58 protein-coding genes, 1 tRNA gene, 3 pseudogenes, 1 CRISPR repeat array and 1 riboswitch (1 of these 64 only partly in view) are annotated in these 57,671 nt (G+C 40.2%); of the genes and pseudogenes, 7 read left to right on the top strand and 55 right to left on the bottom strand.

Annotated features, from left to right (window positions below):
* Nucleotides 1-725 carry the 5' portion of a PrsW family glutamic-type intramembrane protease gene (locus HA044_RS02590; RefSeq protein WP_187539014.1) on the bottom strand. It extends 88 nt beyond the left edge of the window, so the window shows 725 of its 813 coding nt (coding positions 1-725); it begins with the start codon at nucleotides 723-725; its stop codon lies beyond the left edge, outside the window.
* Nucleotides 726-939: 214 nt separating this feature from the next.
* Here HA044_RS02590 and HA044_RS10140 point away from each other — a divergent pair, with 214 nt between their 5' ends.
* Nucleotides 940-999, top strand: a complete 60-nt coding sequence (locus HA044_RS10140; RefSeq protein WP_353936877.1) for a hypothetical protein — start codon at nucleotides 940-942, stop codon at nucleotides 997-999.
* Nucleotides 1,000-1,595: 596 nt separating this feature from the next.
* On the opposite strand, the pseudogene HA044_RS10145 reads toward HA044_RS10140, so the two are convergent.
* The 18 genes and pseudogenes from HA044_RS10145 to HA044_RS02680 form a co-directional block, all read right to left on the bottom strand.
* Nucleotides 1,596-1,808 (bottom strand): annotated as a pseudogene (locus tag HA044_RS10145) (DUF6287 domain-containing protein); the annotation flags it as partial.
* 320 nt (nucleotides 1,809-2,128) lie between these two features.
* Nucleotides 2,129-4,215: direct repeats of the CRISPR family, unit length 32 nt; unit sequence ATTTCAATCCACGCTCCCGTGAAGGGAGCGAC.
* Between the two features lie 147 nt (nucleotides 4,216-4,362).
* On the bottom strand, nucleotides 4,363-4,656 hold the full coding sequence (cas2, locus tag HA044_RS02600) for a CRISPR-associated endonuclease Cas2 (RefSeq protein ID WP_013903483.1): 294 nt from the start codon (nucleotides 4,654-4,656) through the stop codon (nucleotides 4,363-4,365).
* A 10-nt stretch (nucleotides 4,657-4,666) separates the two neighbouring features.
* Complete coding sequence (gene cas1c, locus HA044_RS02605) at nucleotides 4,667-5,692, bottom strand: type I-C CRISPR-associated endonuclease Cas1c (protein WP_187539018.1); 1,026 nt, start codon at nucleotides 5,690-5,692, stop codon at nucleotides 4,667-4,669.
* Nucleotides 5,689-6,360: a CRISPR-associated protein Cas4 gene (gene cas4 / locus HA044_RS02610; RefSeq protein ID WP_187539020.1), complete on the bottom strand. Its 672-nt coding sequence runs from the start codon at nucleotides 6,358-6,360 to the stop codon at nucleotides 5,689-5,691. Before cas4 ends, cas1c begins: the two co-directional genes overlap by 4 nt.
* 1 nt (nucleotide 6,361) lies before the next feature.
* The gene (gene cas7c / locus HA044_RS02615; RefSeq protein ID WP_187539022.1) at nucleotides 6,362-7,210 is read right to left on the bottom strand and encodes a type I-C CRISPR-associated protein Cas7/Csd2; all 849 of its coding nucleotides are present in this window, start codon (nucleotides 7,208-7,210) and stop codon (nucleotides 6,362-6,364) included.
* A gap of 3 nt (nucleotides 7,211-7,213) precedes the next feature.
* Nucleotides 7,214-9,106: a type I-C CRISPR-associated protein Cas8c/Csd1 gene (gene cas8c / locus HA044_RS02620; protein WP_187539023.1), complete on the bottom strand. Its 1,893-nt coding sequence runs from the start codon at nucleotides 9,104-9,106 to the stop codon at nucleotides 7,214-7,216.
* On the bottom strand, nucleotides 9,106-9,834 hold the full coding sequence (gene cas5c / locus HA044_RS02625; protein WP_187539405.1) for a type I-C CRISPR-associated protein Cas5c: 729 nt from the start codon (nucleotides 9,832-9,834) through the stop codon (nucleotides 9,106-9,108). The genes cas8c and cas5c overlap by 1 nt, the downstream gene beginning before the upstream one ends.
* Nucleotides 9,835-9,905: 71 nt before the next feature.
* Entirely contained in the window at nucleotides 9,906-12,305 is a 2,400-nt protein-coding gene (gene cas3 / locus HA044_RS02630; RefSeq protein WP_187539025.1) for a CRISPR-associated helicase Cas3', read from the bottom strand.
* 155 nt (nucleotides 12,306-12,460) lie between these two features.
* Nucleotides 12,461-12,532 (bottom strand) — tRNA-Arg (locus tag HA044_RS02635).
* A 43-nt stretch (nucleotides 12,533-12,575) separates the two neighbouring features.
* Nucleotides 12,576-12,923 (bottom strand): 50S ribosomal protein L19, encoded by a 348-nt coding sequence (gene rplS / locus HA044_RS02640; RefSeq protein ID WP_003016418.1) that lies wholly within the window; start codon nucleotides 12,921-12,923, stop codon nucleotides 12,576-12,578.
* 122 nt (nucleotides 12,924-13,045) lie between these two features.
* Nucleotides 13,046-14,209 carry a chloride channel protein gene (locus tag HA044_RS02645; protein ID WP_222935326.1) on the bottom strand — a complete coding sequence of 388 codons (1,164 nt, stop codon included), beginning with the start codon at nucleotides 14,207-14,209 and terminating at the stop codon, nucleotides 13,046-13,048.
* Between the two features lie 46 nt (nucleotides 14,210-14,255).
* Complete coding sequence (locus HA044_RS02650) at nucleotides 14,256-14,528, bottom strand: chorismate mutase (RefSeq protein ID WP_187539029.1); 273 nt, start codon at nucleotides 14,526-14,528, stop codon at nucleotides 14,256-14,258.
* 64 nt (nucleotides 14,529-14,592) lie between these two features.
* Nucleotides 14,593-15,036: a flavodoxin gene (locus tag HA044_RS02655; RefSeq protein ID WP_187539031.1), complete on the bottom strand. Its 444-nt coding sequence runs from the start codon at nucleotides 15,034-15,036 to the stop codon at nucleotides 14,593-14,595.
* 116 nt (nucleotides 15,037-15,152) lie between these two features.
* Complete coding sequence (locus tag HA044_RS02660; RefSeq protein WP_262407453.1) at nucleotides 15,153-15,794, bottom strand: hypothetical protein; 642 nt, start codon at nucleotides 15,792-15,794, stop codon at nucleotides 15,153-15,155.
* A gap of 76 nt (nucleotides 15,795-15,870) precedes the next feature.
* Nucleotides 15,871-16,431, bottom strand: a complete 561-nt coding sequence (locus HA044_RS02665; protein ID WP_187539033.1) for a cobalamin biosynthesis protein CobN — start codon at nucleotides 16,429-16,431, stop codon at nucleotides 15,871-15,873.
* Nucleotides 16,421-18,316, bottom strand: coding sequence for a DUF3114 domain-containing protein (locus HA044_RS02670; RefSeq protein WP_187539035.1), 1,896 nt, complete (start codon nucleotides 18,314-18,316; stop codon nucleotides 16,421-16,423). The genes HA044_RS02665 and HA044_RS02670 overlap by 11 nt, the downstream gene beginning before the upstream one ends.
* Complete coding sequence (locus tag HA044_RS02675; RefSeq protein WP_187539037.1) at nucleotides 18,291-18,665, bottom strand: DUF3958 family protein; 375 nt, start codon at nucleotides 18,663-18,665, stop codon at nucleotides 18,291-18,293. Before HA044_RS02675 ends, HA044_RS02670 begins: the two co-directional genes overlap by 26 nt.
* Nucleotides 18,666-18,682: 17 nt before the next feature.
* Nucleotides 18,683-18,952 (bottom strand): TIGR04197 family type VII secretion effector, encoded by a 270-nt coding sequence (locus HA044_RS02680; RefSeq protein WP_187539040.1) that lies wholly within the window; start codon nucleotides 18,950-18,952, stop codon nucleotides 18,683-18,685.
* A gap of 148 nt (nucleotides 18,953-19,100) precedes the next feature.
* Between HA044_RS02680 and HA044_RS02685 the strand changes: the two genes are divergently transcribed.
* The 3 genes from HA044_RS02685 (at nucleotide 19,101) to HA044_RS02695 (ending at nucleotide 21,127) form a co-directional block, all read left to right on the top strand.
* Complete coding sequence (locus HA044_RS02685) at nucleotides 19,101-20,045, top strand: bifunctional oligoribonuclease/PAP phosphatase NrnA (RefSeq protein ID WP_187539042.1); 945 nt, start codon at nucleotides 19,101-19,103, stop codon at nucleotides 20,043-20,045.
* Between the two features lie 94 nt (nucleotides 20,046-20,139).
* Entirely contained in the window at nucleotides 20,140-20,724 is a 585-nt protein-coding gene (locus tag HA044_RS02690) for a lantibiotic ABC transporter permease (protein ID WP_187539044.1), read from the top strand.
* Nucleotides 20,725-20,884: 160 nt separating this feature from the next.
* Complete coding sequence (locus HA044_RS02695; protein ID WP_003016441.1) at nucleotides 20,885-21,127, top strand: type B 50S ribosomal protein L31; 243 nt, start codon at nucleotides 20,885-20,887, stop codon at nucleotides 21,125-21,127.
* Between the two features lie 89 nt (nucleotides 21,128-21,216).
* Here HA044_RS02695 and HA044_RS02700 read toward each other — a convergent pair whose 3' ends face one another.
* The 17 genes and pseudogenes from HA044_RS02700 to HA044_RS09965 form a co-directional block, all read right to left on the bottom strand.
* On the bottom strand, nucleotides 21,217-21,966 hold the full coding sequence (locus HA044_RS02700; RefSeq protein ID WP_187539046.1) for a type II CAAX prenyl endopeptidase Rce1 family protein: 750 nt from the start codon (nucleotides 21,964-21,966) through the stop codon (nucleotides 21,217-21,219).
* Nucleotides 21,963-22,718, bottom strand: coding sequence for a CPBP family intramembrane glutamic endopeptidase (locus tag HA044_RS02705; protein ID WP_187539048.1), 756 nt, complete (start codon nucleotides 22,716-22,718; stop codon nucleotides 21,963-21,965). The genes HA044_RS02700 and HA044_RS02705 overlap by 4 nt, the downstream gene beginning before the upstream one ends.
* A 21-nt stretch (nucleotides 22,719-22,739) precedes the next feature.
* Nucleotides 22,740-23,156, bottom strand: a complete 417-nt coding sequence (locus tag HA044_RS09960; protein WP_262407454.1) for a hypothetical protein — start codon at nucleotides 23,154-23,156, stop codon at nucleotides 22,740-22,742.
* 3 nt (nucleotides 23,157-23,159) lie between these two features.
* Nucleotides 23,160-24,047: a DUF4300 family protein gene (locus HA044_RS02710; protein ID WP_187539050.1), complete on the bottom strand. Its 888-nt coding sequence runs from the start codon at nucleotides 24,045-24,047 to the stop codon at nucleotides 23,160-23,162.
* A 342-nt stretch (nucleotides 24,048-24,389) separates the two neighbouring features.
* Entirely contained in the window at nucleotides 24,390-25,121 is a 732-nt protein-coding gene (locus tag HA044_RS02715) for an Ltp family lipoprotein (RefSeq protein ID WP_187539052.1), read from the bottom strand.
* A 193-nt stretch (nucleotides 25,122-25,314) separates the two neighbouring features.
* A complete protein-coding gene (locus HA044_RS02720; protein ID WP_187539054.1) occupies nucleotides 25,315-25,626 on the bottom strand; it encodes a hypothetical protein in 312 nt (103 codons plus the stop codon).
* Nucleotides 25,627-25,736: 110 nt separating this feature from the next.
* Nucleotides 25,737-27,494: a glycoside hydrolase family 13 protein gene (locus HA044_RS02725; RefSeq protein ID WP_187539056.1), complete on the bottom strand. Its 1,758-nt coding sequence runs from the start codon at nucleotides 27,492-27,494 to the stop codon at nucleotides 25,737-25,739.
* 252 nt (nucleotides 27,495-27,746) lie between these two features.
* Nucleotides 27,747-28,358 (bottom strand): Fic family protein, encoded by a 612-nt coding sequence (locus HA044_RS02730; RefSeq protein ID WP_023023568.1) that lies wholly within the window; start codon nucleotides 28,356-28,358, stop codon nucleotides 27,747-27,749.
* Nucleotides 28,358-28,534, bottom strand: coding sequence for a hypothetical protein (locus HA044_RS02735; protein WP_187539058.1), 177 nt, complete (start codon nucleotides 28,532-28,534; stop codon nucleotides 28,358-28,360). Before HA044_RS02735 ends, HA044_RS02730 begins: the two co-directional genes overlap by 1 nt.
* A gap of 239 nt (nucleotides 28,535-28,773) precedes the next feature.
* Nucleotides 28,774-29,217, bottom strand: coding sequence for a hypothetical protein (locus HA044_RS02740; RefSeq protein WP_316250148.1), 444 nt, complete (start codon nucleotides 29,215-29,217; stop codon nucleotides 28,774-28,776).
* An 86-nt stretch (nucleotides 29,218-29,303) separates the two neighbouring features.
* Nucleotides 29,304-30,158, bottom strand: a complete 855-nt coding sequence (locus HA044_RS02745; protein ID WP_187539060.1) for an ADP-ribosylglycohydrolase family protein — start codon at nucleotides 30,156-30,158, stop codon at nucleotides 29,304-29,306.
* A gap of 40 nt (nucleotides 30,159-30,198) precedes the next feature.
* The gene (locus HA044_RS02750) at nucleotides 30,199-30,816 is read right to left on the bottom strand and encodes an SAP domain-containing protein (protein ID WP_187539062.1); all 618 of its coding nucleotides are present in this window, start codon (nucleotides 30,814-30,816) and stop codon (nucleotides 30,199-30,201) included.
* Between the two features lie 104 nt (nucleotides 30,817-30,920).
* Nucleotides 30,921-31,049, bottom strand: coding sequence for an ADP-ribosylglycohydrolase (locus HA044_RS02755; protein WP_080937013.1), 129 nt, complete (start codon nucleotides 31,047-31,049; stop codon nucleotides 30,921-30,923).
* 14 nt (nucleotides 31,050-31,063) lie between these two features.
* Nucleotides 31,064-31,867, bottom strand: a complete 804-nt coding sequence (locus tag HA044_RS02760; protein WP_187539064.1) for an alpha/beta fold hydrolase — start codon at nucleotides 31,865-31,867, stop codon at nucleotides 31,064-31,066.
* Nucleotides 31,868-32,026: 159 nt separating this feature from the next.
* Nucleotides 32,027-32,764, bottom strand: a complete 738-nt coding sequence (locus tag HA044_RS02765) for a CPBP family intramembrane glutamic endopeptidase (protein ID WP_187539066.1) — start codon at nucleotides 32,762-32,764, stop codon at nucleotides 32,027-32,029.
* Nucleotides 32,765-33,125: 361 nt separating this feature from the next.
* Nucleotides 33,126-33,440, bottom strand: coding sequence for a TfoX/Sxy family protein (locus HA044_RS02770; protein WP_006153684.1), 315 nt, complete (start codon nucleotides 33,438-33,440; stop codon nucleotides 33,126-33,128).
* A 37-nt stretch (nucleotides 33,441-33,477) separates the two neighbouring features.
* A pseudogene (locus HA044_RS09965) lies at nucleotides 33,478-33,666 on the bottom strand (VOC family protein); the annotation flags it as partial.
* On the opposite strand from HA044_RS09965, the pseudogene HA044_RS02775 reads away from it, so the two are divergent.
* Nucleotides 33,603-33,986 (top strand): annotated as a pseudogene (locus HA044_RS02775) (Rgg/GadR/MutR family transcriptional regulator); the annotation flags it as partial. The pseudogenes HA044_RS09965 and HA044_RS02775 overlap by 64 nt on opposite strands.
* A gap of 47 nt (nucleotides 33,987-34,033) precedes the next feature.
* Here HA044_RS02775 and HA044_RS02780 read toward each other — a convergent pair.
* The 15 genes from HA044_RS02780 to HA044_RS02850 form a co-directional block, all read right to left on the bottom strand.
* A complete protein-coding gene (locus tag HA044_RS02780; RefSeq protein ID WP_187539068.1) occupies nucleotides 34,034-34,510 on the bottom strand; it encodes a GNAT family N-acetyltransferase in 477 nt (158 codons plus the stop codon).
* A gap of 211 nt (nucleotides 34,511-34,721) precedes the next feature.
* The gene (locus HA044_RS02785; protein ID WP_187539069.1) at nucleotides 34,722-35,486 is read right to left on the bottom strand and encodes an ATP-grasp domain-containing protein; all 765 of its coding nucleotides are present in this window, start codon (nucleotides 35,484-35,486) and stop codon (nucleotides 34,722-34,724) included.
* A 61-nt stretch (nucleotides 35,487-35,547) separates the two neighbouring features.
* The gene (locus HA044_RS02790; RefSeq protein ID WP_000179769.1) at nucleotides 35,548-35,736 is read right to left on the bottom strand and encodes a hypothetical protein; all 189 of its coding nucleotides are present in this window, start codon (nucleotides 35,734-35,736) and stop codon (nucleotides 35,548-35,550) included.
* Nucleotides 35,737-36,122: 386 nt separating this feature from the next.
* On the bottom strand, nucleotides 36,123-37,481 hold the full coding sequence (gene rlmD / locus HA044_RS02795) for a 23S rRNA (uracil(1939)-C(5))-methyltransferase RlmD (RefSeq protein ID WP_187539071.1): 1,359 nt from the start codon (nucleotides 37,479-37,481) through the stop codon (nucleotides 36,123-36,125).
* 62 nt (nucleotides 37,482-37,543) lie between these two features.
* On the bottom strand, nucleotides 37,544-38,854 hold the full coding sequence (locus HA044_RS02800) for an LCP family protein (protein WP_187539073.1): 1,311 nt from the start codon (nucleotides 38,852-38,854) through the stop codon (nucleotides 37,544-37,546).
* Nucleotides 38,854-39,705, bottom strand: a complete 852-nt coding sequence (gene pheA, locus HA044_RS02805; protein ID WP_187539074.1) for a prephenate dehydratase — start codon at nucleotides 39,703-39,705, stop codon at nucleotides 38,854-38,856. Before pheA ends, HA044_RS02800 begins: the two co-directional genes overlap by 1 nt.
* The gene (locus HA044_RS02810) at nucleotides 39,696-40,181 is read right to left on the bottom strand and encodes a shikimate kinase (RefSeq protein ID WP_187539076.1); all 486 of its coding nucleotides are present in this window, start codon (nucleotides 40,179-40,181) and stop codon (nucleotides 39,696-39,698) included. Before HA044_RS02810 ends, pheA begins: the two co-directional genes overlap by 10 nt.
* Nucleotides 40,174-41,457: a 3-phosphoshikimate 1-carboxyvinyltransferase gene (gene aroA / locus HA044_RS02815; protein WP_187539078.1), complete on the bottom strand. Its 1,284-nt coding sequence runs from the start codon at nucleotides 41,455-41,457 to the stop codon at nucleotides 40,174-40,176. Before aroA ends, HA044_RS02810 begins: the two co-directional genes overlap by 8 nt.
* 169 nt (nucleotides 41,458-41,626) lie before the next feature.
* Nucleotides 41,627-41,965, bottom strand: coding sequence for a YlbF/YmcA family competence regulator (locus tag HA044_RS02820; protein ID WP_187539080.1), 339 nt, complete (start codon nucleotides 41,963-41,965; stop codon nucleotides 41,627-41,629).
* 99 nt (nucleotides 41,966-42,064) lie between these two features.
* Entirely contained in the window at nucleotides 42,065-43,171 is a 1,107-nt protein-coding gene (locus tag HA044_RS02825) for a prephenate dehydrogenase (RefSeq protein ID WP_187539082.1), read from the bottom strand.
* Between the two features lie 16 nt (nucleotides 43,172-43,187).
* Nucleotides 43,188-44,354, bottom strand: coding sequence for a chorismate synthase (gene aroC / locus HA044_RS02830; RefSeq protein ID WP_187539084.1), 1,167 nt, complete (start codon nucleotides 44,352-44,354; stop codon nucleotides 43,188-43,190).
* Between the two features lie 6 nt (nucleotides 44,355-44,360).
* Entirely contained in the window at nucleotides 44,361-45,434 is a 1,074-nt protein-coding gene (gene aroB / locus HA044_RS02835) for a 3-dehydroquinate synthase (RefSeq protein WP_187539086.1), read from the bottom strand.
* Nucleotides 45,435-45,585: 151 nt separating this feature from the next.
* Nucleotides 45,586-46,467, bottom strand: a complete 882-nt coding sequence (locus tag HA044_RS02840) for a shikimate dehydrogenase (protein WP_187539088.1) — start codon at nucleotides 46,465-46,467, stop codon at nucleotides 45,586-45,588.
* Nucleotides 46,457-47,134 carry a type I 3-dehydroquinate dehydratase gene (gene aroD / locus HA044_RS02845; protein ID WP_187539090.1) on the bottom strand — a complete coding sequence of 226 codons (678 nt, stop codon included), beginning with the start codon at nucleotides 47,132-47,134 and terminating at the stop codon, nucleotides 46,457-46,459. Before aroD ends, HA044_RS02840 begins: the two co-directional genes overlap by 11 nt.
* A complete protein-coding gene (locus tag HA044_RS02850) occupies nucleotides 47,131-48,294 on the bottom strand; it encodes a class I SAM-dependent rRNA methyltransferase (RefSeq protein WP_187539092.1) in 1,164 nt (387 codons plus the stop codon). Before HA044_RS02850 ends, aroD begins: the two co-directional genes overlap by 4 nt.
* Nucleotides 48,295-48,536: 242 nt before the next feature.
* Here HA044_RS02850 and HA044_RS02855 point away from each other — a divergent pair, with 242 nt between their 5' ends.
* Nucleotides 48,537-50,696 carry an LTA synthase family protein gene (locus HA044_RS02855; RefSeq protein WP_187539094.1) on the top strand — a complete coding sequence of 720 codons (2,160 nt, stop codon included), beginning with the start codon at nucleotides 48,537-48,539 and terminating at the stop codon, nucleotides 50,694-50,696.
* Between the two features lie 283 nt (nucleotides 50,697-50,979).
* On the opposite strand, the gene pulA is transcribed toward HA044_RS02855, so the two are convergent.
* The 4 genes from pulA to HA044_RS02875 all read right to left on the bottom strand — a co-directional run bounded on the left by pulA (nucleotide 50,980) and on the right by HA044_RS02875 (nucleotide 57,057).
* Entirely contained in the window at nucleotides 50,980-53,295 is a 2,316-nt protein-coding gene (pulA, locus tag HA044_RS02860; RefSeq protein ID WP_187539096.1) for a type I pullulanase, read from the bottom strand.
* A 79-nt stretch (nucleotides 53,296-53,374) separates the two neighbouring features.
* Entirely contained in the window at nucleotides 53,375-54,337 is a 963-nt protein-coding gene (locus tag HA044_RS02865; protein ID WP_187539098.1) for a diacylglycerol kinase family lipid kinase, read from the bottom strand.
* 8 nt (nucleotides 54,338-54,345) lie between these two features.
* On the bottom strand, nucleotides 54,346-56,304 hold the full coding sequence (ligA, locus tag HA044_RS02870; RefSeq protein WP_187539100.1) for an NAD-dependent DNA ligase LigA: 1,959 nt from the start codon (nucleotides 56,302-56,304) through the stop codon (nucleotides 54,346-54,348).
* 243 nt (nucleotides 56,305-56,547) lie between these two features.
* Nucleotides 56,548-57,057, bottom strand: a complete 510-nt coding sequence (locus tag HA044_RS02875) for a QueT transporter family protein (RefSeq protein WP_187539102.1) — start codon at nucleotides 57,055-57,057, stop codon at nucleotides 56,548-56,550.
* Nucleotides 57,055-57,161: riboswitch (PreQ1 riboswitch) on the bottom strand. It overlaps the preceding gene by 3 nt.
* A 28-nt stretch (nucleotides 57,162-57,189) precedes the next feature.
* On the opposite strand from HA044_RS02875, the gene HA044_RS02880 reads away from it, so the two are divergent.
* Complete coding sequence (locus tag HA044_RS02880; protein WP_187539105.1) at nucleotides 57,190-57,642, top strand: GtrA family protein; 453 nt, start codon at nucleotides 57,190-57,192, stop codon at nucleotides 57,640-57,642.
* Nucleotides 57,643-57,671: the final 29 nt, after the last annotated feature.

The raw sequence follows: 57,671 nt of genomic DNA on the forward strand, positions 1-57,671 counted from the left end.
GGCAACTCGGTCACGATTTGTGAGAATGGGGAATTGCCCACAAAATGAAGGACAAAACCTGCGATAAAGTAGCCCCATGCTGGAACAAGGAGATCCTTGCTCCCTTTTCGAACTTGCGCTAACAAGAGAAGTCCCAGCATGACAAGGCCGGTGTAGACCCAGTGAGACATAGGCGCATTGGCCACACGACCGAGAATCCCTGACACCGTGTAGGAGAAACCTCCAGGCAGATCCTGACGAATATAAGCAAAATCCTCCACAATCTGGAATCCAAGACCAGAGGCAATGGCTAAGAGAAAGATCGACTTGATCCGACGGACACTAAACAAATAGAGAACAAAGAAGATCGGAAGCAACTTAAAGGGTTCCTCAAAGAGGGGCGCCGCAATGGCACTCTCATACTGGTTCCAAAACGTGCTATTCGGCGCTACTGCTTGGACCATGTCATGAAAATAAGTATTGGCAAAGCTAGACAGCCAACCAGCCACAAAGCCTCCACCTAAAAGCGAAAAGAGGACCGGTACCCAAGACAACTTCCACTTCTTGGCAAAATGAAACAATGCCCAGACAGCAGGAAGTGCGTAGACCAAGAGGATCAGGGTCGAAAGTCCCACAATCCCATACTGGCTACCCGACATCCAACCTTCCGTCAGCGACTGGGTCTCATAAGCCAACCCAATGGTCAGTAACAATAAATAAAGAAACAAAATCGTTTTGCGTTTCATAAAAGACCTTTCTATAAGGAAATGAAAAAGGCTGGAAGACCAGTCTTTTTTCTGTGATTCTATTGTATCAGGATCAGCTTAAAAAAACAATAAACTGAGCCTCATTTCCTACTTCTACTGAAGAACGGCTAGGATCTGCCGAATCATATCAGGATCCCCATCAGGCAATGTTACCGTCTCCGCATGGTCCAAGATTCCTTGGGTGAACTGAGTCATGTATTCTTGGCTGTTCAACTCATCCGCAGACTGTTGCCAGTGGCTCGGTACAGGATAAATGGTCACTGTTCCATCACCGTTAGACGCATAGGTCACATTTCCTTCAGCCGAATAAGAGCCATATAAATGATGGACCGTCTTCGGATAGGTCACTCCCATCCCATCTTGGTAAATATAGGTACCAGCAGCACTTTCGTTGATGTTCAATTCCTTAGGAACAGACTGAATCACATAAGCCCATACACGCGCAGCTTCGATCTGGTCAGACGAATAGCCTGGGAAGTTATCCCTATCTGATTTCTTCGAAGACTTGGTATCGGATCCTTGACTGCTAGCCCATTTCTTACCCTTGCTTGTCTTAGTCGTACTACTGCTATCGTTTTTATCTACCTGCTCCCGATCTTTTGGTTGCTCTTTCTTACGGTAGTAGAAATTATCATCATCGCCATAAGCCGGCGACTGACCCGCCCAGATCCGATCCTTGGACTTATCCGATGCATCGTCCTTACCAGCAGTCTCCCCCTTAGGAAGGAGCAAGAGACCAAAGCCACCGACACCAGATGTTGAATTGACCGACATCTCTGCACCATGGTCCTTTTGCTTGAAGCTAGAATCAACTAACTCCGCACTATCCAAATCCAGGCCGTCCTTGTCAAAGACCAGCTCATTCCCATGGCCGTCAATCCAAGTCCCCTCGATACTCGAGTAATCCTTGTTCTTAATAGCTTTCAAGTCCATACCTGAGTGTTTTTTATCAGCATGGCTAGACTGCTTAGTAGACGGAGCCTTCGGCGTAACCGACCGATGAGGCCGACCACACGAAGCCAAGACCAATGCAGAAAGCATAATTACAAAACCTTTTTTCATATCAATCTCCCTTCACACACCTACCATTTTAGAGAAATAAGAAAGGATAGTCAATGGAAAAGTGGAAAAGAAACCTACGATCAAACAAAACCCTTCTGACATTCATTTAAGATCAAAAAAGGAGCTCAACTGTACGAGCTCCCATACCTTCACTGTTTTATAGGCTATTTTTTTAGTAGTTTTCATTCAGTCACTCTTACAATTGTATATTTTAACTACAATATCAGTAATAAGAGAAATGAATTCTACAATGCATATCAAAATACTCATGCCACAAAAGGAATGACAAGATGGGGATATTTGAATTGCAGAAATAAATTATTTCAATCCACGCTCCCGTGAAGGGAGCGACGAAATTCGCTAAAACTGAAACACTTAAAGCAATTATTTCAATCCACGCTCCCGTGAAGGGAGCGACCGTGCTTTAGGCTATGAAAAACCTAGCCAAGATTATTTCAATCCACGCTCCCGTGAAGGGAGCGACGTGATTGTTCCGGTATCATGTCGCAAGTCTTAAAAATTTCAATCCACGCTCCCGTGAAGGGAGCGACCACGCGCCACACCGATCAATCCTGTTTCGTCCGTATTTCAATCCACGCTCCCGTGAAGGGAGCGACTCTATTTTAGCAGAAATGGAGGAGAAAGACAATATTTCAATCCACGCTCCCGTGAAGGGAGCGACGTACTCGACCGTAAGCCTTGGACAGATAAGATTATTTCAATCCACGCTCCCGTGAAGGGAGCGACATAACCGTTGTCAAAATCGCCTGTGTTGAATTTATTTCAATCCACGCTCCCGTGAAGGGAGCGACGTTCTTCATTTCTGGAGGTATGATGCTGTTTTTGTCATTTCAATCCACGCTCCCGTGAAGGGAGCGACGAGAATGGGCATCTAATTTAGGCTGGCAGATTGTATTTCAATCCACGCTCCCGTGAAGGGAGCGACATCAAGTGATAGTTGCTTAATTCCTTTTTATAAATTTCAATCCACGCTCCCGTGAAGGGAGCGACTGAAGGTGATAAGGTTACTTTTGACCTACCTCAAATTTCAATCCACGCTCCCGTGAAGGGAGCGACGAGATGCGATTTAAGGATATGATATACTATCTTATTTCAATCCACGCTCCCGTGAAGGGAGCGACCTACAAGATAATGTTTCCATTAGTTCTTCTATTGTATTTCAATCCACGCTCCCGTGAAGGGAGCGACATAGGCTTCCCTATAAGTATTACCTAACACACAAATTTCAATCCACGCTCCCGTGAAGGGAGCGACTTCAACTAGTTTTAACTATCTAAAAGCAATTTTAATTTCAATCCACGCTCCCGTGAAGGGAGCGACCCATGTTTCAGAAGATACAAGGGGGATTCGATAAATTTCAATCCACGCTCCCGTGAAGGGAGCGACAGGTTTGTTGTCCGTATTCGCTCAACTTGAGAGGATTTCAATCCACGCTCCCGTGAAGGGAGCGACCGAGAGCCAAGAAGCACACGAAGCGTTTTTAAAAATTTCAATCCACGCTCCCGTGAAGGGAGCGACTGTCACCTTGATAACTGTTGACTTATCAGACGGATTTCAATCCACGCTCCCGTGAAGGGAGCAACTCCTTAATTTTTCAGCCACCGATTTATCTTTAGATATTTCAATCCACGCTCCCGTGAAGGGAGCGACACCGTTTGGACTGACCAGCATAGGCGTTTTCTTATTTCAATCCACGCTCCCGTGAAGGGAGCGACCCTTGTTCATCTCAGATTTATAGATGGCATCTTTTATTTCAATCCACGCTCCCGTGAAGGGAGCGACTTCCCAAGGATTGCAACCGCTGGATCGTTCACGGATTTCAATCCACGCTCCCGTGAAGGGAGCGACGATTCGCGTTCTCATCGAAACGCCGTCCTTTTAAATTTCAATCCACGCTCCCGTGAAGGGAGCGACTCGAGCTCGATCATGTATGTTTTCGTTGTTTTATTATTTCAATCCACGCTCCCGTGAAGGGAGCGACTGTAGCTTTACCAACAACTGCTTTTTCGGGATTGTATTTCAATCCACGCTCCCGTGAAGGGAGCGACATCGTTTTATCTCGATTATCTAAAAGCGTATAAAATTTCAATCCACGCTCCCGTGAAGGGAGCGACAAGCGTTTCATTGCTTCGTTAGAAGTGTCAAACCAATTTCAATCCACGCTCCCGTGAAGGGAGCGACCTGATTGGAGCTAGTAGGATTTAGGGGAAGTATTTATTTCAATCCACGCTCCCGTGAAGGGAGCGACCTTTCTGTTCTTCTATCGAGTAGCCCTCCTCTAACTGGATTTCAATCCACGCTCCCGTGAAGGGAGCGACTGTGGCTTTTAGAATTTCAGTTTGTTGCAAGTTGATATTTCAATCCACGCTCCCGTGAAGGGAGCGACAGCGCAAAGTAGCACCGTTTATGGCTAAAATTGATTAATACCAAGGAATTATTATTCCCTTAAATTCATTTTTGCCATTAATTTTTCTAGTCTTTTTGCGCGAAACTCCTGCACTTTTATGTGCAACTTCGATTCGCGTTCCTTATTTTAAAGTATTAATACTCCTATATCAGGATCATAACTTGTATCTCGTCCAATAGTCTCCACTCGATTTTGCCAATTTTTTCCAAGAAAATAAAATCGAATACTATCAGAATCAGGATCAATAATATCTAATAACTTAGACTTGATTTCTACAAATTCTGCAGGAGCAACTGAACATTCAAATACTGAATTTTGAACACGTTGGCCATAATCAACGCACAGTTTTGCAACATGGCGCAGACGTTTCCTTCCTTTTGCTGTTTCAGTATTGACATCATATGTCACCAGTACCATCATATGTAAACTCCTATATCATAAACGGTGGATATGAATCTAATTCCCCACGAATAGCTTTTGCTAATAGTTGGGCTTGAACATAAGGTAAGAGCATCATTTTCACCTTTTCTTTAGTATATGGATGTTCTACTTCCGTATGTTTTCTTTTTTGCCAGAGTTCAAGAAAAGTTGCCCGTCCTTTTTCTGATAGAAAAACACTACCGTTTTCCTTAAATTCAAAGTCTTTTCTCGATATTTGACCTTTATTTATCAAAGAAAATACAAATCTATCTACAATAAAGGCACGAAACTCCTCTACTAAATCTAAAGCTAAACTAGCACGCCCTGGTCTATCAGTATGAAAAAATCCAACGTAACTATCTAGCCCGACTGCTTCCAATGCAGACTGGCATTCGTAAGTTAATAAACTATATCCAAATGATAACAAAGCATTCACGCAATCTAATGGTGGCCGTCTAGTACGACCGTTAAACTGGAACGTCTCTTTATCATTTAGGACAAAATCATTAAAAATTCGAAAATATTGGTTGGCGGCTTGGCCTTCAATTCCTAAGAGGGAGTTCTTATCTTCAACTGACTGAACCTGTTCCAATGCCCAAGTCAACTCTGTATTTACCTCTTCAAAGAGATGAGTATCAATTCGTTCTCTATGATCACGCTTAAAACGGAGTAAATATTTCCTAGAATTAGAAATTTTTGCAAGAATAAATCTTTGAGCATATTCTAATGACAGTTCTGAGTCTGCTAAACGATACTGTTGCCTTCTAAGTAGAACATTCCCATTTGTTGCTCCAACAAACCGACCGCAAAAACGCCCCTGAGGAGTATGAAAAGATAAATTGATCTGATTTTCAGCGCACAGCTCAATTAATGATGGAGATGCTCCCAAGTAAGAAAAACATACAATACCATCAATAATTCTATACGGGAATCGACTGATGACTTTTCCCTCTTGTTTTATGACAATATTATCTCTTTCTCGAGTCAAATAAAAGTTATCTTTCGTTAAATATAACGTGTTAAGTAGCTTTTTCATAAGCTATCCTCACTTTTTAGAGCATGGAAAATATAATTATCAATATTGCGATTCTTCTTACTTAAGCGTGGCATACAAATATCAACTAAAGAGCACAATTGACAATTTTTAAAATACTCAGCTTTTGGAACTACCTTTTGCTCATAATATTCATGCATTTGCGAGGCTAAAGAAGCTACTTCTTTTCGTAATTCAGGAGTAATTTCTATTTGTTTCTTTTGATTAACATGATGATAATATATATAGCTGTACTCGATTGTACACTCAAGAGTCTCTTCCAGACAAATAGCTTGAGCAACTAATTGAACAATATCATAAATATCTTTTTTGTCTTTTCCTCGCTTATATTCCACGATAACTGGTAGCCACTTACCACTTCTACCCTTAAGCTCAATTCCTCTTTCATTTTTATGAAACTCAACAACATCTAATATCCCGTAGAGCCCTAACTCTTTTGATGATACATGCATTGCCCGTGAGATAATAACATCATTACGTTTCTCTTTTACATGAGGATCGTCCGCTTTTTTGTGTAAAATCTGACCATGAGCTGTCGCTTCATTATCCGACCATTGTTGTTCAATATGAATTAGACTCCATTGCCGTTTACAAAATTGGAAATGCTGGATACCAGACAACATTAAATAGTCACTTTCCGCGTAGACCATATTATAGTCCTTCTAGAATCTTAACTTTCAATCCTTTATTTTCATATTCTGCTAACTTCTCTTGATTAAGATGAATACCGTAATCTTCATAAGTATTCTTTTCCTGGTTGTCTTTGTCAAATTCAAACAAGTCAAAAACACGCGCACTAGAAATATTTCCTAACTTATTGGAATGAGTGAACCAAAAGACTTCCCTTACACGCATTGATCCTTCAGGACGTGCAGAAGAGGCATCATTTTCGAAAAGACTTACTAGTGCTTGCTTAATAACCTCTACATCTTCCGTAGAAAATCCTGTTTTTTCAGCAAAATTTGGATTAATAGATCCCTTCAACAAATAAACCCCGTAATCAACAAAGTATTTCATTCCCATAGTATCAGATGAACGTCCACTTTCATTTTTAGCTTCCATTCCGTTTGTACTTCTTGTAATCTGTAAACTAGAGATTACGATTGGTTCCAATGACTTAGCCATATTTATAGAAACTGGTCCACGAACACCAATTGATTTTTTCAAATAAGTAAAAACTTGACCGAATGAACGGACATCTAACCATAATTTATTAGCTTGTTCTTCGATATCTTCATCAGAGTCTTTTGCATTAAATTGATTAGAAAAACGTTTTTCAAGTGAGCGAAACTCGTCTTCAATACGGTCACCAGCTTGAACAAAGGTTGGATAGCCCAAATCTTGCATGCGATTTCTAATTTTGCGCTTGATCGCCACATCAGAAATTAAGCCATGTCCCTTAGCATCTGTTCTTGGCATATTACCCGATAATGGATCACCATTAGCATTTGCTTCGCGTACTTCAATTGTTACCATAAAGTCAATTTTATTTTCTAACATAAGCTAGTTCTCACTTTCGTCTTTTTCTTTTTTAGTATAAAAATATTGTTTTTCGCCATAATAACCAAAAATAAATTGATAATCTAGAGGATCATTTATATCTTTATTCGTCATTAAAGGGCTTAATAGAGAAATGATTTCTTCGCGCTCTCTTTCCAGTTTATTATAGATTCCTCTGGAGTTTAATTTGACTGTTTCTTCATAAGGTTTAATTTTATTTGCGAGGTTCATCATCAATTTAGCTGGTTGGCTGGTATAGGCATTCCAATACCTTTCAGCATTTGTTATCCTTTCTTGATTACCACCTTCTATTCGATATCTCTGAGCTTCCATTAATTCAAAAATAGCTAGTAACCGTCCAAATAAATAAGAACGATTAGTATTTTCATGGTCTACCATTGGATTAAACTCCCTTCCATATTGTTTATGTAGAACTGCTAAACTAACTTGTTGCAATGAATACCAACATTTAGGATAATTTTGCCGATGTTTAATATTAGCTTCTAGCTTTTTAACGATCGTATTTGGAATGGCTTTTCCATCAATTAAGGCTGTCACTAATTGCTGATATTGATCACTCCGAAAACTATCATTGTCTAATTCTAGATAGCGTCCTCTATCCACACCATAAGCCGCATTAATAATCTCGTTGAAATTCGGTGTCTTTTGTTTATAAATTCCTGATTTTGTTTTTGCTTCCCAAGAATAAGTATCTTGCCAATTTTCCAGATTTTTTAATAACTGAGACACTTGAAGTTGACGGAAATATTTTAATGAGATACGACCATTACTTGTTTTATTGAGGATAGCAATATAATATGTAGCGTCGTTTCCAAAAAATTTTCGCCCCTTAATAAATGAAGAACCAATCTCTTGATTTACAGCATTTGGTCTAATCAATTGATGACGATCTTCCATATCATCTTCCTCATCCTCAAATAGGCTATCAAACTCCGGTTTAACAATATCTAATTGACTTTTGTTTGCCAAATCATCACTAAACCAGTTAATAAGATACTGTGACGATCCTAACCAAGTACTACTGTTATTATTTTCAAGTAAATACTTAATCATCAAATGGATTTTTTCAGAGGTTTCGTAACCTACACTAAAAACATCTTCACGTTCTTTAAAACGTCCTTTATAAGCCTCTCCTTTATTGCTAACAGAAATGATTTTAGCATTTCCCATCAATCCTCTATGCTTATTTGTGATTGTCTCATTGCGTCCACTTATATTACAAACTCCCATATTATCTTGAAATGCTCTTACAAATGATATAAATGATTGATGTAATTCTTTGTATGTCGTCACTGATTCATCTTTGAAACCATGGTATTGTACAATCGAAAATTCAATGAAACAAGCAGATAAATCAATCGTCTTACTTTTTCCATTTAAATCTTGATAAGTCACCTTCAAATTTTCTATTTGATAGGATTCACCAAACAGAGAATTTAATACGATTTTTAAAAAATCTGCTCTAAGTATAAACCTCTGAATCTTTGTTAAATAATCTTTAACCTCATCTTCCTTACAAAAACTGACCCAATTAGCAAGTTGATTATGAAATTCATCGTATTGAGATCGACTAACTTCTTGAACATAATAAGATAGCTTATCTACTAATGGATGTGGTGCTGGATTACTACCAGATCTTGCAACAGAATCACTAGTTACAGGAAAAATAATCGATTGATTATCTGGCATGAATTCCGCTTTATAAAAGGTACCATCTTTATTCAATTTGATGAGAATTATATTACTACCATTTGATTTCAGACTAGTATGGTATAGTGGAAGCAATACAGGATCATTCTCACCTGTTCGTTGATCCACCAAACCGATCTCCTCTGCTTGTTCATATGCATTTAATAGAGAAGTAAAAAAATCCATTAGCTTTCTCCTTTCTCCATCTCTTCATATTCGTTAAACTCATCATCAACTGATTTAATTTGACTAGGTATCTTAAAAGCATAGCTGGATAATGTATTAACTATTTCACATTCCTTCTGTGACTTAAACTTAATAATACCATCCTCCATAACTGTTTTTGCGAAATAAGATTTTAATGGTGTTTTTTTATCTGTTGGGTAGGCAAAGGAATGAAACATAATTCCTAAATCGATAGAGACTCCATCATAATAGGATGGGCAGTTCTCATATTCTTCTTGACTAATCTCATCCACCAAGGCAAAGCACTCCCTTGTTCCAAGAAAAACATCCCGTCTTCCACCTTTTCGAATAGACCTCTCCATAATCGCTTCGTGCTTATTTGCCTGTCTATCCTGCATCAAATCTTCACGATTCTCATTCCAAACAAAATGAAACTTTACAAGATACTCTACATCACTCAAATAAGAAACATAGCTCAAGTCAGCACTGTAATCATGTAACAAAGCACGAACACCATGCAACTCAGTTTGTATTTGATTAACAACCTTAACTTCAGTTATAACATTTGTAAAAGTAGGTTTATGATATATACCGTCAACTATTCCTTGCAAAGCCTGTCGAGTCGGGACCGAGTACGACGATCTTTCACTCCCACCTTTAGTTGCTGGATTCGTAAACAATGCCCTATCGCCACGAACTCTAGCATAGAAATTTCTTGATCTATACAAGGTAAAATCCTCCTTCTGTTCTTTCATATTGCTATGTTTATTCTTACTATAGAAAAAAATACCTAACTCGTTTACATAATAAAGTTTTCCATCTCTATGATAATTCCTTTCTTTTCATGATAATACCCATCTGATAACACTAGTACATTTCCATTCAGATACGATTTTGTTGCTTCTAAAATAGGATCATGCTCACGTACATTTACGGTATAAGATTGCAATTCCTTTAAGAGGCATTTTATAAGCTGGAATTCTCCTGCTGATGGATAATCAGACTCACACAGCTCTTCCAAATGAGATAACTTTTCTATTGCATCACCGTATGGAACCAAAACCCCTATTGTATCGTTATTGATCAAGTTCATCTTAAGCCCAGCTGTTTTAAATGCTTGCTTCATTCTTCCTTTAAAATTAGGTCTTAATTGGAACTTATTCTTACTTAAATAATCAAAAACTGACTCCCCATGCGATAAAGGATAGTCCATTGAAGATTGATTATTTGCATAGTAATATTCAAAGAAATCTTTATTTAAAAGTGAAGTATCAATTGGAGATGAAATTTCATGTAGTATGAACTCTGTTGCCTCTTTCTTATTTTTGATTTCTTTAAGTCGTGAGATATTCTCCTCCTCATTCATAAGGTTCACTAATGTAACTTGTCCTTTTGGACGTTTCCCTTCACGGTTACAACGTCCACTAGCTTGAACAATTGAATCTATTCCAGCATAAGAACGAATGACTTGATTAAAATCAACGTCCACTCCTGCTTCAATCAATTGCGTACTAATACAAATAATTGGTACTCCATTTTTTAAATGCTGCTTTATTTCTGATATTATATCAAATCTATGCTGAGCACACATATTAGTTGATAATTGATATAGAGGACGATCTGTTAATTCTTCAAGCATTGTATAGAATTTATCAACTGTTTTTTTAGTGTTAAAAATTACAAGTATGGACTCATTATTATCTAAAACAAAGTCAACTAATTCTGACAGGTTTGTATATTGATTCTCTTCTTTAAACTTTCTAAGCTCTGTTCTTGAAAACACTTCTGATTCATCATGACTTAACTCAACTATATCAGGACATTCACCATTTTTCCCACCATAATCTAGACGATGAGTTATTGCATTTGAATCATAGGCTGGCTGCGTTGCAGTACATAAAATAATAGTTGTATTCATGACTTTATTTAAAAAGTTCATTGTTAAATTAAACAAAGTTGTGACTTCAATAGGTAAAGATTGCACTTCATCTAAGATCAACACACTATTCGCTAAATTTGAAAAACGTCTTATATTAGAAGATTTTGTCTTAAATAATGTTTGAAAAAATTGAACCATAGACGTAAGAATAATTTGACTATCCCAACTGTCAATTAAATAATCTAACGTCAAAGTTTTTTTCTCATCATTATCATCATTTTGATGAATTACATTTGAATGATGTTCTAATACTCCAGCATTACCTGTTATTTTTTTGATTTCAGAAGCATTTTGCTCTAAGACCGATAAAAAGGGAGTAATGTAAAAGAATCTTGATTTATTCTTCTTCACAAGCTGATGGAAAGCATATCGCATACTGAGGTTTGTTTTACCTGCTCCAGTCGGTAAATCCAATCGATAGATTCCGGCTGAATCGTTTTCTCCTCTTTCCTTCACTCTCTCACTAATTTGTAAACGAATTTCATTTAGTAGTGTAGTAGGCTCGCTAAAACCTCTATACTTTTCTTCAATAGCACTTAGATAGAACTGATTTAATTCTTCCCTTTCTTTAGATTTTAAAGGTTGAACAATTATACCGTATGCATTGATAGTGTCTAATATATCTGCATTTTTTAGTAACGATAAATAAAGCCTAATAAAACAGCTTGAATAAAAATCTTTTTCACTTTCGTTATTCCACTTTAAATTAGACCAAGCTTGTTGATAATTCTCAAATGCTTTTATAATTAAATCATCTAAAGAGTTATATCCATAATAAGATAATTGACTTTCTAATTTTTGAGCAAAAGGTTCGATATCTTCTTGATAACGACTGCTTTCTGTTCCTTCCAATATTCGATACCGTAACCTGTTATAAGCATATTGAGAAGTATTTATCATTTCATCTTGGAATAAAATATCATACATACCATGATGGGATGAAATAACGTAAGCGCAAATTTCTTGAAATAACTCTCTATCTGTTTTCTCTACATTTAAACTCTTCAAACAGGTTTGTATCTTTTGGAAAAGATACCTAGCTCCAGCCGAGGAGTGGTCAACATGCTTATTAGGATGCAATAAGAGTTTATCTTGAAACTCTTGATTAGCTTTTCCTAAATCATGGTATAAACCCAATAAGAATAAAACATCCCCTTGATCAATAACATTCGCATCTTCTCGAGCCTTAGTCGCAACATTAAAAGAATGATCTTGAAGTGATTGAACATTTCCATTGTTATCCTTATGAGCAACAATCATAAAAAGCCTCGCTAAATTTTAAATATTATGATATTAATTTCATTTTACTCCTTCCTTCCTCAAAAATCAAATCTCCATATGGAGATAATTTATCTATTTCCAAATCTTTTCATATACACAAAAGGGAACTCACATTCGAGTTCCCTTTTTCTTCATGTCCCCTGCCGGAATCGAACCAGCAACTACTCCTTAGGAGGGAGTTGTTATATCCATTGAACTAAGGGGACAGATAAAAAAAGAAGCGAGATTACTCCCGCCTCCTTGTTCGTCTTAACGACGGATTTCTTTAATACGAGCTGCTTTACCTTGCAATGCACGAAGGTAGTACAATTTCGCACGACGTACTTTACCGTAACGTACAACTTCGATCTTTTCTACACGTGGAGTGTGTACTGGGAATGTACGTTCAACACCTACACCGTTAGAGATTTTACGAACAGTGTACATTTCAGTGTGTCCTTGACCTTTACGAGCGATCACAACGCCTTCAAAGATCTGGATACGTTCGCGAGTTCCTTCGACAACTTTCGCGTGAACACGAACAGTGTCACCAGGACGGAATGCAGGGATATCAGTACGAAGTTGACCTTCAGTCAAACTTTGGATTAATGGATTCATTATTTTCTCCTATCTTCGTCAATCTTGAGGGACCTCCCTCAGCGGATAAACTGTATTTTTGTGCTTCCATTACGCACAAAAACTATCATATCAGATATTTTCAGGTTTGTAAAGCTATTTCCCTACTTTTTTGCAACTTTTTGACCGGAATAAATGCTCCAGTCTTTTGGCAGGCAATAGGCAATGGCGCAAGCAATGACAAAGAATGGTAGATTTCCATATCCAAAGACCTCCCCTCCGATCAAGATCGGTGCGAGCAAGGTCGTGGTCGCACTGCCAAAGACACAGGCATAGCCGATAGCAGCCACGACCAAGACGGGTAAGCCCAGCAAAGGAGCAAGAAAGACGCCAAGTGTCGCTCCGATCGCAAAGAGCGGTGTCACTTCTCCTCCTTGGTAACCAGCAGAGATGGTCACCACGGTAAAGAGGAGCTTGAGGATCCAGTCATAACTCTGCGCACTTCCTTGATGAAATGCCATATCAATCAGATTGGTTCCGAGTCCGCTATAAGAGCCGACCTTGGTCAGCTGGAGGGTCAAGAGGACCAAGCTGAGTCCAGCCCCAATGACAGCGATTCGAATATAAGGATTAGGCAGTACTTTCGCTACTGTTTTTTTCAACCAAGAAAGGCTAACTGCAAAGAGCTTCCCAGCGAGGCCGAACGCCAAGCCAAGAAGGGATACTTTGATCAAGGTCTCTGGTGTCCAGCTCAGCGTTTCTCTTAGTGGCACAGCAAATTTCTCCAAGCCCAGGGTATGAGAGGTAAAGCTTGCCACGATTGAGGCGATAAGGGCAGGATAGAGAGCAATCAGTTGCAACTCCCCAACGGTCAGGACTTCAAGGGCAAAGAATGTCGCAGCCAGCGGCGTCTGAAAGAGCCCGGCAAAACCTGCCGCCATCCCGGTCATGAGAAAAATACGAGAAGCATCGGCTATCTTGATATGGCGGGCAAAACGGTGCGAAAGGGTGGCTCCGATCTGGACCGCTACGCCTTCCCGACCGACCGAACCACCGAAGAGGTGGCTCATCCAGGTCGTCAGCATGATCAAAGGAACCAAGATCAAGGGGATTTTCTCCTCACGCGTGTGCCCGACATCAAAGACCAATCCCATCCCTTTGGAAGCCTTGCCACCAAATCGCTTATAGAGATAAACGATGACAAGCCCTGCTAAGGCTAAAAATAGAATCAAGGGCCAGTGCTGGCTTCGGAAATCTCCGATCAGGAGCAATCCCCGACCAAAGATCATATCAATCGCACCGACCAAGAGACCGATGATCAGGGCCATCCCCGTTAGTACAAAATACTGCTGTGTTTTTTCTTGGATCGATTGATTAATCACGCGCCTTCACCTCCTCTTGGTAGTCTCTAGAACGCGCCATCAAATCACGAAATTGGGCTTGGATGGTCGAGCGATACTGCTCATCATCCACGAGAGAAGCCACCTTCTCTAGCACCTTATTTTCCCTACCTTGATCCAGCACAGGCAGACACTTTGCCTTCTTATAGGCCACAACCTCGCTGACACAGACCATCCGTCTTTCCAGCAAGGCTACGAGCTCTTGATCGATCTGGTCAATCTCTTTACGAATCTGATCTAAATCCATGTGTCTCCTCTTTATTTTGGGATATAAATCGAGGCTGTAATCCATCTATCCAGCCTCTTTATCATTAATTTGCTTTAGCTACGAGTTCCTCTGCAAAGGCTTCTAATTTTTCAATATCTTCGTCTTCTGCAGACAAATCAACTTTGACATTTTCAGAACCTTTTTCAGCCCCCGTCGCAGCAAAGCAACGGTCGAATTCATCAACTGCTTTACAAAATTCGTCGTAGAAGGTATCTCCTGATCCTACAACACCGTAAAGTTTGCCTTTAAGATCAAGGCCAGCCAAATCTTCGTAGAAATCTTGGATCTCATCTGGAAGCTCTCCATCACCGTAGGTATAGGTCGCAACCACTGCGATGTCGGCCTCAAGGAAGTCTTCCGCATCCACAGTTGTACATTCATCCACATCTACTTCTACACCAAGATCACGGAATTTGTCCGCTACGATATCAGCAATTTCTTCAGTATTTCCAGTCATACTAGCAAAAACAATTTTCGCTACAGTCATAATTTCCTCCCAAAATCTATTTCCCGTATTATACCATTTTTTCAGGTATTTTGTACAGAACCTTTCCTGAGAAGGTGAAAGAATAGGTTCATTTCAAGAAATTGGACCGATGGAACCTAATCACCCTCGTTTTCTTCTTGAATTTCTTTAATAGTTTTGATTTCTTCATCTAGCTTTTTATTAAAATCGGTCTCGTTTTTGAACGGATATGAATATAACTGCCAAGTATACCATTTAAGTCCTTCTTGCCCTTTGTAATACCACTCTATTTTTGTTGGTAAAAACTCTTTGTTGTAGGTAATTCGGACTTTGGAAAATTGATTCTTCTCACAATATTTATACTGCAATTCAAATTCTGGTGGATACTTCTCCTTTAGAAATTTTTTATTAACCAAAGATTCTGGATCCCTTTCAATCTGAAAATGATGCTTTTCAATCTCCTCAGACGTAACCTTTAAATTCAATAATATCGATGATATTCCACCATTTAGTGCACGTTTATAAAATCCTTTAGTCGTATAGACTCCACTTTTACCATATAATTTATTATTTTTAATTACAGTGCTATAAGACACAAATAGGTTCTCTGCTTGCAGATCAAATCCTGCTCCTGCATTGTTACCTTGATCTAAATCATCCTGATTTTGGACAAAAACAAATCTCTGTTTCTGTAAAATATCATAAGTATCCGTTGGTTGCTGTTGAATATGATTGACTATTTGGAAATTTAAAACAGCCGCTATTATTATGACTACCACGATTAAGAGAAGATGGTTCTTCGATAGAGATTTTAAATTTAATGAATTATTTAATACTTTCGTATCGCTCTATAGACTAATCTTCTTCTTTTTCGCTTTCAATCTCTTTGATCAGCTGGATTTGCTCATCTAATTTCTTATCGAAGTCAGATTTGTTTTTGAATGGGTATAAATAAGTACGAATCGTATTCCAACTCATTTCACCATTTTTTTCATAATATCCTTCCAGTTTTATGGGAAGAAACTCTTTGTTATAGGTAACACGAACTTTACTCATCTTATCATAAACGTAATAATTTTCTATATAACCTTTTTTTATATCAGAAAGATTATTTTGATTGATAAATTTACTTGCTTTAAATTCCAACGTATACTGATGATCCAAAATATCCCTTTTTGTAATTGGAATATTCATAATTCCATATGTTACCATGTCCTCCAGTTTACTTTTATACAGAACAGTTGGCGTGTATACGCTATTCACATAAATCTTCCCATTTTTTATAGCATTAGTAGAACTATAAAGCTCATGAGTTTTTAAGTTAAAACTAACCTCATCTTCGGGATATCTACTATCCTGAACTGTAACAAATTGACGTGCTTGCATTCTTTCATAGCCGGTTTGACTAATATCCAAAGAGATGTTTTTCTTTAAAATAATCCAAGATACCGTTATAATCGTCACCAGCCCAATTAATATAATCGTTATAAACTTTTTGTTTATCTTCATCTGGAACTTTTTGCCATGCTTCATAATCCTCATGTCCTCCTCCTCTTACAATATCCGCAAATTGACCAATATAGCCTGTCTTTTCATCCTTTTTGCCCAAATCATTTTCATAGCGAAATAGTTTTTTTGCTTCAGTTCGAGTGGCTGGCTCAGGAGTGCCATCCACATCAAGCATTCCATGTTTACCTTCGTAAAACTTAGTAACATCTGAATTTTGACCTGTTGAAGGTCCATAGTTAAAGGATTCTGTATTGGCGATTTCCCTCAATTCATCATCAGAATATGCGCTTGGATCGGAGTTATAACGACCATTTGGAAGTTTGTTCTTGTCATAGGCATCCCATTGACTCTCAAACTCGCCAGTGTCTATATTCACAATAAATTCCACCATACGTGCGTTGTTCAAATCTTTTCCTTTAGCTGAATTGCCCTGAGGGACTTGAACCTTCATATTATACGGACGTTTGAAGCCATCTGATTTCTTAAAGCGATTATGGTAGTTAGAGCCGGTTGTATAATCAAATTCAATATTATTTTCTTTACCATATGCTAACAGTTTCTCGTAATCATTTGCACCTTCGTAGTGACTACGAATATAGTAAATTGCTTGGCGATCCAAATAATAGCGGAAGAAATGAACTTGTTGCCTAAGCGGATCCTTTTGGTAATTAAGATTTTTATCACCAAACGCTTTTACCACATCCCGTCTGAAATACATGTTGAAATCCCCATGTGGTGCCAGATTCTCTGAAATCTTATGGGTTTGACTTGTCAAATGCATAAACTGCTTTTTGTCCGTTTTTGCACCCAACTGCTTAAGAACCAATTCTACTTTCGCTTTTGAATCAAGTTTACTACTAGCATACATCTCTGTATAAATATCGGATCCAATCTCCTTGGTTTCCGCATATAAAGCATCTCTCCTTGCATTTAACTCGCTGCCTGTCTTGATATCTGCTGTTCTTTTTGAAACGCCTTTAACATATCCTTTGATGGCATCCTTATCCCAGCCATCTATTTCTTTAAGGTTCACTGATTGTTCACGTAAACCCGTAAGAAATTGGTTATATTCGAAAGCTGATACATCCTTTGGTTTCGTTGGCAAATATTCATTTTCAAACTCTTTATTCTTAATCGTTTCATTTACTTGATCAGACCAAGATAAATCCTTTGGAATAGAATACATTCCAGTATTTGGATCCCACGCTACGTTAATTTGATTGACAGCTATTTGAATAGCTTGGGCTAAAACATCAATTTCCCAGAAGATGCTTGGTGACGTTGCATTAAATGCTCTTAGTTTGTTTAATTTTTCTTGTAGTTCATTTCTAGCAGCTTTTACAATACCATCTAATACGTTTAAGCCTTGAAGTCGCTCTAATCTCTGCAACCGTTGGAAATCTCCAGCACTAGTCGATTGACTAGCTGCAATTTCATTGATCTCTGCATGAAACATAGCAATCATCCGATCACACTGTTCAATATCAGAAACCAACTTATCTTCCTGTAAGTCCTCATCAGCCACCTCAGAGCGATAGGATTCTGGGAGCTTTTTCACACTTTCTTGTGTCGCATCCGCTAAAGCTATCCCAGCCTCTTTCAATGGCTTAACAACACTCGTCACAAAGGTTCTAAAAGAGTCGTAAGCTTGTCCAGACAAGCGTGAGGCTGAGTTTTCTATTTGGGTTAATGATGTTTCTAGTGCTTCATAGGCTTTCAATTGCTGCTCAACCATCGTCCCTGTGCTAGTAGCCTGACTATCCAAACTACCTCGATAAACTTCGATTCCCATCGTCACTCTCCTTTTCAAAGTTTAGTTTTTTTCGTTCGTGATAAATATCATTTAAATCATCTTCGATTTTTCTTTTTTGGATAGCTAAATCATCCAATTCTTCCAAATAACTTGTTGAAATTTTTCTTGATTCATGAAGGACTTCCTCCTGAAGGTGGTCAAAAAAATTTCTAGAGGAAGGATAAGATTCAAATGCATTCCATAAAAAACGGTGTGCATCATAGCTATACGCTTCAAAGCGGTTCAAATCCTCTTCCAACTTTCTTGTTTCTTTTATAATATCCCTTTCTTTCTGGAAAAGTTGGTCTTCTTTTTTTCTTAATTCTGACAGTTGTTGATCGTAATTCATTTTGCTGCTCTTTCAACCTATTGTATGCTCGCAGCAGTCGCTTCATCCACTACTGTAAATCCAGTTGAAACACTTTGCAGATTGGTTCCGATGGATTCAATCGCAGCTGCAATTTCACCTGCTTTAATGCTAGCTGTATCAATGGCTTGATGAGCAGCATCATTCCCAGATAGTTTGGTTTGTTCATCCTTCGTAGCTGGTGTAACACCAGTAAGGGCATCGCCACTACTTTTTAAGGAGGCAGCTAACTCTTGTGCTGTCTCAGCATTACTTTTAATTTCAATCATCCTAGTCCCTCCCATACTTAATCTATTCATCCATTCTACCAAAATAATGAAGTTCTGTAAAACCGCTTCCACTGCCCCTACATAGTGATAAACGCTTGCTCGATGGGCCTTTCTTATGTTAAAATTGACTAAGAAAACGAGGTATTGTATGAACGTAATGAATGACATTCTTGAAAAGATTCAAGCTTATGACACGATTATTATCCACCGTCACCAGAATCCGGATCCGGATGCGATTGGGAGCCAAGTGGGCTTGCGGGATCTCCTGCGTGCGCACTTCCCTCAAAAGCGGGTCTTGGCAACTGGCTATGATGAGCCGACCTTGACTTGGCTTGCTGAGATGGATGTCGTCAAGGATGAGGATTATCAGGGAGCTTTGGTGATCGTCTGTGACACGGCCAATACTCCCCGCATCGATGATAAGCGCTATACGAATGGTGATTTCCTAATCAAGATCGACCACCATCCAAATGACGATTCATATGGCGATCTGCTCTGGGTTGATACAGACTCAAGCTCTACTAGTGAACTGATTGCTCTTTTTGCTAAGGAATTGTGTCTTGAACTTCCAGTGAGTACTGCGCGTCTCCTCTATGCAGGGATTGTCGGCGATACAGGTCGTTTCCTCTATCCTGCTACTTCGACTCGGACTTTTGAGATCGCTGCCTTCCTTCGAAGCATTCCCTTTGATTTTACAGCACTTGCTCGTCAGATGGATACGATCAATCTCAAAACCGCTAAGCTACAAGGCTATGTCTATGATCATCTTGAGATCGATGAACATGGTGCTGCGCGTGTGACCTTGACACAAGAGCTCTTGAAGAAATTCGATCTACGTGATTCTGAGACTGCTGCGATTGTTGGCGCTCCTGGGCGTATCGATACCGTGTCTGTTTGGGCTATTTTTGTCGAGCAGACAGACGGTCACTTCCGTGTCCGGATGCGGAGCAAACGAAAAGTGATCAATGAGATTGCCAAACGTCATAACGGTGGTGGCCATCCATTAGCCAGTGGGGCTAACTCCTACTCTCTTGAAGAAAACGACCAAATCTACCAAGAACTACAAGAAGTGGCTCGCATAAACGAAGGCTGAGAACGGTTTCTCAGCCTTTTTATCTTGGTCATGGGGTTTTCATTTGATCTTTCTTATGGTAAAATAAAGCTAATAAATTTTAAGGAGACTTATTATGGAAAAAAATCGTTTGTTTATCATTATCTCTGCTGCGGTAGCGATTCTTAGCTCTTTCTTGCCATGGGCAAGCCTGAATGCTGGAAATTTTGGTTCATACAGCTGGAATGGCCTTCGAGGAGATGGATGGTTTGTTATTATCTTCGCAGTCGTTGCGATTGTCCTTGCTTGCTTGAACGATGTAAAATCTTCACTACCAAAAGGTTTTGCAATTGGTGTTATCGTAGCAGGAGCTCTCTCAACTATCGTAACATTGATCGATGTCTTCGGTGTGAACAAGTACGCTGTTGACTTCAATGGTTATGGCGTTTCAATTGGCTTTGGTTTGATCCTTGCTTTGATCGCATCTATCGCTATTGTTGTGACTGGTCTCTTGGCGATGTCAGGTGGTAAAATCACTAAAGGAACATTCGAAGAACTTGCTGAATCTGGAAAAGGATTTGCCCAATCTGTTGGACGCGTAACATCTTCTACTGTAAAAACTGCTGTAGATGAAATCAAAAAAGAAACTCACGAACATACTGAGGGACAAGCTGATCAACCGGTTGAAGCACCAAAAGATCCAAACCAATCTGAACAATAACCAAAAATTGATCGCTCCGGCCTAACAGAGTGATCTTTTTTATGAATAAATTTGATAAAATCAGGGAAAAGACTTGTCAAGATCCTTGAAATTTGGTACACTAGCTAAGTAACAATCTATGGCTCGGAAAGAGACCATGGCAGAAAGGAAATATTGCAAAATGAAAAAAGATATCCATCCAGAATATCGCCCTGTTGTCTTCATGGACACTACTACTGGTTACAAGTTCCTCAGTGGTTCAACTAAGTACTCTAGCGAGACTGTTGAATTCGAAGGTGAAACTTACCCATTGATCCGTGTTGAAATTTCATCAGACTCACACCCATTCTACACTGGACGTCAAAAGTTCACTCAAGCAGATGGACGTGTGGATCGTTTCAACAAAAAATACGGTCTCAAATAAGAAACCAACAAAAACCACTACCCTTTTGGGAGTGGTTTTTTTGATTTTAAACCGCTTATTTAGCTTATATGAGAAGTCGAATTCTGTTCCTATGATTTTCGTATAGCCACTAGCCAAGAGGCTAGAAGGATTTCAACAATGACCAGAAGGATAATCTGAGGAAGAAAACTCTGAACCAGCATAAGAACAGCTAGACTATCGATCAGCATGTGAGCGAGGATACAAGGAACAGCACCTTTCGAGTACTCCTTGAGAGCTCCAAATAGAAAGGTATTCCCTAAAATCATCAGGTAAAAGATGAGATAGTTGGACGAACCTGCTGTAATCCAAGGTAGTTGATAAATAGGGATATGCCAGAGGAACCAGACAATGGAAAGAACCATCATTTTAGTTATAAAATGCTTGCTAAAGGAAAGATGATCTTGTAAAAACCAACGCCAGCCGACTTCTTCCAGACCGCCATATAAAAAGGTCCAGGGGAAATAGAGGAAGAAGGCCAAGAGGGCGTTTCCAGTAAAGCGAACATTCATGAGCAGGATGGAAATCCCATAATAAATGATGGGGATGAAGAAAGCTAGCATCCAGGACAGGTTACTTTCTTTTTGAAGAAAGACCTTTTTGAAAAATTCTCCCAGGGATTTAGTTTCACCTAAGACGATGGAAAAGCAAAGAGCCGTTATCATGGGAATCAAGTTCATTAGGATAAACAGGAGTGAGGCCCCCATACTACCCCTATCTGGGAAAAACCAAAGGATAACTTGCCCTACTAGAAAAGTAGCAAGGAGGGCAGTCAGTGCATACCAGATAGCGACTGATTGTTTTGAAATAAATTTGCTCATTTTTCCTCCTTTAGAGTTACATACTTCTTTCTTGCAATCATGATTGCTAAACTAATAATAAGAATTTTACTGACTAGAGATAGCCATACCTCTTCATTCACTAGAATCTGAGACAAGGAATTAATACAGGCATGAGTCATGACACAGATCCATAAATTTTGCGTTTTATGATACAAGGCTGATAAGATAAAGCAGTTGATGAATAGCCCTACTAGAAACGGAAGTAACTGAATGACAGCTAAAGAACCATCAATGTAAAAGTAAAAAAGATGCCAGCTAGACCAGGCTAAAAAGGTGATCACAGTAGCTGAAAGATAAGGTATTCTTTCCTCCAAAGTTGGTTGAAAGAAATAACGCCATCCAATTTCTTCAATTCCACCAAAAAGAAGAGCCTTGAAAAAGAGCACCAATGGAAAGATCAACGATTGAGTGGTGATCTCACCACCAAAGCTAAAGGGGAAAAAGTCGAGCAGCAAGAAAACAAGCACCAAACAATAATTTGCTAAACTATCTTTGACTTGAAAAAAATCTTTTAGAAGTTGTTTAAAACTAGATTGATGGTAACTAATGCTTGCAAGACTGCCCCACAAAGCTGATGACAAACCACCTACAATAACAGCGATGATCCCCATTGGTGATGTAAAATCAACCTTGACTCCTCCTGCTCTTAAAAACCAAACCAGAAGGCTGACACCTAATACCTGACCAAAGGTCCCTAACAAATACATAGATAGGGCTTGCTTTCTACTCATTCGTGATTCCTTTTCTTTCAATTAATTTCCAGTGCTATGTACCTTAAACCCATACCTGCCTACATTTCGCTTGAGTTTATTCACTAGCTCTTCATTCCGCTTGCTTTTTCCAAAAAAGAAGGGAATGGTCTTTCCATTTCTGAGTTCAATATAGAAAGCATAGCGACTCCCACCACCAGCGCGACCACGAAAAATTGCGTACGTGATTTGCTTGATTTCTTTCAGTGGGATCCTGCGACGGCTGAAACACAGAGACACATGAATATAGAAGAAGCCATAGCTAATATGAAAGGGGGCAAAGAAGGGACCGCCACTAGATCTCACGATTGCGCTTCTTCTCAGGAAAAGGAGAAGACTGAAAAAGAGCAAGAAAACTAGCATATATAGAATAGGAGTACTCTCTATTATCTTTATAAATGCTATCACAATACCCTTCATTCTCTATTTCATCTCAACCCATTTTTCATTGTCCATGATAAAGGGCTTAGCTAGACCTTCGCCTGTGTAGTTTTGATACTTGGTCTCCAAGTATTTGTAGACATCTTTCTTGGTCGCAAACTTGATGGCTTGGTAGGGTTCTTCAAAGGTCAGCTTTTCAACAAAGAGATAGCCATCCTTGGCAGGAACCAAGACACCGACGTGTCCGGCAAAAAGGGTATTTCCGTCTAGGTTATCATGAACAATGACAGAAAGCATGCGGGCATTTTCATTGAACTTGAAGTGAGAAAAATACTCTTCCATCTTCTTGGCATGGACTTTGACATCCGTTGTCGCCTCTGTCGGAACCCGTGAATAGAGAATGTTAAAGGCTTCCTTGTCTGCTTCGTCGAAGACTTTGCCTTTGTCAATGGCATCATTGTCCACGAACAAGAGTTCACTATCCGCTTTCATCTTAGGAATCTCGATGCGATTCTTCAGCAAGGTATAACTATTGATCCGGCAGTTGGTACCGACGAAATCGCCCTTCTGCTTGGTCCACAAGTCACTGATCTTCTCGACATTGTAGTCTGTTTTCTTGAACTTGCTGAAGTCACCCGTCAAGCCAACAGATCCAACGATATTATCATAGTCCGTTACTAACCCCAGAAACTTGTCGACACTTTCCTGATCCAAATAAGCAGACAAGAGAGTTCGCACTTCTTCGACGCTAGCCTTGCTATTGAGGTTACTGTAACTTCCCTTGTAGTGCTCCTTGTCTGATCTGGACTGCTGAACAGTAGAGCTCTCCTGCTTTTCCTTGGATTGCTTTTGGTTGGTCCCACAAGCCGCTAAAGCAAAAATCCCCAAGGCACAGCTAGTAAGGAGCATTATTTTTTTAGATGGTTTCATAGATTGGTTCCTTTTCTCTATACTAAGATGTTTTATAACATGATACATTTCTTTTTCCTATCGAATCTCCTTATCCTATATTATAGTTTAAAACTGACTTAGCTCCAACTATTTTTCACGAATTGAGGAAACTTTATAAGTAACAAAAAAGAGCTGGCAGACAATCCAGCTCTTCAATATGTTACATTGGACTTATTTTATAGTCATCACTGTTCAACTAGCGATTAAAGATAGAAAATGTATTTGATAAACACTATGCCTCTTTTCATCATTTTCTATCATAGCTTTTGTTGGGTTCAGTAGCCTCTTTTAAGGTCTTCAGAACCACACTAGAACGATTGTTTAATCCGACCAATCTATTTTGGCATGTTCTATTGCGTACTCCGCTTCCTCTTGAGTAAATTTTCTATATTCAACAAGTTTTTCTAATAACCTTTCTTTCGTAATCTTGCCACCGTTTGCATAAGATTCCGCTTCTTTCACAGCGTCCTCCTTCCAATCGAAATTAACATGTTCTACAGCATAATCAGCCTCTTCTTGAGTAAATTTGTCAATATTTATAAGTTGCTCAACCAATTTATTTTTCGAATAATGAAACTCTTGATATGATTTTGCTCTTAAAAGTGCTTGCTCTTTCCAGTCTATATTAAGCTTATTGATAGCATACTGGGTAGCATCCTCTGAATACCTGTCATACTTAGTAAGATAAATTTTAATTTGCTGCTGCGATAAATGCTTTTTTGACCAAGATTTAGCTTTTTCATATGCATATGTATAATCTGGATCTAGTAAAGTTGGAGGAAATAGTCTTTTCATAAACATATTCATTAATGATTCTAAATCATCCTTATTTTTCTTATCACTTGAAGTAGGGTAGTTTTGTTTTGATAATTCGAAATCATCCTTATTTCCATCACTTGAAGTAGAGTATTTTTGTACAGGTTTAGTCACCTGTGATCCTGAACGTGAATTTTTCCATTCATTATAACTTCTTTCATAACTATATACCATAAAAGCTACAAATACTACTATCATTCCAACCATCGTAAAAATAAATGTCAAAAATTTTCTCATAATGAACACCTTTATTTGTTTTTCTCCAATGGAATCCTTCATTCCTCTTGAACTACTATCATTAGTATTATATCATGAAATATTCTTCATTTTTATTTACTAATGTAAAAGTCATTATACAATGTATAAAAAAGCGACTGCAATAGTTCAACTGCAATCACTCGTTCAATGTGAGATAAAAAATCATAAAGGATTATTTAATCTTGTGTTTGTTCATCTTTTCTTCAAAGATGGCTGTCATAATCTTGCGGAGCTCTTCTCCTTCTTTTTCAGGAAGTTCTCCCTGACGTTTTGCCACAGCATAGAGTTCAGGGTATTGCTTGGCTACACGCTCGATCGTCTTTGTTGTAGCATGCCCTCTGACAAAGAATGGAATACGTTTAATCCATTCTTGCGGGACTAAAGCGAGCAACTTCTTCGCTGCTTCTTTATCAGAAATCTCAGCTGTACTCAATCCTTGCTTGATTTGTTCTTGTTCTTTTTCTGTAAAATCTTTTAATTCCATAGTAAATTCCTCATTTGTTTATCTAAGTACACATTATACACCTATGTAGGGGAAAGTACAATTAAAGGATTTCGGAAAATAGCACACAAATGCGTCCATTAGACATTGATTTATCCATTCATCTCTTCCTTATATATAACAAATCCATTTGGTTGAATGATCAAGCGATCATCAGAAATGCTCCCAAGACTCATCAGATCTGCCTGTCCTTTTTCTAAGACAACGTCTTTCTTCGACTGGTTAAAGTAGGCTTTGAGCATGTTACCTTCATGCTGCCATTCTACTGCTACTACATCTGGCTCTACTTCTTCTAGACTCACTTTACCATACTGAATCATGCCCGCTACTTCTTTTCGGAGCTGGATCAAGTCCTTCATAAAGTTCAGCATGTCATTATCAGCTGCCACGCGCTCCCATGGCATGACACGGCGGCAATCAGGGTCTGGCCCGCCAATAAGGGCTAGCTCCGTTCCATAGTAGATACAAGGCGTACCTCGTTGCAGATAAAGGAAGACGAGAGCAGACTTAACGGACTGAAGATTGCCTTTGGCCGTCGTCAAAATGCGCTCTGTATCATGGGAGTCCAAGAGGTTGAACATCACCTCAGAGATCTGTTGCCTGTAGTACATAGACTGGCTATTGATCTCCCAAATGAAGCGTTGCGTCTCCTTATGCCCCCGCAGGAAATAATCCTTGATACTTTCAGAAAGGGGATAGTTCATCACGGCATGGAACTCATCGCCCTTGAGCCAAGGTTGGGACGAATGCCAGATTTCTCCAAGGATATAGAGGTCTGGTTTCTTGGCTAAGACCGCCTTACGGAAATCTCGCCAGAATTGATGGTCGATCTCATTGGCCACATCCAGTCGCCAAGCATCAATATCAAACTCTTCAATCCAGTAAGTCGCCACCTGCAAGAGATAAGCCTTCACCTCAGGATTAGACGTATTGAGCTTAGGCATATAGCCTGCAAAGGCAAAAGTATGGTAAGACAAGTCGCGACTATTCCACAGATTTTCTGAGGAGACAGGGAACTCTTTGATATGGAACCAGTCCTTGTAAATCGAATCCTCCCCGTATTTGACCACATCCTGCCATTGGGGTGAATCATAACCAATATGGTTAAAGACGGCATCCAGCATAATCTTCATCCCACGCGCATGGGCCTCTTTCACTAGCTGGCGGAAGGTGTCCTTATCACCAAAATGTCGATCAATTTCAAAATAGTCAACGGTATCGTATTTGTGGTTGCTCGGCGATTCAAAAATCGGGCAAAGATAGAGCCCTGTAATTCCTAACTCCTGCAAGTAGTCCAGATGATCGATGATCCCTTGCAAATCACCACCAAAGAAATCCAATACTTGAGGAGCAATAGAGGCATCCCAAGGACGAACACCTTCTGGTGAAATGGCTGGATTCCCATTGGCAAATCGCTCAGGAAAGATCTGGTACCAAACCGTCTGCGCCACCCAGTCCGGTACAGCACACCCATCAATCTCATGGATAAAAGGAAGCTTAAAACCGTTCATGACAAAGTCCAGGTTCTCCTTGTTGTAGGCTGCTACACCTCGGTCTCCATACAAAATCTTCTCTCCCGCTGTGTCCTCTAATTCAAAGAGGTACTGGATCCGGGCATGGCGGACAGATACCGGCACTTGCCAATAATCAAAGAGGTCGTCTGTCGTCACCTTGTCCATTTCCTTAGTTGCCTCATAAAGATCCTCTATAAAAATAAAGGGATCCCCATAGTGCAAGACAATCCGTTTGATATCCTCTTTCTTGGTCCGGATGCGAATGTGAAGCTGGCCGTCCTTATAAAGATAGGCGTACTCCGATTCAGGCCGGTGATAAATCGCTGTTAATTCCATCTGTCTCTTCTCCTACGATACTCTCTTTTCATCATTTACCAATTTATGCAAACGATTCCATAAACTATTTCTAGTATACAACTTTATGAAAAGGTTTGCAAGATGCTGAGAGATCATTTTAGATTACTAGCTTTTTAAGATTGTAATGCACACAAAAAGCCCAACAATTGGGCTTAAAGATTTTTGTTGAAGCAATGACTTTACCTTATAAGCATCACTTTATACTGTTTCCTACTAAAATATACTACAGATCTATATTTCTGTTAATAGTTTATTGAACAGTTGTTCGAGCTTACTAGTATCTCCATAAACTGTCCCATCCATATATAAGTGATAGATATCATCATCTAAACCAATTGAAATTTCACATTCATAGCCTTTCATCAAAGCTAAAGAACGGATAACTTCTCGTTGAGTACGACCATTTCCTTCTCGAAATGGGTGAAAATAATTTAGATTATCTAATATCTCAGCTAAACTTTTACAAATCTCAATTTTATTATTTGCGTTAAGTAAATAGTTTGAAAGCAAAGTATTTAAAAATTTTTCTGCCATATCAAAAGACTGAACTGGCATAAAAGCATTTCCACTTTTAGAGATATTTACTTGACGGTATTGACCTGCCCAAGTATACATTCCTTCAAAAAGAAACTTATGAATCTTTAAAATATCTGAAACAGTATTTACTTCAATTGGATTAATAAACAGTTTTAAACTTTGGCTTGCTACTAAACGATATTCTAATTCTCGTGCTTTATTATCATTTTTCTCATTAAATTTATTTATGAGAACAGATGAATGGGGATAGGTGTATAAATTATCAGGGTCTATATAATCATACCCATCATATATTTTTCTGACCATTATCCAACTCCTAATGTAACTGCCTCTTCTCTCAGTCGCTCCACATCTTCTACCGTGGGATGCCATCCTTCAATCATATTGGTGCTCAGAGCAAACCAGACGCTCTTAAAAACCTTTTTGTTGTCAAAAATCACACCCATAATCATCATTTTTTCTTTATCTACATCTAAGGTCATATTCTACCTCCGTCTTATTATTATAGCATATTTTCAATCATTTTAGTTCTCCATTTTAGAACTTACCCTACACAAAAAGCCCAGCAATTGGGCTTTTCGCGCTTTTCTATTACCTATGATTTTCCAAGATTATTCCTTACTCGTATGTCTCTTTCCAAGATATAGCACTTGCTCTTCTAACATTTGAACAACCTTAGAAAAATTAGCTTGAAAATAATTTTATCCTATCTCTGAAGGCTTTATTCATATTTAGACGCTTCTTCCGACACTTCAATATTCCCAATCAACCAATTGGACATCTTTTTGCCCTTGTCTTTATAAGGGTTGGGAGGAAACAAGGTAAACGGGGGAATACTGGCATTGGGGAAGAATAGTTCTACGCTTATCGTTCGCTCGCGGTTATTGTTGACGTAGGCTGTAAAATAGATATGGTAATTTCCGCTCACATCACCACCATTATCATACTCTCCTCTAGCAGTATTTGGCAATAAGGTAACAGATTCTATGTCTTGCTTTTCCTGAGCTAAGTGTGCGATGATCTCACTCTTAATAGCAGCTTCATGATTTCTAATGAAATTACTATCATCACTATATCCAGGATGCCCATTGAGCGAATAGAAAACAATAACCATCAGAAAAGGTAGGGAAATTAAAAAAATGATCAGCTTATTTGATTTTAACACAGGGGTACCTTCCTAGTTTTTACTCTCTTCTCAGAATTCATTCCCATTGTAATACAATAAAAAGTTCCATAGATTATGAAGTTCCATTATCCTATTAAAACCTCAGTTTCCCAGCGTCTGAGAACGTTTTTTAATGGCTCATCAAGATAGGTATAGGTCTTATCCTTAATCCAATCAGGAATTCCATAAGCTGCCTCTGCTATACTCCCAGTGATGGCAGCAAGAGTATCACTATCCCCACCGAGGGAAATGGCATTTCTAATCGCATCTTCAAAATCTGTACTTTCTAGAAAGGCAATGATAGCCTGAGGCACCGTATCCTGACAAGTTTCATTGAAACGATACGTAGGACGTATGTCATCTAGAGATTGAGAAAGATTGTATCCATACTCCTGCTCTATGTGCTCTTTTATGAGTCTCTTACACTCTATAGGGTTATCGTTGATTGGTTGCTCAAAGTCGCCACTATAGCCACCAAAGTAATACCGACACATAAAGATGGCATCGGACGTTGCCATAGCTCCTTTAACACCCTCTGGGTGGTTATGAGTGACCTCTGCAGAAAGTCGTGCAAGAGCTCTTCTAGACGGCCAGGCTCCCGTTCGTGCACAGAAACTACAATCCATGATCCAGGCACAGGGAGAAACACGCATGGCAGAGCCATTTCCAAAGCTATTATAAGGGGCGCGGTCATTGCTATGAATCCATGCATTAAACCGATCACCATAACCAGCATCAGGATACATCCTACCATACTTCTTCATGGCATCAATAAAGTCATCCTTCTGACCACCATTCATAATGGCTTCAGCAACAGCGCAGGTCATAACCGTATCATCTGTGAAAAAGCAATCCTCACGAAATAATGGAAAGTCTTTCGTTTTAATGTTGTTCCATTCATAAACAGAACCTACAATATCTCCAACTATTGCTCCTAGCATGCTATTCCTCCATACAAACTTTTGGTTGAGACTGACATTTCTACTTGCCATACTCTTTTATTTTACCAACATATTCGGTCAAAAGATTCTTTGAATAAATTTTTTCATTACTTGAATTTCTAACTTCTTTCCAAAGAATAGAAGCTACTTTTAGTTTATTAGAGTAGTTGCCACTATTTTCGTCTGCACAGAAGTCCTTTAAAAATTGGTTCCATTGACAAACCGAATGATCATACTTGGCATAATCTGAATTTCCATAATAAACTTTTAGCATATCTTGGATTGTGAAACTCAAATCATTGTCGCTTTTTACTTTTCTCCAAGCAGTAGCCATATCGGCAGTAAACTTAAAGGGCGAAACATCTGTTAAAGTTGAGAAATATTCTCTAAAGTGTGCATTAAAGGAGAATCCACATTCAAGTAAGGGCGTATTTAAGGTAACGACTTCTACTTGTTTCTTTTTCCTTTTTATTGATGACTTTTTAATCAAATTACCCTTAAAGTACTGCTCAATAATATGATTAAGTTCCTGTTTGGTCCCTCTATATTCAAGCCCTAATGACTTGCATATCTGTGAAAGTTCATCCCGATACCAATAGTATTTATTAAACTCATCAAAGGATGTGATTTTTTCAAACTCAGGTCTGCTTTCTATCAATATAACACCTCCTTAAAAACAGTTTAGGTTTTCATTTCTAAATAATGGAGTTTTAGATTCTTTATTCTGAGGATTAGTTACGTTTCGCTAACAAGCTTACACATTCAGCGGTTCGGACTTACCGTATCGTCCGTGAAAAAGCAATCCTCACGAAATAATGGAAAGTCTTTCGTTTTAATGTTGTTCCATTCATAAACAGAACCTACAATGTCTCCAACTATTGCTCCTAGCATCAGATTCCTCCTTATTACATATCAGATTCAATACACATTTCCAATGAATCGCTCTTTAAAAATGGCTCCACCAAATCAATCCACTCTTGAGGCAGATAAGCTGACAAATAGCCATGATTATAGCCCTTTGCTTCATACAAGATCGTGTTTGGATGCAGTTGTTGAAATAATTTAGCTGATGCTTTCACACAGTTCAATTCTTTTTCACCGTAGATATATAGAACCTGAGCCTTGCTAGCAGAAACCGTCTTCTTCAGCTTGTAACGCCCCATATAGGTTTTGTAAATGGTCACTAATGTTTTGATAGGCGTCCTTGGCAGATCCTCCAAATAATAAGCTTTTATTTCCTCTGGATAAGCGAGTTTAGGATAGAGTTTGTTCATCATGCTTAATTGAAGTTTGCAAGAGAATTTACTGAACATCAGTTTGCCAAATAGAGATACTAGAAAAATGCTAATTTTAGCCAACCTTTGTTGAGGAATACAGAGGCTTCCGTCTATGATGGCTTTCTCAGCTATCTCGCTGTCTAAGGACAAAAGCTCCATAGCAATTTGACCACCAAGTGAAACACCACCTATTGCAAACAATTTCCCACCACAATTCTCTTTGATATAGTCCAAGATTTCCAAAGCAGAATCTTCCGTAGAAACATAATCGAGTTGATATTCTTCGCCGTGACCATTCAAGGTGGGTAGAATGACACGATACTCCTCCGACAAGATCCGTGCTTGACGAAGATAATTCCACCAAGAACTACCACCGCCATGTATCAGCAAGATAGAAGGCAAATTCTTATCACCAAATTCATGGAATTTCATATTTAAACTCCTTACTAAAGGACTTTCAATAGATAAATACTTGTTCAATCAGTTTGAACAAGCAGTGATGCCTCATCAAATAGAAAAGTCTCTTACATTGATTATCTAGAATGACCACACGTTACTTTCAATAATTGATATACTAATCTAAAGTTAAAATTACTTATCCGTACTAATTCTATTACTCGCCAATATCGTATAAATCAAATAACCAATAAAAATGATAATAAAAATAAGATTAATTTTTAACACAAAATAGAGATTTAACAAATTTGCGAACGCGTGAAATAATATACAGTACCCCACAGATTTCGTTTGTCGATAAAGAAGCCCTAAAACAAAACTTAAAAATAATGTATATATAAAAAATAAAATAAAAGGAAATCCTTGATGACTTTCTCCAACTATAAACCATAAAGGCAGATGCCAAATCCCCCAAATTGATCCTATAATCAAATTAGATTGCCAATATGTATATTTTTTATCAAGTAACGGCTGTAATATTCCTCTCCATCCCAATTCTTCGTGACCACCACCAAAAAAAATTAGTTGTATAAAGAATAGTGGCATCAGATAAATGGATACTCCGTTTAATTCTAAGGAAGATACAGAAAATAGGATCAAAATTGCTAACAAATGAATAATGAAATAAATTCTACAATTTTCTTTCTTACTAAATAAAAAATGTTTAAATTTTATATTATTCCTTTTCAAATAAAAGCCACTTGCAATAGCTGGTCCAAGTGCACCTACTATATGTAATGTTCTTCCTATAATTGTTTCTAATCCAAAAATATGAGATTGCGTAAAGACGGCAAGAATCCCCCAAGCTATATAAGTAATTCCAAATGTACAATAAAGATAATTTTTAAAATTCCTTTTATCAATTTCTGTCATTTTATCTTCCTAATTCTGATTATTCTATGTATAATAATTTTTTACTGCTTCTTAGTTGCTCTCGATTATAACTACCTATATTCTATCACAAAAATGCAAAAAAGCCTTACAATCAAGGCTTTTCATTATTGATTCATACCAATCTTTCTATGCTTTTACCAACAAGCTCACACACTCGACGTGTGGTGCTAGTAAACTTCTATATTATAGAACGAAAGGGATAGAGTTAATGTTTAAACTTAAACTTTAGAATGAAAATATTTTTTCTTTTCTTACCCTACAGTATCCGTACAAATTTTATAGGCTTCATCTCATAAAAACTTGTACCTTGCTAAATTCAACAAACTGAAGCTTGTTTGTCTCATTTAGCTTTCTTGGGTTTCTTTTCTGGCAGTTCCGCATACATACCTTTCAGTAGCTCAGTAATCAAATCCATATCCTCAAATCTATCGAATGCATACATCAATGTCTTTGAACCCTCATACGGATAACGCAATTCTGAGTCTGCAAGAAGTTTGTCCGATGTCGGCGTTCTCTTTAAAAATAGTTCATTATCGCAAATGTCACCTATCAGCTTACCGTTAAAATATATAAGGTAGCCGCCCATCATCGATCTTATGACAATATCACCTGCTGCAGAAAAAATCTCACGAACAAATTCATTAAATTCATTCACTATGATTACCTCCTTCAAAATCAAATATTCCTTACTTTAATGTAATTCCTGAAAATCCATTCCCTTTTGGTGGATTATTTTCATCAATATCTTTTGCTAATTGTTCCAAAGGAAATAGTTCAAACTTTGTTCCCGGAGTATCAAAAAAGCATACTGACGGATTATTTTCTCTGCAATCAGTCTTATATCCTAAACCATCTCTATAAAACTTTATTGACCTTTCCATATCTTTCACACCTAAACAAAACAAATAAAAGATTAGTTACTCAACTTGCCATTAATTGTTTGATATTAAGTATTGATAAAGAAAAATTTCATAATTGCACATTTCTTATTGCAGAAATTACAAAACTATTAGATAACGAATTAAATTACTATGAACAAACTGTTTTCCTTTATGCTAAGGGCTACTTTGAATTTAAAAAGAATTTAGATACTGGTATTGAAAAAATGAAACAGGCTATCCAAGTCTTTGATATTTTAGAAGAGCAAAATATGAAATCTCAGTATATAGATCATTTCTCTCAAAATGTGGAAATAAGATAGAATACTAACTTTAAAGACTTAGTGAAAAGCAAAAACTAGTAATGATACTAGTTTTTGCTTTTCTCCATAATAATTAATTTCCCCCTTTTTCCTTCTAAATCTTTTTTCACAACAAAAAAACCTGAATTTCTATATGCTTTTTGAGCCAATATATTTTTTTCATTTACAGCCAATATAATATGGTTAATTTCTAATTTTAAAGTTGAATCTATGAATTCAAATATTCCATTCAGAGCATTAGAACCATATCCTTGATTTCTGAAATTATCATCAATAGAAAATCCTCTAATAAGCGCATAATCATTTTGATAATAGCCGTACTCTTTAGGACCAGTGTTTAGGTGTAGGCAAAAAAAACCAATTACTTTATGGTCTTTATTAAGTATTACTATGGGGTATCTATTCTTATCTTTTTTAGACTTTTCAATAATATTTTTTGGGGTATCAGTATGTGTAATATCATTTAAAGAATAAGAACTTAAAGAATGGTAATGTTCAACTTCACTATACAAAGATAATTTCATGATAATTAATTCCTTTCTCTTTATGTAAGATACATAACTAAATCAGTTGATGATTTAATAATCATATCAATTGTTTTCATACTTTCTACTTTCCTATTCAACTTTCAAATATATAGCGTTTTCATTATTTTCTTATCCTATTATATCAAAATTCAAAATAAAAAACTGCAACTTACTAGTTGCAGTTAAACACAGATTTACTTCTGTTCCTTTAGAGACTTATATTTTCATTTTCAGGCATATTAAAAACATCGTTTTTTTCAAAATAAGGTTTTACCATTTCTTTCCATCTAGCTTTATGAAAATTGATCGAATTTAAAGGAGTTAGGCCATAATTTCCCAATGCATAACCATCATTTACTTCAACAACAAGTGTCCTGCCATCACTAGTAACACCGATATCTAGTCCATAAGCTATTGGCGCATCTTTCCAACATGATATGGCTTCATCAATTACACTAGGATCAAATTGTGCATGATAGTCACCTGTATAGGGTCGAACATCTAATACGCGACCATCTAACACAAAACAACGCCATTCTGCTATGAATTCTACAACCTCACTAATCCATATAGGATAGTCAAAAGGTAAACCAATACCTATCAAATCACGGGTTCCGTTAACAACTCTTCCAGTAAAGACTTTTGAACCAGCTTTAGGCTTAATAAATTTTCCCCAATTATCAGGTATATTTACAATCTCTCCCAAAACGCCTTCATAAATCTTTCGACCATAAAACTCTTTGAGCTCAATAGGATAGTCATAAACCGGAACGTTTAACCCCATCATTTTTAGTAATGCTCTAGTCTCCATTATATAATCTACAACTATATCTTCACTTGTTAACTGTTCTATTTCAGAAAAAGATTGATATAAAATAACTTCTTCTCCTTGTAAGTATGCACCTACTTGAGCATTGTACTTATTAATTGAAACTTCACTTGGTAGTTTGCTTTGTCTAATATAAACAACCATTTTATCACTCCTATATCACTAGTGTTGCACCTGTTTGTAAAAAATAATAGCATTTTTGCTGTTATTTTTTTGAGTAAATAGCTCCCATAATATCATCGAAATAATCAACAGTATTTAGGAGCAATTCTATAACTTGGGACTTTGTTAGTCGCATTCCTCTTCTATCTCTAGCATCTTCTACTAAATTTTCAAGTTTCTCTAGATTTTTATCATCCAAGCTAATCATTATTCTATTTTTATCAGTTGCCATTTTCTTCACCTCAAGTCAATTCTATCACAGGTGTTACACTTGTGCCAATTGTTTTTTTAAAAATATAAATTTTTAAAAGAGGGTACCTTTATACCTTTTTAACATTTTGTATTTAGTAAGAAAGACTTCACTATAAAAAACCTTGATATCAAGGATTTTCGTTATTACTACGCTACAAGTTTTTTACTCTTTCACTAGCAAACCTACACACTCAGCGGTTCGCTGTTACCGTATCGTTTCGTCGTAAACTCCTCACTCTACGACAGCAATCGCATGGGCGGAACATCTGCTTCTACTTCACTGATGAATCAGCTCGTACAAGTAGTGATACCGCCTCAACATGATGCGTTTGTGGGACTCAAAAGGTTCGGGGAACCTTTTGAGGATTAGCTACGTTTAACCAACAAACTTACACATTCAACATGGTGCGTCTGCGGAAACAAATCAACCGGCTGGACTTTCTTCAATTCATATCCCAGTTCTTGATAGAGTTTGATATCACGCGCCATGGTGGCTACATTACAGGAGATATAGGCAATGCGGTCAGCTCCTGTTTGGGCGCTTGCTTTGATAAAGCTTTCGGTCAAGCCCTTGCGTGGTGGGTCGACCAGGATGGCAGTTGGTTGGATGCCTTCCTTGAGCCAATTCTTCATGGCATTTTCAGCTGTGTCACAGACATAGTGGGCATTGGTGATACCGTTCAATTCTGCATTCTTCTGGCTATTCTCTACTGCTTCTAGGATAACTTCGACACCATAAACTTCCTTGACATGCTTAGCGACAGATAAACCAATAGTTCCAATTCCGGAGTAGGCATCGATCACCACATCGTCTTCTCTTAAGTCCGTAAAGTCAATGGCTGTCTGGTAGAGCTTCTCTGCCATTTCGGTATTGACCTGATAAAAGGCTGGTCCAGAGATTTGGAAGCTATTCCCCAACATTTGGTCGGTAATATAATCTTGACCATAGAGAACCCGCCATTCTTTCCCAAAAATGGCATTGGTATTTTGGTCATTGATATTTTGCATAACTGATACGATTTCTGGGAACTGCTTGATGAGTTGTTCAATCAACTGTTCAACTCGGAAAATTTTAGGACGAGTGGTCACTAATATAACCATGATTTGACCTGAATGATGGCCACGACGAACAACAAGGTTACGAATCAGACCAGACTGTTCCTTCTCATCATAAGGCTTGAGGTCAAAACGACGAATCAAATCCCGAAGCGCCAAGACCACTTGGTCAATGAATGGATCTTGGATGTAGAAATCTTCGATCGGCATCAAATCATGAGAGTTCTTGCGAAAGAAGCCTGTCTCGACCTGACCATTGACCCGACGAACAGGAACTTGGGCCTTGTTGCGGTAGTGGACAGGATGGTCCATCCCCAAGGTCAAGGGCACTTCGATATCAGTGATCCCTGCCATCTTGTAAAGACTATCCTTGACCTGTTTGGCCTTGAATTTCAGTTGCTCCGGATAAGCTAGGTGACCTAAGTCGGCGATTCCGCTTCGTAAATAAGCAAGATCCAGCTCTTCATTACGATGAGGAGATTTTTCTAAGTACTCCTCTACTTTTCCGTAGCCGATCTTTTTGTTGACTTTAAGCACGCGCATGCGGATGACTTCTCCAGGCAGGGCATTCTCTACGAAAAAGACCAGGCCATCGACCTTAGCCACTCCTGCTCCTTCATGGGTCAAATCAACAATCTCAACGGTTACAATTTCATTTTTCTTTAACATGGTGTTCTATCTTTCTACAAATTAAAAGGGATGGAGTCCAAAACTCCTATCCCCTTATTATATCATCTCAGTCCCATTTGGTACAATTTCTTTTTATAAGCATCGAAATCGACGAGCAAGCCTTGGCCCCCATACATATCGTAGGCATCGACCCAATCCCCATTTTCTGGGATGGTCACGCGTTCCATTCCTTTGCCAGCACTACCGACCAGTCCAATCCCATTTGTCAATAGGAAAGAGAAAGGAACATTGGTAGACGTCATGGCAAAGACTTTCCCAAGAGCTTCTGATCCTGTAAAGAGTTTGGTCGGATCCTTGATCTGATGCATAATGGCAGACATAACCTCTTGTTGGCGACGAGTTCGACCAAAGTCTCCTTCATCGTCCTTACGGAAACGCGAGTAATTGAGAAGGGTCCGGCCATCCATCCGTTGTTTGCCAACCTTGATGGTTTGCTGCGGAACGACACCGTCTTTCATGTTCAAATCATCTGGTACTTCTACTTCACTGACCTTTTCGCCATCAACCGTTGAAAACTGCGCATTCATCTCAACCCCATTTGGAAAGAGAGTATCAATGGCTGTCGCAAAGGTTTTGAAATCGACCATGGCGTAATATTGGATGTCAATGTCAAAGTTGTCCTTGAGCATCTGACGGACCAATTCAGCGCCTTGGTTATTGTTTTGCTCTCCAATAGTAAAAGCAGTGTTCAGTTTTTGATCATAGTAGCCGTCATACTCTGGAATATTTTGCTGGCTGACCCCATCGATATGGACCAGTGTATCCCGCATGAAGCTGACCATCTTGATCTTGCCTTCTTTATTATTGACATTGACCACCATAATGGAGTCTGTCCGAGTCTCATCTGATTTCTCACCGATCCGACCATCTGTCCCCAAGATCAGGATATTGACCCCATCTCGCGACTTCTTGCCGTTAAATTTCTCGACGACAGCAGGCTTGGCATCTGGACCTGTTGGCTTACTGTTCAGGCCTTTCACAAACATAAAGACCATACCACCGATAATGAGCAAGAAAAAGAGAGCAATCCACTTGAGGATCCGCTTGACACGAACCTTTTTCCGAGGTCTTTTTGGCTGATTTTGAGGAGGGACGGCCGCCTTTTTCTTTGACTTTTGTGAGCGCGATTGGTAGACAGGAAGGTCTTCGACCACTTCTTCCAGCTCATCTGGAACTTCCTCTTCCTCAAAGGTACGTGGTGTATCGGTCTCCTCTACGAAAGCACCTTGGCTTTTTTTGAGAAGGTAATTGTATTCTAGTTGTTCACGTTCATTTAGATAATGATAATTGGAGTGTAAATAGTCTAATCGTCGTTTTTCATGATAGGTTAAATATTCCAAATCTCTACTCATTACTGTTCTATTTCCTTCTCATTTACTGTATATACTGGATACTGGCCAAACACTTTGACCGCAATCTCCATAGCCGAAAGTTCCTCAAAGGCAAAATGAATCCATTCTTCTTTTTCCATGAGGAGATCAATAATAAAAAAATACTCCCCAAGCGCTGTTTTTAGAGGTCGACTCTCAATTTTTGTCATATTGATATTCCGCCAGGAGAAAGTGGATAAGGCCTTATAGAGGGCTCCTGGTTGATTGCTCGGTAGGGTCAAGGCCAGACTGACCTTGTCCTCTGTATGATGCAAGCTTGTAGGCATTTCTACAGCATTTTTCCCTAAGATCCAAAACCGAGTGTAATTCGCTGCCATTTCTTGGATGTCCTTGTGCTGCACATGTAGTTGGTACTCGTGGGCTGCACTAAGGGGCGCTATGGCTGCGATGTTTTTCTCCGGATGCAAGGAAACATAGCGGGCTGCATAAGCCGTCGAGGCCGTCATTTCAAGCTTGACCTTTGGATAATATCGGTCAATAAAAGCCTTACCTTGTGCCAATGCCTGGGGATGGGAATAAATCTCGTGAATGGGACTGTCTTTTTTAGCCACGAGTAGCTGTTGTTGGACGGGATAGACGATCTCAGCAACAGTCTGAATGTCCCCGTGGTGGAAGAGATAATCGATGGTTTCGTGTACACTGCCCTCGATGGAATTCTCCACTGGGACAACCGCAGCATTCACTGCTTCTTGCTCAAAGGCTTTTAAGAGCTCGGTCAAGCTTTCATAGGGGATCAATTCATCATTTAGAAAGGCATGACTGGCTACGCCATGGGTAAAAGAACCTTTAGGTCCTAAGTATCCTACAAGCATCGAATCTTCTCCGCAATTTCTTCTGGTGTCAGATCACCCGTCTCGATCGTATGGGTCGCACAAGACTCATACAAGGGAAGACGGTAATCATATAATGCTTTTAATTCATTTTTAGATTGGTTCAAAAATAAGGGCCTCTGATGGGTCTTATCTGCCTGCAAGCGCTGATACAAGGCCTCGAAATCAAGTTTTAAAAAAATATTGTATGGGTTGGTTTTTAAAAGTTCCAGATTTTCCTGACGCATGACCAAGCCACCACCCGTTGAAATAACTCCACCTTCTTCGTGCAGTAGGCGCTTTAAGAGAGCCGTTTCTTGAGAACGAAAGCTCTCCTCACCATAAGTAGCAAAATACTGACTTACGGGCATGCCTAGCTCAAGCACCAATTCAGCGTCCATATCATGAAAATTTGGATCCAGTAAGCGGCCGATCGTTGTCTTACCAGCCCCCATAAATCCTAATAAAATTTTAGGCATCTTGTAAGGCCTCCAAATCATTGAAGAAACTTGGGTAACTGGTATTGATGGCTTCCGCACGGTCTAAATATACATCGCCATCTTGCACAAGAAGCGCTGCAATAGCAGCCATCATCCCAATCCGGTGATCGCCATAAGTTGCTAACTGGGCACAGTGTAAGGGAGTTGGCCCTGTGATCACCATCCCATCTGGGGTCGGTTGAACAGTCGCCCCCATCGCGTTTAAGCTATCCGCAACGACTTGAATACGGTCTGTCTCTTTCACTCGAAGTTCTTCAGCATTGGCAATGATGGTCTGGCCATTGGCCTGTGTCGCTAGTAGGGCAATAATCGGCAATTCATCAATCAAACGTGGAATCAGCTCACCTTTGATCACCGTAGCGGTCAAACTGGAAGTTTCGACCACCAGGGTCGCAGATTTAGCGAGATCATCCTGGTTTTCGATCGTCACCAGTCCACCCATCTGCGCGATCACATCTAAAATCCCTGTACGGGTCTGATTCATCCCAACATTTTCTAGAACAATTCGACTATTGGGAACGATCAAACCTGCCACCAGCCAAAAGGCTGCACTTGAAATATCACCTGGAACGACAACTGTCTGAGCTGTAAACTCTTGACCACCTTGAATCGTGATGGTTTTCCCATCTACATCAATCTGTCCGCCAAACTGACGAATCATATCTTCAGTATGGTCACGCGTTTTTTCCTTTTCGATAATTGTCGATTGGCCATCTGCCTGTAGGGCTGCAAAAATCAAAGCAGACTTGACTTGAGCAGAAGCCACAGGTAAGCGATAAGAAATAGGCTGTAGCTGCGGATTTCCCTGAATGGTTAGAGGCGGGAGATCTCGCTTACCTTGCCCAGCTAGAACAACCCCCATTTGACGCAAAGGCTGGGCAATCCGATCCATGGGACGCTTGGACAAGCTGTCGTCTCCAATCATGGTAGCTGCGAAATCCTGTCCAGCTAGCACTCCAGAAATCAAACGCATGGAAGTGCCAGAATTCCCCATATCTAGGGGATTTTCTGGAGCAGACAGCCCATGAAAGCCACGGCCTTGAATCCTGATCACTTCTCCATCATCCACAATAGAAACGCCTAAATCTCGAAAGACCTGAATCGTAGAAAGAACGTCTTCTCCACGCAAGATATCCTGAACGATCGTTTGCCCTTTGGCAATACTTCCAAAAATAATCGAACGATGGCTGATAGACTTGTCACCCGGTACACGGATGGTTCCATTTAACCCTTTGCTGCCGGTTGCTAATTTCATTCCATTCTCCAGAGCACTTTTCCTCATATTCTATCATAAATATGGCAGTTATTCAATTTTTGTCCAAAATTTTCAAGAAAATCCGAATGAAGAAATGGCCTACTGGAGGGACTTTAAAATGATTCCGAACAAAAAGCCAGAGCTGGGAAATCGCTCTGGCTATAGAGTTTTATTGGAACAAATCGTCAATCGGTTCAAAGATGATCTTTTCAAGATCTCCAAGATAAATGGACAATTGTTGCTGTTTGGTAAAGAATTCAGTCACAAGAGGACTGGATTGAATCTTATCCATATAATCCTTCATTTCCTGTTGGACAGCTTCTGTTGGTACTTGTCCAGACTGCATCAAACCTTGCAATTGTTTTTGAAAAGCTAGGTATTCATCAAACAAAGTCTTTGCTTCTGGGTCTGCTTCAATCGCTTGCTTGCTTGCTACAACAGCCTTGTATTCAGGCAGGTCTCGGAGAGTCCGCGAGAGTTCATTTGCTAGATCATAAATATTTGCCATTTCGTTGGCTCCTTTACTGATAAGATACCTCTATTATACCGTTTTTTCCTTTATTTTCCTTAAATGAAGCTGGCATCTACTTCCAATCCTTCTGAAGGCCTAGCGAGCCAGTACGGTATAAGACGTTGCTTTTTGGATCAACTCTTGGGCGCGCTTTTGATCCTCCGCATGTCGAAAGGTTAGCTGTAAAATCCCGTGGATATCTTCGCGATTTTCTTCATTGATATGGATATTGACCAAGGAAATCCCTTGTAGAAGTTGCAAAATCTCAAGAATGACACCTTCCTTATCTGGTACATCGATAAAGAGATGATAGGCGCTATCTCGCCCAGCAGGCTGATGGATCTGCATTTCTTGTCGGTGCTTCCGCCCTTCATAGAAAAATGTCCAAATGGCCTCTTGGTTATCTGCTTGAATGGTTTCATCCACCTGATCCAAGCGCTCTTTGAAATCAGCGATCCGCTCTAAAATCGCTTGAGGATTGGATAAGAGAATAGAGGTCCACATGCCTGGCTCACTTTCTGCAATCCGAGTCATATCCCGAAAGCCTCCCGCCGCAAAGCGGTTTGCCAAGGGATGCTCCTCTCCATAAGCCACTGCTTGCTCGACTAGGATGGTTGCCAAAAGATGCGGGAAATGGCTGATCTGGGAGGTGACCCGGTCGTGTTCCTCCGCATTGATTTCGATAAAGCGAGATCCCAGTCCACTCAGCAACTCTTTTAAATCCTCTATTGAGCCGGCCTTAGTTTGGCTTGAGGGGGTAAAAATATAATAGGCATTTTCAAATAAGGTTTCATCCGCTGCGGCAGCACCTGTCTTGTGACTACCAGCCATAGGGTGCCCTCCGACAAAGCGAACGGCCTGATCCTGAAAGACTTGGTCTGCATGGGCCACAATTTCAGCTTTGGTAGAGCCCACATCAGTCACCAGCACTTGGTCTTTCAATGGCAATCGGGCCAGAATATCCAGATAAGACTTGGTTTGCTTGATGGGAAGGGCCAAGATAATCACATCCGCTATAGGGGCAAAGGAGGCAAAATCATCTGTTACTTGGTCCACCATTCCTCTTTCAAGGGCGATGTTTCGGGACGCTTCACTTCGATTATAGCCAAGAATGGTCAGGTTTGGGTGGGCTCTCTTAATTCCTAGTGCGAGGGAAGCGCCAATCAGGCCCAGACCTGCTATATAAACAACTTTCTTTTCCAATGGAAAACTCTTTCTTCTAAAAATTCATCGTAAATTCCCGGTGCTTGGCAACAGCTTCTTTCAATTCTTCCATGTTATCGGAAGAGAATTTTTCCAGCACTTCTGTAGCAAGGACCGTTGCCACCACTGCTTCCATCACCACACCTGCAGCTGGCAAAGCCGTTGGATCGCTCCGCTCAACTGTTGCCTTATAAGGCTCATGGCTTTCAATATCCACACTCATCAAGGGTTTGTAGAGAGTCGGAATAGGCTTCATGACGCCACGAACCAGAATGGGCTCTCCGTTAGTCATGCCCCCTTCAAAACCACCTAAATTGTTGGTCCGACGAGTATAGCCAGCTTCTTTAGACCAGATGATTTCATCCATGACTTGACTACCTTTTAGGCGACCCGCCTCAAACCCAAGACCAAACTCCACTCCCTTAAAGGCATTAATAGACACCACACCTTGAGCGATTTTGGCATCCAATTTTTTGTCCCATTGCACGTAGGAGCCTAGTCCAACAGGCACACCACCAATAATGGTTTCCACGATTCCCCCGATGGTATCGCCATCTTTTTTCACTTGGTCAATGTAGGACTTAACAGCTTCTTCTTGTTCTGGGACAACAATCGAAACTTCCGACTTAGATGCCTTTTCCTTGATTTCGGAAACGGTTAGATTTTCAGGAACGGCAATCTCGATTCCTCCAAAATTGACAATATGACTCGCAACTTCCACACCAATCTCTTCTAAAATTCGTTTGGCAACGGCACCAACAGCGACGCGCATCGTGGTCTCCCGGGCGGAAGAACGCTCTAAAGAATTACGAAGATCATCAAAACGGTATTTGATTCCTCCGACTAGATCGGCATGACCGGGACGCGGCTTAGTAATCTTACGTAGACTTTTCTTTTTCTCTTCGACCGGTGCCACATTCATAATCTCCAACCATTTTTGGTGATCCAAATTGGTCACGTTCAGAGTAATCGGACCACCCATGGTCAATCCATGACGGACCCCTGATGTGATCTCGACACGGTCACTCTCAATTTTCATCCGAGCACCACGACCATAGCCCCCTTGGCGGCGTTTGAGTTCTTTATTAATATCTTCTTCTGATAAGGGAAGTCCTGCTGGAACGCCCTCAATAATGGCGGTTAACCGAGGCCCATGGGACTCACCTGCTGTTAAATATCTCATACGACCTTATGCCTTTCTTTCTAAAAAGTCCTTCATTTCTTGAAGAGGGATTTGATGAATCGCTGCTTGACCTAATTCTGGCACAATCACTAGTTTCAAGCTATTTCCACGCGCTTTTTTGTCATGTGTCAAGGCTTGATAAAGGGTTTCTTTATCCCAGTTCTCATAGGCCACGGGAAGTCCAAATTTCCGACACATTTCTTCGATTTGTTGGCTGATTCCCTTTGGCATCAGCCCCTTTTCTTCAGCGACTCGTGAGAGCTGCACCATGCCCATACTAACGGCTTCCCCATGCATGACCTGTCCATAGCCAGCTGTTGCTTCAATGGCATGCCCAATGGTATGACCAAAATTGAGATAGAGTCGAATCCCATTGTCCAGCTCATCAGCCACCACATGGTCACGCTTCACCAGACAAGAATGAGAAATAATGCTCTCTGCATGCTCTAAAATACTTTCGACAGAGCCATCCATAGTTTTCAACTCTTGCCAAAGTTCCATATCTTGGATGAGACCGTACTTGATCACTTCGCCCATCCCCTCGATCAATTCGCGCCGACCTAAGGTACTCAACACATCAGGATCAATGAACACACCGTCCGGTTGGGCAAAGGTGCCCACCATGTTTTTGGCAAAGGCGGTGTTGACTCCAGTCTTTCCACCGATAGAAGAGTCCACCTGGGCGGTCAAGCTAGTCGGAATCTGAACAAAGGAAATTCCCCGCATATAGGTAGAAGCCGCAAAGCCAGCCAAATCACCGACTACGCCACCACCAAGAGCGACGATTCCATCACTGCGCGTCATGCCCTCAGTGGCTAGAAATTCATAGACCTTGGATACAGTGGTCAGATTTTTCCGCTCCTCACCTTCGAGAAATTCAAAGTGCGCCACCTGAAAGCCGGCCTCCTTGATACTCGCCTCAACCGTAGAAGCATAGAGCTTGGCCACGTGGTTATCTGAAATGATCGCTACCTTTTTCTCTCCCCAAAGAGAGCGGAGCCAAGTCCCAACTTGCTTGAGGCCACCTTTTTCAATCACAATCTCATAGGGATGTCCTGGAATGGATACTGTTACCTTCATGGGAATCTCCTTTCTGCTTTCTCTTTGTAACTATCTTATCATGAAATAGGGCACTTGTCTTTCTAAAAACGAAAAAAAGGGAGACCAGACTGATCTTTAAGTCATCAATCTGGTCCCACCTTCAGGTGGATGCTGTTTAAGCATGTATTGTTTAGGATTTCGTTTCATGAACAAATTGCTGGTATTCATTTGTCATGGCCTTCCAGACAGCTTCTGTCGGAAAGTTTTTTTCTGTCATGTATTCAAAAGCTGCTTGAGCTTGGTAAAAAAGCATCCCCAAACCATTCAATGTACGATTTCCCTGCTCCATCCCAAGTTTGAGAAAGGGGGTAGCTGCAGGATAATAAGCCATATCTGCGATGAAGGCATGAGGTGGAAAACTAAGATGAGGACCTATCGGAAGCGAGTGACCATCCATCCCTACTCCCGTCGCATTTAAGATCAGGTCTGCCTGATCAAAAGATGCTTGTAGGTCTTGATCATTTTCGATCGCCCCAAGCTGAATCGAAACACCAAAAGCCTTTTCGAGGCCCTCAAGAGTAGCCTGGTAGTATGTCAAACGCTCTTTTCTAACAAAAACCGTGATTTGTTTGACCCCGAGCTTGATAGCTTGGGCAATGATGGCAAGCGCAGCACCACCTGCACCTAAGAGAATCAAATTTTTACCTTGAATTGAAAAATCATTTGGCAAACTGCGGAAAAAACCAATCCCATCGGTATTATAACCTTTGAGTTTGCCATCTCTCTGAACAATGGTATTGACAGAGCCAATCGTTCGGGCTAAATCATCGACTTGGTCCAAAAAAGGTAGGACCTTTTGTTTATAGGGCATGGAAATATTAGCCCCTAGCATGTCTAAATGACGAATCTGAGTGATGGTGCTTTTCAAGTCTTCTTCAGCAATATCCCAGGCCAGATAAACCGCATTGGTATCGGTTAGTTCATAGGCTAGGTTATGAATAAAAGGAGAGATGCTATGGCGAATAGGACGGGCAATCACAGCAGCCATCCGAGTATAGCCATCAATCTTCATTCAGTAACTCCCGAATGCGTCTCATATTTTCAAGCGGAATTTGACCAGGAGCGCTTTCTTCACCAACGCTGGCATAAGACCAAGAGGAACCTGTCAAATCAGCAGTCAAACGCGAAATTTTACCGACCTTCCCCATCGAGATGGTCACATAGTCTTGCTCCGGATTGAGGGTCTTAAAGCCACGTGTATAGTTCATCAAATCAAGCACTTCTTGCTCATTGTGGGCCATGACCGATACCTTGACCAATTTTGGAGATAAGCTGGTTAATTCTGATAAGATCTCCATCATATTCTCCGGTGTTTCTTGGAAATTATGGTAGCTCAATACCAGATTTGAAAATTCAAGCATCTGTTCGAAAACTTCACGATGGCTATAAAATTCGAAATCGATATAATCTGGGTGATAGATTGATTGGATATCCTGGATAATGGCCAAGTATTCTTCACTCGTGAGATCAATCTGTCCACCTTCTCCACGTGTCCGTAGGGTGAACAAAATCTCCCGCCCAGCAAATTTTTCAAAGACTGCAGGAGCAACCGTCAGGATCTCATTTTTATCTAAAAAGTCCGCGCGCCACTCGATGACATCAGCGCCATCATAACGCGAACGATCTAGTTGTTGCGCCTCTTCCAGCGTGCGAGGCATAATCGAAACAACTAATTTCATACATCCACCTTTATCGTAAATACTTTTAAGTAATTACTACTTTCTTCTTTCTTGTTCCATCGAAAGTCAGCAGGAAGTCCATAGGCCGCTAGATAGCGGTGCTTACGCCCTTGGAATCCCTTTTCGATTTGTTTTTTAAATTTTTCTTTATTGACATTGGCCGCATTGGTACTGAGAATCAAAATCCCACCTGGATTCAAGATCTCAAGAGCTTCCTTGACCAAGCGATGGTAATCCTTAGCGACTGAAAATGTCCGTTTTTTGTTTCTGGCAAAACTTGGCGGATCGATCACAATCACATCATAGCTCAATTCATGTCGTTTAGCATACTTGTAATAATCAAAGACATCCATGACCACAAAACGATGGTCATCTAGTGCTAGACCATTGGCAACAAAATGAGCCTCTGACAATTCACGACTGCGCTTAGCAAGATCGACCGAGGTCGTTTGTACTGCTCCACCCATCGCCGCAGCGACCGAAAAAGCTGCCGTATAAGAGAACATATTAAGCAAGGATTTACCAGCAGCCAAGCCATCCACAAGACTAGCTCGTACCTCATGCTGGTCGAGAAAGATCCCCGTCATCAAGCCATCATTTAGAAAGACCTGGTAGGAGATCCCGTTTTCAAGAATGAGAAACTCTTTGGGTGCTTCCTCACCATAGACAAAGGCCGACTCATATTCCACACCTTTGAAACGAATCTTTTCGTAAGCTCCTCTCACTTCAGGAAAGACTGCTTGAAAGGCCGCTAAAATAGTCTCTTTGATCTGGAATACATAAGGGTTATACCAAGAAAAGACAACAAACTCACCATAGAGGTCAACCGTAAAACCACCAAATCCATCACCTTCTTGATTAAAAAGACGAAAGGCGGTTGTTGATGCATCAGCATAGTAAGAGCTACGATAACTCTTCGCTCTTATAAAAAGCTCCTGGAAAAAAGCTAGATCAAAGGCAAGCAGTTCACTCATCACAAACCAGCCGATCCCTTTATTCTGTTCAGACAAATAGCCTACCCCTAGAGAGTGACCGTCCCCAGCAAGAAGCTGAACAGGCTGGTCTAAGGCAGGGAGCGATTCAAAATCTTCTTTTTCAAGAAGTGATTGCCCCTGTTTGATTTTTGTTGCAACTTGACGACTGACAGTGAGTTTTTTCATAACTTCTATTATACCAAAACTCTCGTCGTTTCACAAAGCTATAATATTGTAGTCTATGCTTTTTCCAATTCTTAACCACATTTATTGTGACATTTTTTCTCCCTGATCGAACACTTCAGAACATCTCCCTTACTAGAGGATTTCTTTCCTTCGATTTACACTCATTTTTTTATTTCTCCATAAAAATATGGTATACTTGTAAGTGAAAATTTTTAGGAAATAAGACAAGGAAGTAACATTTTGTGAAAAAAATTACCAATTCGATACTCAACTTCATGAGTACCAGACTAGGATTTGTCTTGACCCTTCTGTTGCTCTATTGGTTCAAAACCATGTGGGCTTATACAGTTGATTTTAATTTAGATATTCAAGGTTCTTATCAGACCTTCCTAGCGGTGATCAATCCCTTACCGATCAGCCTCCTTTTAATCGGACTGGCTCTCTATGTCAAGCGGACTAAACTTTTTTACAGCTTGGCTTTTGGGATCTATCTCCTCTTATTTGTTTGGTTGATTTCGAACTCCATCTATTATCGCGAATTTACAGATTTCGTCACAGTTAATACCATGTTGGCTTCGAGCAAAGTGTCTGCCGGTTTAGGAGCTGCGGCACTGGAATTGTTCCGTCCATGGGATGTGATTTACATTCTGGATTTCCCGATTCTAGCCTTTTTCTTCCTGAAGAAATGGATTCGTATGGACAATCGTCCCTTCAATAAACGTGCGAGTTTCGCAGTCACTTCTTTATCAGCCATGCTCTTTTCTGCCAATCTATTTTTAGCAGAGATTGACCGACCAGAGCTTTTGACTCGTGGCTTCTCCAACTACTATGTGGTTCGTGCCTTAGGTTTGCCTGCCTTTTTAGGATACAGTGCCAATCAGACCTACGCTGCTAATAAAGAACGTTCCAAAGCTTCTGAAGCGGATCTGAAGCCAGTTGAAGAATACATCCGACAACATTATGCCAAGCCAAACCCTGAATACTTCGGTATGGCAAAGGGCAAAAATGTCATCTACATTCACTTGGAAAGTTTCCAACAATTCTTGATTGACTACAAGTTGAACGTCAATGACAAAGAATATGAAGTGACGCCCTTCTTAAACTCACTCTACCATTCAAACGAAACCTTTGCCTTTTCAAACGTCTTTAACCAAGTCAAGGCCGGAAAAACATCCGATGCTGAAACCATGATTGAGACGGGGCTCTTTGGACTCAACCAAGGTTCCTTTATGGTCAACTATGGTGGAACCAATACTCAACAAGCTGCTCCTTTTATTCTTTCCAAAAATGGCTACAATTCAAGTGCTGTTTTCCACGGAAATGCTGGTAGTTTCTGGAATCGAAATACAGCCTATAAACAATGGGGCTACAACTATTTCTTTGATGCCAGCTACTTCACTAAGCAAAACAGCAGCAACTCCTTCCAGTATGGACTCAATGACAAGTATATGCTCAGAGATTCCATCAAATATCTTGAACGCTTGCAACAACCGTTCTACACGAAGTTCATTACGGTTTCCAACCACTATCCCTATACAACAAGCTTATCTGGAGATGATCTTGGCTTCCCTCTTGCCAAGACGCAGGACGAAACCATCAATGGCTATTTTGCGACTGCAAACTATCTAGATTCTTCGATCAAAGCCTTCTTTGATTACCTGAAAGAATCCGGTCTTTACAAGAACTCCATCATCGTTCTCTATGGGGATCATTATGGAATATCTAACTCCCGCAATCCTTCGCTTGCACCTTTGCTCGATAAGAATTCGGAAACTTGGTCAAGCTATGACAATGCGATGCTGCAACGGGTCCCTTACATGGTCGTCATTCCCGGTATGGACAAGGGTCGGATCATTGATACCTATGGGGGTGAGATCGACATGCTGCCAACCTTGGAACACTTACTGGGCATCGATTCCCAAAAATTCTTACAAGTTGGTCAAGACATGCTATCACCTGATCACAATCAAATCGTTGCCTTCCGCTCGGCCAACTACTTTGTAACTCCAGAGTACACTAGCTACAGTGGTCGGACCTACTATACAAAAACAGGCGATGAAATCACCAACCCTGATGATAAAACCAAAGCAGACTTGGATAAGATTCGAGAAGCCGCCAACCTGCAATTGAAGATCAGCGATAGTATTCAGACGGGTGACCTCCTCCGCTTCTTCAAAGGGGATGATCTTGGAAAAGTAAACCCAGATGACTACTCCTACACTAATTCCTTCAAAGCATTGAAGAAGATTGAAAAAGAAAAAGGCGACAAGTCAACCAGCCTTTATCACCAACGTGGCGATCAATCCAGTGTCGATCTCTTCAAGGCTCCAAGCTACAAAGAATTGCATCCCGAAGACGACAGTTCTTCCTCAAAAGATACAAAGAATAGTTCTTCTAAATAAAGAAACCCTCTGAATTTGAAACTCAGAGGGTCAGATTGAAAACAAAATCTTTTAAAAAACTTTCCTTAGGTGAGTACGGACGTCAGCGAACTTCAAAGAAGTTCCATGACTAATTATTGAGCCTAAGGTCTCAATAATTCCGAGTGCCTGAAACAATTGAGTTTCAGGCACTTTTCTCACGGCGGAAAGTTTTACTATTTTCTTGATTTATTCTATAAAGTAGAAATCTTTATATTTGTTTACAGAAGACCTTTACTTATTTCACTTTGAATTTATCGAATACCTATTTACCTTTTACTGCTTGATCAGCTACTTCAAAAATTGAAGCAGTCAAATTCTCCACATAAAATGGACGTTTGTGGCGGCTATTTCCAGCCAATAACTTCAACTGATCTGAATTTTGAAGGTAATAAGGAAGCCCACTGGCATTAAAGATGACCAGGTATTTCTTATCGCCCGTCAACTCAAAGATCACCAGACCACTACAGTCCGTAGCTGACTGGATAAAGACCTGTCGGTAAATCTGATCATAGGTCTCAAGTGACAAGACCGCAAGTTCTTTTTTCAAGGCAATCAAGCGTTTGATGTAAGCGATAGAATCTGGATGCTGACTGATTAAGTCCCAATCCACTTGGTTGACAAAGTCGGGAGCATTGTAGGAATTCATGGCCCGTTCCCGATCCATATGAGTGAGTTCTCCTTCAGGGCCAGTTGGAACCAATTTGGTTCGCATAAATTCTTGACCTACTTGCATGAAGGTCATCCCTTGAAAGAGCAGATTCATAGCTGTTGCAAGCTCTGAACGCTTCACCAATCCTTCTTTATCTTCATGAGGATGAAGGGTTTGAAGTAAATCATAGAGATTGTAATTATCATGGGCTTCGACATAGTTCAACACTTGACTTGGTGCCAAATAATTCCCAAGCTCTGCACTTCCTAAAGCAGCACGCGCAACAATATTCTCTGTTGATTTTCCACTCACAAAGCCTCTTTTAATGGAGCCATACACTTCAGCTCCCTTGATCGCATCCCGCTCGGTATCATTGAAGAATCCAATTCGCGACAATTGCGCTGCATTATCTTTTTTGGCCTTATCTTCTGGTGCAAGTCCTGTCCCCATATCCCAACCTTCACCATAAAGGAGAATTCGTGGATCGAGGACATCCATGGCCTCACGAACAGCTTGCATGGTCTGAACATCATGAATGCCCATCAAATCAAAACGAAAACCATCAATCTGGTATTCCTTCACCCAATGGGTCAAAGAATCAATCATGTACTTGCGGTACATTTCATGCTCACTCGCCGTTTCATTGCCGACACCCGTTCCATTTTGGAAGCGACCATCCCGCTCCATACGGTAATAATAATCAGGTACCGTATTTTGGAAAGGCCCATGCTCCGTCGAGTAGATATGGTTGTAGACAACGTCCATCACCACGGAAATCCCAGCCTCATGATAGGCTTGAATCATCGTTTTGAGCTCTTTCATGGTTTGTTTAGGATTCGACGGATCCGTCGAAAAACTGGTCTCAGGGGCAGAGTAATTTTGGACGTCATAGCCCCAATTGTAGGTCAAACGCCCTTCTTCATCATACTGTTTAAACCGATCTGAAATAGGCTGGAGTTGAACTACATTAACCCCTAATTGACGAATGTAGTCAAAGGCTGTGGCATCACCCTGAGCATTTACTGTTCCAGTCTGACAGGCTCCCAGATAAGTTCCACGCAATGATTCGTCCACACCAGACGTAGGAGACATGGTCAAATCTCGAAGATGCATTTCGTAGATAACCGCTTGACAAGGATTGGCCAAACGCCAAGGGGTTTGATCTGCTCCCTCACTTCGTTTCCAATCAAACTGACGATCAGCACTGGAAAGAATCGCTGAGCGCATCCCATCTGCCGTAGTCACAATACTATATGGATCCCGCGTCACTTGCGTCTGATGCTCAAAATGAACCCGGTACTGGTAGGCCATGCCGCTCAAAGTTCCCAGGAAATCAAGAATCCATACACCTTGCGTATTCTCAGGGTGATAGCTCGACTCTTGCTTACCACGCATCATTGGAATAGCTTTCCAAATAGGAGCATCTACCTCTGTTGATTGATAGAGTAGCAACTCCACCTTTTTAGCTGTTGGAGCCCACAATTTGAAGCAAAATTCCCCATCTTCCTCGCGATACCCTAGCCACCCCTGGTAGGCCCACTTGGCATCAAATTCCTTGGCATGGGTTGCCATATCATAAGCATGAGGCTGACGGTGTGAATAAGAATGGCTGGTCACCGCTGCTTGAAGCGAATAATAAACCGTATCATCCCCATCCAGAATCCATACTTCACGAACCAAGCCCTCAGGTAAGAGTTCAATTTCAAAGTCACGCGTTTTGGTGGACCAATTGGCTTCTTTTACCAAGACATGTCCACGATTAAGAGGCACTTCACTCTGAAAAACTAGATTGCCCTCCACTCCAAAATAATCCAATTTGGAGAAGGGGACTGATTTCCCCTCAACGTAGTCCTGCCACTGCCAGAGGTCATATGCAAAATAATTTCCTTTTCGTCTATGAAAATGGATCTTTACATAGTATTCACGCATTTTAATTTCCTAATTCCATTTTGATTACAAAGGAACCACTCGCTCTTGTCTATGGCGAATGGTCCTCAACTAGTTGATCTTATGATTCCGAATTGTGAACCAAGGCATCATTATTGATTTCATCAATATTTGCAAAAAATTCAAGATGATTGTGGAAGACTTCCAATTCAACCGGAGTATCTCCGCCGTATTCCCCATCTAGATTAATGCGGAATGGTTGAGCATTTTTTCCTAACATTTCGATGGACAATTTCTTAGTTTTAAGGTATTCTACATTGTCATCATGAACGTGCTTCCCACCATTAATCGCCTGAATCATCAAAGAGAGCATATTAAAGAGCTTGGCCGTTTTCACAATAATCAAGGTAAAATACCCATCATCAAGCTTAGCATCAGGGGCTACACTTTCAAAACCTGCAATAGAGTTGGTAAGAGCCACAAAAATCATAGAGGCTGGCCCTTCAAAAACCCCATTGTCATGCTTAATCCGCACCTTTCGCGCCTTGTTTCGCGGTAACATCTTAGCCGCCTCAGCAACATAAGCAAAATAGCCTAGACGCGACTTGACACTACTTGGAACGCTAAATGTTAACTCTGTCATGGTCCCTGCTGCAGCTATATTAATAAAATACTTAGTCCCATAAGCACGTCCAATATCCATCTGGATGGTTTGATTTTTTTCAATAATGCGTGCAGCAGCTACTGGATCTCCCATTGGAATCTTCAGGGCACGCGCATAGTCATTGGTAGTTCCTGTAGGAATAAAAGCCATCTGAGGACGGTCCTTGAGCCCTGCGACTCCATTGACCACTTCATTGATGGTTCCATCTCCCCCTGCCGCAATAATCAAATCAAAGCCTGCCTTGGCAGCTCTTTCTGCCTCATTTTGAGCAGAAAAAGGTTCCGGAGTCGTTTGATAAGCACTGGTCTCATAACCCACGTCTTCGAGCACATCCAAGACTTCCGCGATATTTTTCTTGATAATTTCTTGCCCTGAGGTCGGATTATAAATTAAACGGGCTTTTTTGATTCGTTCTTCCATAGGATCCTCTACAAACTTTCAAGCCAGGTCTCATCTTCAACCTGGATTCCTAATTCTTGTGCTTTCGTTAATTTGCTTCCTGCATCCGCTCCAGCAACAACCAAGTCTGTTTTTTTGGAAACAGAGCCTGTCACTTTCGCTCCTAGACTCTCTAATTTAGCCTTGGCTTCTGAGCGCGTCAGGCGTTCCAGCTTGCCAGTCAAGACAACGGTCATCCCCGATAAGGCTGCATCCACTGCTACTTTTTTGCCCAGATAGTCCATATTGACCCCAGCTTCTTTTAACTCTAGTAAGAGCTGGCGTGAGCCTTCTTGCGAAAAATAGCTCTCTAGGCTTTGAGCCACTACCATACCTAGACTATCAATGGCAGCAATCCGCTCTGGATCTGCTGTAGCCAATTGATCCAAATCATGGAATTCTTGTAGCAAGATCTGACTAACCTTACTACCAACATGACGAATTCCTAGACCAAAGAGCAACTTCTCTGCCGAATTTTCTTTTGAAGCTTGAATGGCTTCATAGAGCTTCTCTGCTGATTTTTCTTTAACACCTTCTAAAGTTAGAAGATCTTCTACAGTCAGGCGGTATATACCTGCCACATCCGCTACTAAATGGTTGGCAAAGAGTTTATCCACCACAGCAGGGCCCAGGCCTGTAATATTCATAGCATCCCGGCTAGCAAAGTGAATCAAGCCTTCCTTGATTTGAGCTGGACAGAGTGGATTGATACAGCGCAGTGCCACCTCATCCTCGAAATGGAGAAGTTGGCTTTGACAGCTCGGACAATTGGTCGGAATTGCAAGCGGCAGATCCGATACCCGCTTATCCCTAACCACTCGTAAAACAGCAGGAATGATGTCTCCAGCCTTATAGACAATCACCGTATCATCTTGGTGAATGTCTTTTTCAGCAATATAATCCACATTGTGAAGGGTGGCTCGACTAACAGTCGTTCCTGCTAATTGGACGGGTGTTAGATTGGCAGTCGGCGTCACGACACCGGTCCGTCCTACCGTCCAATCAACTGATAAGAGTCTTGCTTCTTTTTCTTCAGCTGGGAATTTATAGGCGATCGCCCATTTCGGTGCTTTCACGGTGAACCCTAACTCTTCCTGAATCGCTAAGTCATCGACCTTGATGACGATGCCATCGATATCGTAAGGAAGGCCTTCCCGAAGCTGGGCTACTTTCTGGATAAAGCTCCAAATTTGATCTACATCCTTGGCCAAGACTCGCTCCTGGTTTACAACAAAGCCTAACTGGGCTAATTTTTCAAGTACCCCTTCTTGGCTAGCTTTATCCGTCGGGCTCACTTCTTGATAAAGGAAGGTCGCTAAATTCCGTTTAGCCACAATCTTGGTATCCAGCTGGCGAAGGGTTCCCGCTGCTGCATTACGGGGATTGGCAAATTCAGACTCCCCATTTTCTTGACGCACTTGATTGACCCGATCAAAGGAAGCACGTGGCATGTAACATTCACCACGAACGGTGATACTGATTGGCTCGGGCAACACCAAAGGAATATCTTTTACTCGCTTGAGATTCTCCGTAATATCTTCACCGATAGAGCCATCCCCACGCGTTGCACCCGTAACAAGAATACCATTTTCATAGGTGAGGGAAATCGACAATCCATCAATTTTCAACTCACAAACATAATGAACAGAAGGAAATTCCTTACGGACACGTTGGTCAAAAGCCTCTAACTCCTCACGCGAAAAAGCATCCTGCAAACTATACAGAGGGTACTGGTGTTGGTATTTGGTAAAGCCTTTCAGCACCACTCCACCCACACGATGGGTTGGACTTTCAGGCAAAACGTCCTCTGGATGAGCTGTCTCTAATTCGACCAATTCCCGGTATAGTTGATCATATTCACTATCCGATACGGATGGTGCGTCTTTTGTGTAATACTCATCCGCATAGCGGTTAAGCAATTCCACTAATTCTTTCATTCTGTTTCCCATGTTTCTATTTTATCATAAAAATCTTAAATTCGCCTTGATTTTACTGTATTCTAGGCACTAAAAAGAGGCTGGGACAAAAGTCCTAGCCTCTTAATTGTTTTTGGATTGTCGAGCAAGACGCAGTGGTTGAGTGGGCTCTACTAGGCTGATTTCATCAGCTTTTACAGCCCTACTCAACTGTGCAGAGTTGCGACGACGAAATCGAATTCTAAGGAATGACCGATTTCTGTCCCACTCTCAAGATTATTTTGTAAAATCGATGTAATTCGACAGTTTATTAATGATGATCGCTCCAAACATCAAGGAAGCAAATTCCCCTAGCCCCATCGTCAACCAGTTATAGAAGAATGGTTGGCCTTGAAGGTAATAAAGCTCCAGCGCAATGGTAAACATGGAAATCGAAAAGAAAATGGCAAATAAGAAATGATCTAGTCGAATCACTCCACTAAACAGGAATTTATCTTTGAAACGGTTAAATAAAAGAATCCCGAGTCCTAAGAAGACAAAGGTAGAACCTCCACCAACAAAGACATCGATCCATCCAAAACTATATAAGTTAGCGATCATACAGCCAATAGTCACCGCAATTAAGTATTTCCTATTGTAGAAGGCTAAGAAATTCATCATTTCCGAAACACGGAATTGATACCCATAGTAGGCCATAGCATTGAGTGGTGGGGTGATGGTTAATACGATATAAATCGCAGCAACAATAGCAATTTGTGCCATATCACGAGTCGTAAAATGTTTCATTTATTCTCCTTTAGCGGTTTTACCGCGTATAATATGCTTGGCGAAAGGATCTTAAGCACCAAGGGTTGAAGTCTGAACTTCTTCAACCTTTCAAGTATAGCATATTTTTACATTTTATGGTAGACTGAATTTATGAAAATACTGCTAAAAAAATTTTTTGATAACGAAGTCCTATCCTATCTCTTTTTTGGAGTGGCAACGACCCTTGTTTCTGTTGGTACCCGACTTTTCATCTACCATGTCACCACTGATGAACGATTGGCAACTGCGATCGGAAACATTGCTGGGATTCTCTTTGCTTTTGCGACCAATGACACCATTGTCTTTAAGCAAGAAAGAAAAGGCTGGCTTCAGCGCTTAATCCGCTTTACGATTGCTCGCTCTGGTACCTTTATCCTCGATATGGCCTTGACAGAAATTTTTGTTAAACAATTCCCGGGAATTATTGGACAATTTGTTCACAATAACAAGAGTCAGATCAATCTAATCGAAACCCTCTTTGCACAAGTTGCCATTGTGGTCCTTAATTATGTCTTTAGTAAACTCTTTGTCTTTAAAAACAAGAGGCCGGGACAAAAGTCCTAGCCTCTCAATTGTTTTTGGATTGTCGAGTA

This window comes from Streptococcus sp. IMAU 99161 (genome assembly GCF_014435245.1).
GTDB lineage: Bacteria > Bacillota > Bacilli > Lactobacillales > Streptococcaceae > Streptococcus > Streptococcus lactarius.

Excerpts from the sequence above, each read along its gene's own strand:
- cas4 (WP_187539020.1), bottom strand. The coding sequence starts at position 6,360 with ATGGTCTACGCGGAAAGTGACTATTTAATGTTGTCTGGTATCCAGCAT.
- HA044_RS02755 (WP_080937013.1), bottom strand. The coding sequence starts at position 31,049 with ATGCTAGGAGCAATAGTTGGAGACATTGTAGGTTCTGTTTATGAATGG.
- rplS (WP_003016418.1), bottom strand. The coding sequence starts at position 12,923 with ATGAATCCATTAATCCAAAGTTTGACTGAAGGTCAACTTCGTACTGAT.
- HA044_RS02800 (WP_187539073.1), bottom strand. The coding sequence starts at position 38,854 with ATGAGTAGAGATTTGGAATATTTAACCTATCATGAAAAACGACGATTA.
- HA044_RS02715 (WP_187539052.1), bottom strand. The coding sequence starts at position 25,121 with ATGAGAAAATTTTTGACATTTATTTTTACGATGGTTGGAATGATAGTA.
- pulA (WP_187539096.1), bottom strand. The coding sequence starts at position 53,295 with ATGCGTGAATACTATGTAAAGATCCATTTTCATAGACGAAAAGGAAAT.
- HA044_RS02685 (WP_187539042.1), top strand. The coding sequence starts at position 19,101 with ATGAACGTAATGAATGACATTCTTGAAAAGATTCAAGCTTATGACACG.
- HA044_RS02730 (WP_023023568.1), bottom strand. The coding sequence starts at position 28,358 with ATGGTCAGAAAAATATATGATGGGTATGATTATATAGACCCTGATAAT.
- HA044_RS02760 (WP_187539064.1), bottom strand. The coding sequence starts at position 31,867 with ATGAAATTCCATGAATTTGGTGATAAGAATTTGCCTTCTATCTTGCTG.
- pheA (WP_187539074.1), bottom strand. The coding sequence starts at position 39,705 with ATGCTTGTAGGATACTTAGGACCTAAAGGTTCTTTTACCCATGGCGTA.
- cas3 (WP_187539025.1), bottom strand. The coding sequence starts at position 12,305 with ATGATTGTTGCTCATAAGGATAACAATGGAAATGTTCAATCACTTCAA.
- HA044_RS02880 (WP_187539105.1), top strand. The coding sequence starts at position 57,190 with ATGAAAATACTGCTAAAAAAATTTTTTGATAACGAAGTCCTATCCTAT.
- cas7c (WP_187539022.1), bottom strand. The coding sequence starts at position 7,210 with ATGTTAGAAAATAAAATTGACTTTATGGTAACAATTGAAGTACGCGAA.
- HA044_RS02875 (WP_187539102.1), bottom strand. The coding sequence starts at position 57,057 with ATGAAACATTTTACGACTCGTGATATGGCACAAATTGCTATTGTTGCT.
- cas1c (WP_187539018.1), bottom strand. The coding sequence starts at position 5,692 with ATGAAAAAGCTACTTAACACGTTATATTTAACGAAAGATAACTTTTAT.
- HA044_RS02780 (WP_187539068.1), bottom strand. The coding sequence starts at position 34,510 with ATGAAATTATCTTTGTATAGTGAAGTTGAACATTACCATTCTTTAAGT.
- aroD (WP_187539090.1), bottom strand. The coding sequence starts at position 47,134 with ATGAAATTAGTTGTTTCGATTATGCCTCGCACGCTGGAAGAGGCGCAA.
- HA044_RS02745 (WP_187539060.1), bottom strand. The coding sequence starts at position 30,158 with ATGCTAGGAGCAATAGTTGGAGATATTGTAGGTTCTGTTTATGAATGG.
- ligA (WP_187539100.1), bottom strand. The coding sequence starts at position 56,304 with ATGGGAAACAGAATGAAAGAATTAGTGGAATTGCTTAACCGCTATGCG.
- HA044_RS02785 (WP_187539069.1), bottom strand. The coding sequence starts at position 35,486 with ATGGTTGTTTATATTAGACAAAGCAAACTACCAAGTGAAGTTTCAATT.
- HA044_RS02725 (WP_187539056.1), bottom strand. The coding sequence starts at position 27,494 with ATGGAATTAACAGCGATTTATCACCGGCCTGAATCGGAGTACGCCTAT.
- HA044_RS02765 (WP_187539066.1), bottom strand. The coding sequence starts at position 32,764 with ATGACAGAAATTGATAAAAGGAATTTTAAAAATTATCTTTATTGTACA.
- HA044_RS02720 (WP_187539054.1), bottom strand. The coding sequence starts at position 25,626 with ATGGAATTAAAAGATTTTACAGAAAAAGAACAAGAACAAATCAAGCAA.
- HA044_RS02675 (WP_187539037.1), bottom strand. The coding sequence starts at position 18,665 with ATGAATTACGATCAACAACTGTCAGAATTAAGAAAAAAAGAAGACCAA.
- HA044_RS02710 (WP_187539050.1), bottom strand. The coding sequence starts at position 24,047 with ATGAAACCATCTAAAAAAATAATGCTCCTTACTAGCTGTGCCTTGGGG.
- aroC (WP_187539084.1), bottom strand. The coding sequence starts at position 44,354 with ATGAGATATTTAACAGCAGGTGAGTCCCATGGGCCTCGGTTAACCGCC.
- HA044_RS02680 (WP_187539040.1), bottom strand. The coding sequence starts at position 18,952 with ATGATTGAAATTAAAAGTAATGCTGAGACAGCACAAGAGTTAGCTGCC.
- HA044_RS02810 (WP_187539076.1), bottom strand. The coding sequence starts at position 40,181 with ATGCCTAAAATTTTATTAGGATTTATGGGGGCTGGTAAGACAACGATC.
- HA044_RS02655 (WP_187539031.1), bottom strand. The coding sequence starts at position 15,036 with ATGACTGTAGCGAAAATTGTTTTTGCTAGTATGACTGGAAATACTGAA.
- cas2 (WP_013903483.1), bottom strand. The coding sequence starts at position 4,656 with ATGATGGTACTGGTGACATATGATGTCAATACTGAAACAGCAAAAGGA.
- HA044_RS02850 (WP_187539092.1), bottom strand. The coding sequence starts at position 48,294 with ATGAAAAAACTCACTGTCAGTCGTCAAGTTGCAACAAAAATCAAACAG.
- HA044_RS02705 (WP_187539048.1), bottom strand. The coding sequence starts at position 22,718 with ATGAGTAGAAAGCAAGCCCTATCTATGTATTTGTTAGGGACCTTTGGT.
- HA044_RS02790 (WP_000179769.1), bottom strand. The coding sequence starts at position 35,736 with ATGGCAACTGATAAAAATAGAATAATGATTAGCTTGGATGATAAAAAT.
- HA044_RS02645 (WP_222935326.1), bottom strand. The coding sequence starts at position 14,209 with ATGGCCCTGATCATCGGTCTCTTGGTCGGTGCGATTGATATGATCTTT.
- cas8c (WP_187539023.1), bottom strand. The coding sequence starts at position 9,106 with ATGGATTTTTTTACTTCTCTATTAAATGCATATGAACAAGCAGAGGAG.
- HA044_RS02735 (WP_187539058.1), bottom strand. The coding sequence starts at position 28,534 with ATGACCTTAGATGTAGATAAAGAAAAAATGATGATTATGGGTGTGATT.
- HA044_RS02670 (WP_187539035.1), bottom strand. The coding sequence starts at position 18,316 with ATGGGAATCGAAGTTTATCGAGGTAGTTTGGATAGTCAGGCTACTAGC.
- aroA (WP_187539078.1), bottom strand. The coding sequence starts at position 41,457 with ATGAAATTAGCAACCGGCAGCAAAGGGTTAAATGGAACCATCCGTGTA.
- rlmD (WP_187539071.1), bottom strand. The coding sequence starts at position 37,481 with ATGTTAAAGAAAAATGAAATTGTAACCGTTGAGATTGTTGATTTGACC.
- HA044_RS02865 (WP_187539098.1), bottom strand. The coding sequence starts at position 54,337 with ATGGAAGAACGAATCAAAAAAGCCCGTTTAATTTATAATCCGACCTCA.
- HA044_RS09960 (WP_262407454.1), bottom strand. The coding sequence starts at position 23,156 with ATGAAGGGTATTGTGATAGCATTTATAAAGATAATAGAGAGTACTCCT.
- HA044_RS02695 (WP_003016441.1), top strand. The coding sequence starts at position 20,885 with ATGAAAAAAGATATCCATCCAGAATATCGCCCTGTTGTCTTCATGGAC.
- HA044_RS02820 (WP_187539080.1), bottom strand. The coding sequence starts at position 41,965 with ATGGCAAATATTTATGATCTAGCAAATGAACTCTCGCGGACTCTCCGA.
- HA044_RS02650 (WP_187539029.1), bottom strand. The coding sequence starts at position 14,528 with ATGGATTTAGATCAGATTCGTAAAGAGATTGACCAGATCGATCAAGAG.
- HA044_RS02700 (WP_187539046.1), bottom strand. The coding sequence starts at position 21,966 with ATGAGCAAATTTATTTCAAAACAATCAGTCGCTATCTGGTATGCACTG.
- HA044_RS02840 (WP_187539088.1), bottom strand. The coding sequence starts at position 46,467 with ATGAAGATTGATGGCTATACTCGGATGGCTGCTGTGATTGCCCGTCCT.
- aroB (WP_187539086.1), bottom strand. The coding sequence starts at position 45,434 with ATGAAGGTAACAGTATCCATTCCAGGACATCCCTATGAGATTGTGATT.
- HA044_RS02690 (WP_187539044.1), top strand. The coding sequence starts at position 20,140 with ATGGAAAAAAATCGTTTGTTTATCATTATCTCTGCTGCGGTAGCGATT.